The sequence below is a fragment of the Roseateles sp. genome (assembly GCF_049240545.1).
In the GTDB taxonomy this organism is placed as follows: domain Bacteria; phylum Pseudomonadota; class Gammaproteobacteria; order Burkholderiales; family Burkholderiaceae_C; genus Paucibacter_A.
Genome location: NZ_JBMLSK010000196.1, coordinates 1 through 57,671, shown reverse-complemented (window position 1 = coordinate 57,671; position 57,671 = coordinate 1). Strand labels below are relative to the sequence as shown.

General features: G+C 62.5%; 44 protein-coding genes (1 of these 44 running past the window's edge). 16 read left to right on the top strand and 28 right to left on the bottom strand.

Going from position 1 to position 57,671, the window contains the following annotated elements; all coding sequences use genetic code 11:
* Positions 1-1,246 carry the 5' end (the start) of an AAA family ATPase gene (locus ACOVRJ_RS12515; protein ID WP_422044177.1) on the bottom strand. The gene continues 2,255 nt to the left of window position 1, outside the view, so 1,246 of the gene's 3,501 nt are visible here — the first part of the coding sequence; its start codon is at positions 1,244-1,246; its stop codon lies beyond the left edge, outside the window.
* A gap of 156 nt (positions 1,247-1,402) precedes the next feature.
* Between ACOVRJ_RS12515 and ACOVRJ_RS12510 the strand changes: the two genes are divergently transcribed.
* Positions 1,403-2,005 (top strand): 2-hydroxychromene-2-carboxylate isomerase, encoded by a 603-nt coding sequence (locus ACOVRJ_RS12510; RefSeq protein WP_422044176.1) that lies wholly within the window; start codon positions 1,403-1,405, stop codon positions 2,003-2,005.
* 17 nt (positions 2,006-2,022) lie between these two features.
* Here ACOVRJ_RS12510 and ACOVRJ_RS12505 read toward each other — a convergent pair whose 3' ends face one another.
* The 8 genes from ACOVRJ_RS12505 to fba all read right to left on the bottom strand — a co-directional run bounded on the left by ACOVRJ_RS12505 (position 2,023) and on the right by fba (position 16,386).
* The gene (locus tag ACOVRJ_RS12505; protein WP_422044175.1) at positions 2,023-2,262 is read right to left on the bottom strand and encodes a hypothetical protein; all 240 of its coding nucleotides are present in this window, start codon (positions 2,260-2,262) and stop codon (positions 2,023-2,025) included.
* An 80-nt stretch (positions 2,263-2,342) separates the two neighbouring features.
* Positions 2,343-3,035, bottom strand: a complete 693-nt coding sequence (locus ACOVRJ_RS12500; protein ID WP_422044174.1) for a DUF3313 family protein — start codon at positions 3,033-3,035, stop codon at positions 2,343-2,345.
* A gap of 151 nt (positions 3,036-3,186) precedes the next feature.
* Positions 3,187-4,461 carry a metallophosphoesterase family protein gene (locus ACOVRJ_RS12495; RefSeq protein WP_422044173.1) on the bottom strand — a complete coding sequence of 425 codons (1,275 nt, stop codon included), beginning with the start codon at positions 4,459-4,461 and terminating at the stop codon, positions 3,187-3,189.
* A gap of 17 nt (positions 4,462-4,478) precedes the next feature.
* Positions 4,479-6,506 carry an exodeoxyribonuclease V subunit alpha gene (gene recD / locus ACOVRJ_RS12490; RefSeq protein WP_422044172.1) on the bottom strand — a complete coding sequence of 676 codons (2,028 nt, stop codon included), beginning with the start codon at positions 6,504-6,506 and terminating at the stop codon, positions 4,479-4,481.
* Positions 6,507-6,520: 14 nt separating this feature from the next.
* Positions 6,521-10,291: an exodeoxyribonuclease V subunit beta gene (recB, locus tag ACOVRJ_RS12485; protein WP_422044171.1), complete on the bottom strand. Its 3,771-nt coding sequence runs from the start codon at positions 10,289-10,291 to the stop codon at positions 6,521-6,523.
* On the bottom strand, positions 10,288-13,788 hold the full coding sequence (gene recC / locus ACOVRJ_RS12480; protein WP_422044170.1) for an exodeoxyribonuclease V subunit gamma: 3,501 nt from the start codon (positions 13,786-13,788) through the stop codon (positions 10,288-10,290). The genes recB and recC overlap by 4 nt, the downstream gene beginning before the upstream one ends.
* 144 nt (positions 13,789-13,932) lie before the next feature.
* The gene (locus tag ACOVRJ_RS12475; RefSeq protein ID WP_422044169.1) at positions 13,933-14,994 is read right to left on the bottom strand and encodes a hypothetical protein; all 1,062 of its coding nucleotides are present in this window, start codon (positions 14,992-14,994) and stop codon (positions 13,933-13,935) included.
* Between the two features lie 327 nt (positions 14,995-15,321).
* The gene (fba, locus tag ACOVRJ_RS12470; RefSeq protein WP_422044168.1) at positions 15,322-16,386 is read right to left on the bottom strand and encodes a class II fructose-bisphosphate aldolase; all 1,065 of its coding nucleotides are present in this window, start codon (positions 16,384-16,386) and stop codon (positions 15,322-15,324) included.
* A 247-nt stretch (positions 16,387-16,633) separates the two neighbouring features.
* On the opposite strand from fba, the gene ACOVRJ_RS12465 reads away from it, so the two are divergent.
* A complete protein-coding gene (locus ACOVRJ_RS12465; RefSeq protein ID WP_422044167.1) occupies positions 16,634-17,653 on the top strand; it encodes an ATP-binding protein in 1,020 nt (339 codons plus the stop codon).
* A 54-nt stretch (positions 17,654-17,707) separates the two neighbouring features.
* Here ACOVRJ_RS12465 and ACOVRJ_RS12460 read toward each other — a convergent pair whose 3' ends face one another.
* From ACOVRJ_RS12460 to def, 13 genes are all read right to left on the bottom strand, one after another.
* Positions 17,708-18,652 carry a TIGR02285 family protein gene (locus tag ACOVRJ_RS12460; protein WP_422044166.1) on the bottom strand — a complete coding sequence of 315 codons (945 nt, stop codon included), beginning with the start codon at positions 18,650-18,652 and terminating at the stop codon, positions 17,708-17,710.
* A gap of 124 nt (positions 18,653-18,776) precedes the next feature.
* Positions 18,777-19,562, bottom strand: coding sequence for a substrate-binding periplasmic protein (locus ACOVRJ_RS12455; RefSeq protein ID WP_422044165.1), 786 nt, complete (start codon positions 19,560-19,562; stop codon positions 18,777-18,779).
* 120 nt (positions 19,563-19,682) lie between these two features.
* Positions 19,683-21,116, bottom strand: coding sequence for a pyruvate kinase (gene pyk / locus ACOVRJ_RS12450; protein WP_422044164.1), 1,434 nt, complete (start codon positions 21,114-21,116; stop codon positions 19,683-19,685).
* A 91-nt stretch (positions 21,117-21,207) separates the two neighbouring features.
* Positions 21,208-23,526 carry an NADP-dependent malic enzyme gene (locus ACOVRJ_RS12445; RefSeq protein ID WP_422044163.1) on the bottom strand — a complete coding sequence of 773 codons (2,319 nt, stop codon included), beginning with the start codon at positions 23,524-23,526 and terminating at the stop codon, positions 21,208-21,210.
* Positions 23,527-23,645: 119 nt separating this feature from the next.
* Positions 23,646-26,435, bottom strand: a complete 2,790-nt coding sequence (locus tag ACOVRJ_RS12440) for an ATP-binding protein (RefSeq protein WP_422044162.1) — start codon at positions 26,433-26,435, stop codon at positions 23,646-23,648.
* A 226-nt stretch (positions 26,436-26,661) separates the two neighbouring features.
* A complete protein-coding gene (locus ACOVRJ_RS12435; RefSeq protein ID WP_422044161.1) occupies positions 26,662-27,963 on the bottom strand; it encodes a diguanylate cyclase domain-containing protein in 1,302 nt (433 codons plus the stop codon).
* A gap of 67 nt (positions 27,964-28,030) precedes the next feature.
* A complete protein-coding gene (locus tag ACOVRJ_RS12430; RefSeq protein WP_422044160.1) occupies positions 28,031-29,236 on the bottom strand; it encodes a phosphoglycerate kinase in 1,206 nt (401 codons plus the stop codon).
* Positions 29,237-29,343: 107 nt separating this feature from the next.
* Positions 29,344-29,673 (bottom strand): AzlD domain-containing protein, encoded by a 330-nt coding sequence (locus ACOVRJ_RS12425; protein WP_422044159.1) that lies wholly within the window; start codon positions 29,671-29,673, stop codon positions 29,344-29,346.
* Positions 29,670-30,398 carry an AzlC family ABC transporter permease gene (locus tag ACOVRJ_RS12420; protein WP_422044158.1) on the bottom strand — a complete coding sequence of 243 codons (729 nt, stop codon included), beginning with the start codon at positions 30,396-30,398 and terminating at the stop codon, positions 29,670-29,672. The genes ACOVRJ_RS12425 and ACOVRJ_RS12420 overlap by 4 nt, the downstream gene beginning before the upstream one ends.
* A 99-nt stretch (positions 30,399-30,497) precedes the next feature.
* Positions 30,498-31,247 carry a head GIN domain-containing protein gene (locus ACOVRJ_RS12415; protein WP_422044157.1) on the bottom strand — a complete coding sequence of 250 codons (750 nt, stop codon included), beginning with the start codon at positions 31,245-31,247 and terminating at the stop codon, positions 30,498-30,500.
* Between the two features lie 177 nt (positions 31,248-31,424).
* Positions 31,425-31,787, bottom strand: coding sequence for a hypothetical protein (locus ACOVRJ_RS12410; protein WP_422044156.1), 363 nt, complete (start codon positions 31,785-31,787; stop codon positions 31,425-31,427).
* Positions 31,788-31,860: 73 nt separating this feature from the next.
* Positions 31,861-32,811: a methionyl-tRNA formyltransferase gene (gene fmt, locus ACOVRJ_RS12405; protein WP_422044182.1), complete on the bottom strand. Its 951-nt coding sequence runs from the start codon at positions 32,809-32,811 to the stop codon at positions 31,861-31,863.
* A gap of 44 nt (positions 32,812-32,855) precedes the next feature.
* The gene (gene def / locus ACOVRJ_RS12400) at positions 32,856-33,374 is read right to left on the bottom strand and encodes a peptide deformylase (RefSeq protein WP_422044155.1); all 519 of its coding nucleotides are present in this window, start codon (positions 33,372-33,374) and stop codon (positions 32,856-32,858) included.
* 359 nt (positions 33,375-33,733) lie between these two features.
* Here def and ACOVRJ_RS12395 point away from each other — a divergent pair, with 359 nt between their 5' ends.
* The 3 genes from ACOVRJ_RS12395 to ACOVRJ_RS12385 all read left to right on the top strand — a co-directional run bounded on the left by ACOVRJ_RS12395 (position 33,734) and on the right by ACOVRJ_RS12385 (position 36,578).
* Entirely contained in the window at positions 33,734-34,852 is a 1,119-nt protein-coding gene (locus tag ACOVRJ_RS12395) for a LysM peptidoglycan-binding domain-containing protein (protein WP_422044154.1), read from the top strand.
* A gap of 73 nt (positions 34,853-34,925) precedes the next feature.
* Positions 34,926-36,041 (top strand): DNA-processing protein DprA, encoded by a 1,116-nt coding sequence (gene dprA / locus ACOVRJ_RS12390; protein WP_422044181.1) that lies wholly within the window; start codon positions 34,926-34,928, stop codon positions 36,039-36,041.
* An 84-nt stretch (positions 36,042-36,125) separates the two neighbouring features.
* On the top strand, positions 36,126-36,578 hold the full coding sequence (locus ACOVRJ_RS12385; protein WP_422044153.1) for a DUF494 family protein: 453 nt from the start codon (positions 36,126-36,128) through the stop codon (positions 36,576-36,578).
* A gap of 70 nt (positions 36,579-36,648) precedes the next feature.
* On the opposite strand, the gene ACOVRJ_RS12380 is transcribed toward ACOVRJ_RS12385, so the two are convergent.
* The 4 genes from ACOVRJ_RS12380 to yajC form a co-directional block, all read right to left on the bottom strand.
* On the bottom strand, positions 36,649-38,985 hold the full coding sequence (locus ACOVRJ_RS12380) for a DUF1631 family protein (RefSeq protein WP_422044152.1): 2,337 nt from the start codon (positions 38,983-38,985) through the stop codon (positions 36,649-36,651).
* A 44-nt stretch (positions 38,986-39,029) separates the two neighbouring features.
* Entirely contained in the window at positions 39,030-40,064 is a 1,035-nt protein-coding gene (secF, locus tag ACOVRJ_RS12375; protein WP_422044151.1) for a protein translocase subunit SecF, read from the bottom strand.
* Between the two features lie 21 nt (positions 40,065-40,085).
* Entirely contained in the window at positions 40,086-41,966 is a 1,881-nt protein-coding gene (secD, locus tag ACOVRJ_RS12370) for a protein translocase subunit SecD (RefSeq protein ID WP_422044150.1), read from the bottom strand.
* 130 nt (positions 41,967-42,096) lie between these two features.
* The gene (gene yajC / locus ACOVRJ_RS12365) at positions 42,097-42,426 is read right to left on the bottom strand and encodes a preprotein translocase subunit YajC (protein WP_422044149.1); all 330 of its coding nucleotides are present in this window, start codon (positions 42,424-42,426) and stop codon (positions 42,097-42,099) included.
* Positions 42,427-42,632: 206 nt separating this feature from the next.
* Here yajC and ACOVRJ_RS12360 point away from each other — a divergent pair, with 206 nt between their 5' ends.
* From ACOVRJ_RS12360 to ACOVRJ_RS12330, 7 genes are all read left to right on the top strand, one after another.
* The gene (locus tag ACOVRJ_RS12360; RefSeq protein WP_422044148.1) at positions 42,633-43,574 is read left to right on the top strand and encodes a dihydrodipicolinate synthase family protein; all 942 of its coding nucleotides are present in this window, start codon (positions 42,633-42,635) and stop codon (positions 43,572-43,574) included.
* Positions 43,575-43,647: 73 nt separating this feature from the next.
* Entirely contained in the window at positions 43,648-44,340 is a 693-nt protein-coding gene (locus ACOVRJ_RS12355; RefSeq protein ID WP_422044147.1) for a GntR family transcriptional regulator, read from the top strand.
* Positions 44,341-44,370: 30 nt separating this feature from the next.
* Positions 44,371-45,348, top strand: coding sequence for a 4-hydroxyproline epimerase (locus ACOVRJ_RS12350; RefSeq protein ID WP_422044146.1), 978 nt, complete (start codon positions 44,371-44,373; stop codon positions 45,346-45,348).
* Positions 45,345-46,493, top strand: a complete 1,149-nt coding sequence (locus ACOVRJ_RS12345; RefSeq protein ID WP_422044145.1) for an NAD(P)/FAD-dependent oxidoreductase — start codon at positions 45,345-45,347, stop codon at positions 46,491-46,493. Before ACOVRJ_RS12350 ends, ACOVRJ_RS12345 begins: the two co-directional genes overlap by 4 nt.
* Complete coding sequence (locus tag ACOVRJ_RS12340) at positions 46,490-46,753, top strand: (2Fe-2S)-binding protein (RefSeq protein ID WP_422044144.1); 264 nt, start codon at positions 46,490-46,492, stop codon at positions 46,751-46,753. The genes ACOVRJ_RS12345 and ACOVRJ_RS12340 overlap by 4 nt, the downstream gene beginning before the upstream one ends.
* Entirely contained in the window at positions 46,750-48,012 is a 1,263-nt protein-coding gene (locus tag ACOVRJ_RS12335) for an FAD-dependent oxidoreductase (RefSeq protein WP_422044143.1), read from the top strand. Before ACOVRJ_RS12340 ends, ACOVRJ_RS12335 begins: the two co-directional genes overlap by 4 nt.
* Before the next feature lie 150 nt (positions 48,013-48,162).
* A complete protein-coding gene (locus ACOVRJ_RS12330; protein WP_422044142.1) occupies positions 48,163-48,945 on the top strand; it encodes a DeoR/GlpR family DNA-binding transcription regulator in 783 nt (260 codons plus the stop codon).
* A gap of 64 nt (positions 48,946-49,009) precedes the next feature.
* On the opposite strand, the gene ACOVRJ_RS12325 is transcribed toward ACOVRJ_RS12330, so the two are convergent.
* Together ACOVRJ_RS12325 and ACOVRJ_RS12320 are read right to left on the bottom strand one after the other, a co-directional pair.
* Positions 49,010-50,257, bottom strand: coding sequence for a rhodanese-like domain-containing protein (locus ACOVRJ_RS12325; protein WP_422044141.1), 1,248 nt, complete (start codon positions 50,255-50,257; stop codon positions 49,010-49,012).
* A 131-nt stretch (positions 50,258-50,388) separates the two neighbouring features.
* Positions 50,389-50,607: a hypothetical protein gene (locus tag ACOVRJ_RS12320; RefSeq protein ID WP_422044140.1), complete on the bottom strand. Its 219-nt coding sequence runs from the start codon at positions 50,605-50,607 to the stop codon at positions 50,389-50,391.
* Between the two features lie 515 nt (positions 50,608-51,122).
* Between ACOVRJ_RS12320 and ACOVRJ_RS12315 the strand changes: the two genes are divergently transcribed.
* Genes ACOVRJ_RS12315 through gmtX form a run of 4 tightly spaced genes read left to right on the top strand, consistent with a single transcriptional unit; the run spans position 51,123 to position 57,495 of the window.
* Entirely contained in the window at positions 51,123-51,677 is a 555-nt protein-coding gene (locus tag ACOVRJ_RS12315; protein WP_422044139.1) for a thymidine kinase, read from the top strand.
* A gap of 9 nt (positions 51,678-51,686) precedes the next feature.
* Entirely contained in the window at positions 51,687-53,060 is a 1,374-nt protein-coding gene (gene gmtY, locus ACOVRJ_RS12310; protein WP_422044138.1) for a gamma-mobile-trio recombinase GmtY, read from the top strand.
* A gap of 20 nt (positions 53,061-53,080) precedes the next feature.
* A complete protein-coding gene (gene gmtZ / locus ACOVRJ_RS12305; RefSeq protein ID WP_422044137.1) occupies positions 53,081-56,857 on the top strand; it encodes a gamma-mobile-trio integrase GmtZ in 3,777 nt (1,258 codons plus the stop codon).
* Complete coding sequence (gmtX, locus tag ACOVRJ_RS12300) at positions 56,854-57,495, top strand: gamma-mobile-trio protein GmtX (protein ID WP_422044136.1); 642 nt, start codon at positions 56,854-56,856, stop codon at positions 57,493-57,495. Before gmtZ ends, gmtX begins: the two co-directional genes overlap by 4 nt.
* The last annotated feature ends 176 nt before the right edge of the window (positions 57,496-57,671 follow it).

Genomic DNA, 57,671 nt, shown 5'->3' with positions numbered 1-57,671 from the left:
GCGCCGCCAACTCCAAGCCCTTCTCGGCCAGGGCCGCCTCGCTGAGGCGGCAGGTCTGATCCAGCAGCTCATAACGCTTGGCCAAAGCGGCAAAGGCCGCTCGCTCTGGCAAACTGGGCAACTGCTCGCTCAGACTTTGCTCATCGCTAAAGTTCCAGCCCAGATAGCGCGCGTCGGCCTTCAGTTGCGAGCCGTACACCTTGATTTCGGCCTGGCAACGTTCGATATCGCGCCCATGGTGGCGCACCTGAAAAGCGACTTGCTGCAAGGCCTCGATCGCGGTCTGTTGCTGCAGCAGACGGTGATCGACCTGCAAGGCGTCCAAGCGCGATTGCGCCTGTTGTGCCTGCGCCGTCAGCAACTGGTGGCTGCTGGCGGCGGCGGCCAACTCCAACTCCAGCTCGGCCAACACACGGCCGGCATCCTCGGGCAGTTGGACCACTGAACTCAAGCCAGTGGCGACCTGCAAGTCCAGCAAAGCTTGTTCACTTTGACCCAGTTGCCGCAAGGCGGGCGCCACACGCCGAACGCGCTCCAAGGCGCTGCGCTGCAGGTCCAGGGCCTGCAGTTGTTGACGCAGGGCTTCACGACGCTGTTGCAGGCTTTCGCTGCGTTGGCGCGCGTCCATCCAATCCTTGGTGCGCACCGTCGCGGCCTTCAGCGCAGCCTCGGCGGCGGCCAACTCATCGCTGGCTTGGTAGTAGGCCCGGTCGCCCGAGCGACGTTTGGCCCAGAGCTTGTCGGCCTCGGCCTCCAGGCTTTCACGCACCGCGCCCAGGCTGCCGATGCCGGCCGCCGACTGAAACAGAATCTGCCCGATATCGTTCTGCGCGCTCAGAATCGCCTGGCCGCCCGCTTCCAGGCGGCAATGGTCCAGGCCAAACATCTGATCGTAAAAAGCTCGGTCGCTGCTGGCTAGAAACGCCGCCAGTGCGGACTCAGGCAAGACCTGACCCTGTGCATCCAGCAAGGACTTCGTCCTCGCCTTGGTGCGCACAAAGTCCAGGCTTTGCTCGCCGAGCTCTATGCTGCCGCCCAAGCGCATCTCAGCCTTGGCATGCAAAAAATCGTAGTTGGAGCGGTTCTCGATGCCGAAGAGAAAATCAAGAATCGCCTGCCGCGTGGTGGACTTGCCCGCCTCGTTGGCGCCCACAATCAGATGAAAGTCACGCTTGGCTTGCGGAAACACCAGGCGCTGATCGGTGAACTTGCCGTAGCGACTCAGATCGAGGTGTTGGAAGCGCATGAAAAGGACGGCTGAGCAGAGTTTCTAAGGGCGGATTCACGGCCTAAATCTCCGAAGATTCCCGCCGTGAAGACCGGCACTGTACTGCCTGCCGGCCCCTTTGATCTGTCACACAAGGCCCGCCTACAATCCGCGCCAATTCAAGGGAGTGAATCCATGTCAGCACCGATCGATTTCTTTTTCGACTTTGCCTCGCCCTATGGCTATATCGCCTCGCAGCAAATCGACAAGCTAGCCGCGCAATACGGACGTTCGGTGACTTGGCGCGCCATTGTGCTGGATGCCAATTTCCAATCGCTGGAGCGCATTCGCATCCCCAGCAACATCATGCGCAGCGACTACATCCGCCGCGATGCCGAGCGCCTGGCGGCCTATTACGCAACGCCCTACAAGACGCCCAGCAATCTGGGCGCCCATACCGAGCAGGCCGCGCGTATTTTTCACTGGGTGCATGACCGCCAGCCCGAGCAAGGCCGCGACTTTGCCCATCGGGTCTTGAAGGCCTATTTCGTCGATGACCAAAACATCGCCGCCGAAAAAGTGCTGCAAGCCATTGCCACCGACATCGGCCTGAGCGCCGAAGACTTTCAGGAAGCCAGCGCCAACCCCGCCAGCCGCGCCCGCCTGAAGGCGGAAGTGGACATGGCGGAAGCTCGCGGCGTGTTCGGCTCGCCCTTCTTCATCGTCGAGGGCGAGCGCTTCTGGGGCAATGACCGACTGCCGCAGCTGGAGCGCTGGCTGGCCAAAGGCCCCTACTGAAACCTCTACTGAAACAATTAGCTCGCCAAGCCCTGCGCCAGCTTGCGCAGCGCGGCGGCGTCCAGCGTCTTGCCGGGGCTTTGCTCACAGATGACGGCCACGCGGTTCAAGAGGCCGGCCGCGAAACGGTGCGCTGCGGCCAGCGTTTCCTCGTCGGTGTCGTAAGTGTCGTAGGCTTCCACGGCCACGCCGCTGTCATTGGCGATTGCCTTGACATTGATCTTGTGAGCTGGATTGGCTGCGCCTGATGTGGCCATAAAGTACTCCTGAAAAAGGTAGATCCGGCCAATGTACAGGCAGCCCCGGTCCCCCGCAGCTGCCCCTGCGCGAAGCGCGCTTACTTTTTGCCGATCTCGTGCGCCTTGTCGAGTGATTTGCGCAAGACCTTGGCCCAGGCCGAGGCCATGATTTCGGCCTCTTGGGCGTTCATGACGCGGTTGCTCCAAGTCAGCTGCCCGGGGAAGTTACGCGCTTCGCGGCGGTCCACCATCCGCGCCAAGACTTGGCCGGTTTCCGAGTCGCGCAGCTCAGCCACCAAGGTGGCTTCGCCGGCCGATGCCACATAGGTCCGGGTGCGGACAGCCGCCAAGGTGTCGGGTGCATTCACATACAGATCGATGATGCTGACCTTGACCCGCAAGACATCGGGCCCGGCCTCCTTCACCAGCGGATAACCGTCCTTGGCTTGCAAGGTTTTGGCGAACTCTTCTTGCACGATCGTCGCCATGCCACTGCGGATGTCTTCGCGCTCTTCATTGCTCAGTTTGAAGTTGCTGCCGGTGCGCTTGGGGTCCCAGTATTTGGAGAAGCTCACCTCCACCGGGTCCAAGATCACCTTGCTGTAACCGGCCAGGCTGGCGCCGGGGCGCGCATAGGCCAGGTCCACCTCTTTGAGCTTGATCTGCTGCAGGCCGTCATGGCTCATGCGCGCTTCCACCTCTTTGCCCACCTGGGTGGCAAAGGCGTTGCTCATCAACATCGACAGAGAAATCAGCACGGCCGCGCCGGTGCTGCGTGAGGAAATCTTCATGGCTTACCCTCCTGGCGTCTATGACAAGTACAGCGATGGCCCTGAAGGCCTTCAAGCTGCTGCGTCCAACTTTAGCGGCGCAGCAGGCCGCTGCCCAGGCTCTGTACGCAATCGATACAAAGAGCGCACCGAATCCCTACCTCAGGGGGATTTAAGAGGCCTCGTTCGCCTGTTCAGCCGTGGCCAACTGCGCCAACAAGGCAGGCGTTACGGCATCGATCAAGCCGAGCACCTCGCCGCGCCGAATCACCTGAAACTCGGGCAATGCCTCGATCAAGGCCAGCGGCGCCTTGGCGGTCAAGAGTTGTAGGTCCTCGCTGAGGCTGCGCAGGAAGTCGGCATCCTCAGGCACCTCGGCCAGCAAGGCCTGCAAGTCAGCAATCGCATCGGCACGCGCGGCCAATTGGCTGGCGTCCAGCGCCGGCGCGGTCTCCAGCTTGAGCTTTTCGATCCACAAGCGCCCGCCTTGCAATGCAGCCGCCTGAGCCAAGATCTCCTCGCGCAACTGCGCTTCCAGACCAAAGAGCAGCCCATGCGCAGAGGTGCGCCCTTGCAAGCAGACCCGCACCGCCAGCGGCCAATTGCCGCTTTGGCTCAGCAGCAAATGTTCTAGCGCCCGGCCGGCCAGCGCCACCACGGCAGGCAGGTCGGCGGCTTCGCTGACATCGATGTCGAGCCGCTCCCAGCGCAAGACGTCCACGATCAAACGCTCCACCGTTTGGATGCCGCTGTGATCGGCCGTCACCAAGACCGCGCCGCGCGGCCCGGCCTCGCGGATATGGCGGCCCTGCAGATTGCCGGGAAAGACCACCCAGGGCGACTCGCTCAGCACCGCATGCTCATGCACATGGCCCAGAGCCCAATAGTCATAGCCCTTGGCGCACAACTCGGCCAGGCTACAAGGGGCATAACGGGCATGAGCAGCGTAGCCTTCCAAGGCGGTGTGCAGCACGCCGATATTGAGCCAGCCGCTCAGCGGGTCGGGGTAGGCCAGGGCCAGGTTCTCGGTGGTGGCGGCATCCTTGAAGCTGCGGCCATGCAGGGCCACGCGCAAGTCTTCGATGCGATGGGTGCTAGGCTTGCGGCTGTCGAACAAATGCACATTCGGCGGCAGCGTCAGCCGGCGCGTCATCTCGCTCTCGGCATCATGGTTGCCATAGAGCAGATAGACCGGAATGCCGGCCTGATGCAGGCGCGCCATCTCGCCGACGAAGAAGTGCCCGGTGTTGTAGTCGCGCCAGTCGCCGTCGTAGAGGTCGCCGGCGATCACCATGAAGTCCACCGCCTCATCGATGGCGGCGTCGATCAAACGGCTGAAGGCCTCACGACTGGCCGATCGCAAGGTCTGCAGCGGCGCGTTGGGATAAGAGGCCAGCCCGCACAAGGGGCTGTCCAGATGGATGTCGGCGGCGTGGATGAATTTCATGGCTGAGCGAGATTGTCCTAGCTCTCGAGCGCAGGCGCTTCGGCCAGCAGCTCCAGCAAGCCACTGGCGCGCCGGGTGCGCTGGGCCAAGGCCATGGCAAAGGCCGGCGCACGCCCGCTGACCAGGGTGAAAGCCATGCGGGCGCGAGTGATGCCGGTATAGACCAACTCCCGCGTCAGCCCGCCGCCGCCCTCGGCCGGCAGCACCAAGACCGTGTGCTCGAACTCCGAGCCCTGCGATTTGTGCACCGTCAGCGCAAAAGCGGTTTCCACATCGGCCAGACGGCTCACCGCCACCGAGCGCAAGCTCTGCCCGTCGGAAAAATAGGCGCGCAGTCGATTGCTGCCGCCCGCCGCCTCGTCTTGCCCCTGCGGGCGCAGCACGATGCCGATGTCGCCGTTGAAGACACCCAAGCCCGCATCATTGCGGGAGACCATCACCGGCCTGCCCTCATACCATTCGCCGCGTTTGCTCAGGAGCCCTTCGGCAATCAAGGCCCGCTCCACCGCCTGGTTCAAGCCCTCGGTGCCCCAATCGCCCTCGCGCACCGCGCAAAGCAAGCGAAAGCGCTCAAAGGCGGCCAGCACCGACAAAACCCAGGGGCCGAAAGCCTCGGCCGTCTCCGGTCGCTGCGCCAATAACTCCAAATAGCTGCGGTAGCCGCCTTGGGCGCCAGGCCGGCCCTGCAGCGCCAAGCGCACCGCGGCCTCGGCCGAAGCCGCCTGCACATTCAGCAAGACCTGGTCTTGGCCCTCACTCAAGAGCTGCTGAGCCAGCCGCGCATCGCCCCGGTTCACCGCCAAGGCGAGCTGACCAATCGGGCCGCCAAAGCGCCGGCTTTCGCGCAGCATCACGGTTTGCTGCGCGAGCGCAGAAGCTTGTGTTCCTTCCGGCAAGAGGAACTCGCTCGGCAAGGTCTGACCTGTCACCGCCTCGGCATAGGTCGCCGTGCGGGGCAGATAACGGCCCAACTCGGCGTCTCGACACAGATCACCCAAGACCGCACCCGCCTCCACCGAGGCCAGCTGGTCTTTGTCGCCCAGCAGAATCAATCGCCCGCCCGGCGGCATCGCATCCAAAAGCGCCGCCATCATCTCCAGATGAATCATGGAGGCCTCATCGACGATCAAGACATCCAAGGCCAAAGGATGGGCCGCGTCGGCACGCAGCTTGCGGGTGTCGGGCCTCGCACCCAACAAGGCGTGCAGGGTGCGGGCCGCACCCATCTGGCTGGCCAGCTTCTGCAGATCCAGGGAGGCCCCCAGCTGGCCTTGCAACTGGCTGAGGGCCGATTCGATGGACTGTTTGAGGCGCGCGGCCGCCTTGCCCGTCGGCGCGGCTAGGCCCACGCGCAAGCGCTGAGCGTCCGGGTCAATGGCGAACAACAAGGCCAGCAAGCGAGCTGCGGTGTAGGTCTTGCCGGTGCCGGGGCCGCCGGTGATGACAGACAGGCGCCCGGCCACGGCAACGCCGCAGGCGAGCTTTTGCCAGTCAAGAGAGGCTGCCTCGCCTGCACTGGGGAACATGCGATCCAACCATTGACGCACCTGTGTGGTGTCGGCCCTCGGCCCCACCGTCGCCCGCGCCAGCAACTGCGCCGCCACCCGCTGCTCATAAGCCCAGTAGCGGCGCAGATACAGCTTGCTGCCGCGCAGAACCAGTGGCTCGCCCTGGCCCTCTTGCGCCTCACCGCCACCGGCCGGCGCATCAACAAAGACCAAGGGGCTGGCTTGCAGCGCGCACAGCCAATCGACTAAGTTCGTGGGCAGGCTGCCTTGCATCAGCTGACGCAGCGCCTGAGCTTGCGGCGGCTTCCAGCCCAGCAAGCCTTCGGCATCAGCCAATAATTCGTCCAAAGCCAGGCAGCTGTGGCCGCGCCCCTCCATATGGGCCAGCAGCGCGCTGGCCAGCAATAGCGCGGCGGGCGCATCGGCCTGCTGCTCGCGCACAAAGCCGGCAAAAGCAGCATCCAAACGCCGAATCGTGCCGGCATCTCGCCAGGCACCCAGCGCTTGCATCACCTGCACGGCGGCGTCCATTGGCATCAGCTCTTCCCCACTCATCGCACGCCCCCGCTGTCCTGCAGCGCAGCTTGGTTGTCCAGCAAAGCATCCAGCTCATTCAGCATGGACTCACTGGGCTTGACCCAATAGCAGCCCTGAGCCGGGCCTTGCATGCCGCGCATGAAGACATAGACCGCGCCGCCCAGATGCTGCTCGGGCTGATAAGCCTCTCCCAAGCGCGCACGCAAGAGCCGATGCAAGGCCAGCAAATACAGCGCAGCCTGCACGTCGTAGCGGTGCTGGGCCATGGCCGACTGCAAAGCGGGCTCGCTGTAATCGGCATCGCTGGCGCCCAGGTGGTTGGACTTGTAGTCCAACACAAAGTAGCGGCCCTGGTGCTCGAACACCAAGTCGGCAAAACCCATCAACAAGCCATGCAGCTGGCGCTGCGGCAGCGCGGGTCGAGGCTCCGCGGCCAGCAAATGACGCCGGCACAGCGCGTCCAAGGCGCTTGCATTCAAGTGATCGGCCGGGAACCAAAACTCCATTTCCGGCAGATGGCCGCTCAAATCTTGCAAGGCACAGCCCACCGGCGGCAAGGGTGCCGCGCAGACCTGCTGCAACCACAGCAGCACATCGGCCGCCCAATTGCCCCAACCCTGGCGCTCGCAGCGGCGCATCAGCTGCGCCTGCAGCTCGCTGGACTCGGCCAGACGGTGAAAGCCTTCTTCAGCCAACCACTCGAGCTGATCATGCAGGAAATTGCCGGCAAAAGCGCCGCGAGGGAAGCGATGCCAGGGCGGCAAGAGGCTTTGCTCCGGCGGCAGCAGCTGCTGCGTTTGCGGCAGCATCAATTCAGAAGCGGATTGGTCTTCGTCCAAACGCGCCACTTCTGTGGACACTGCCCGCACCGGCAGCGCCCGCACCAGGGCCGAGAAGCTACCAATGCCCCAGCGCCGCTCAAACTCTGCCTGATAGGCCTGGGGCTGCTTCAGCGGCGTGGGCGCGCCGCGCGGCATCACCAGACTTGGGCCCAAGGAAAAAGCGCTTGCCGCTGCTTGCACTGCGATTTCAGGGTTGGCAGCAGCCAAGACCTCGGCCAGTTCTTGCAACTGATCTTCCGAAAAGCGCGAGGCCCCGCCCAGCACATAGCCGATGGCGCTGCGCCAGCTTTCGCAGCTCTTGCCATTGCGCACCTTCAGCGCCGCCACGCCCAACCACAAAGCATGGCGAGCGCGGGTCAAAGCCACATAGAGCAGACGCAGGTCTTCGCGCAAGCGCTCGCGGTCGGCCTGGGCGATCTGCTCGGCCGTCGGTTCCAGATAAAGCTGCGATTCACCGCTTTGCGACTCTGCCAAGGCCTGCTTGACGAAGCGGGTGCGCGCCTTGTCCACCGCCCGGAAGCTGGCCGCAAAAGGCATGAAGACCAGGGGGTACTCCAAGCCCTTGGACTTGTGCACCGTCACCACCTTGACCAAATCGGCATCACTTTCCAGACGCAGCACCGCGCCCTCGCCTGCTGCGGCACCGGGCACTTCGGCTTCTTCAATCTGATCCGCCAACCATCGGATCAAGGCCTGCTCACCGCCCTGCTCCAGGCTGGCCGCTTGCAGCAGCTCAGCCAGGTGCAAGACATTGGTCAGTCGGCGTTCGCCGTCAGCATCTTTGGCGCCACGCTCGTCCTGGGCCAGCCATTGCGCCGGCAAATCAAAGGCATGCAGCAGCTCGCGCAGCATGGCCAGAACGCCCTGGCTGAGCCAAACACTCTGCAAGGCCTTCAGCTCATCACTGCGAGCATCAAAGGCCTCATCGTCCTGCGCCAGATGCGCCAGCTCCGCCAGACTCAGACCCAACAAACGGGTCGCCAGCGCGGCGCGCACCAAGCGCATATTCAAAGGCTCGGCCACCGCCTGCAAGACGCGCAAGAGATCACGCGCCTCGGCACTGGCAAACACCGAGTCTTTGTCTGACAAATAAACCGAGGCGATATTGCGCCGACGCAGCTCGCGCCGCAGCGTGGCGGCCTCACGGCCGGTGCGCACCAGCACCGCGATATCGGCCGGCCGCAGGCGCTCAAAGCTACCGCGCGCCGGATTAGAGAAGCCCGCGCCCTCATCGTTCAACAGCTGCGCGATCTGCTCGGCGCAGCGGGCGGCAAACAAGCGCTGGCTGCTGTTGGCATCGCGCAGCTGCACGTCCAGTTGCAGGCTCAGCGCCGGCACCGGCCCCTGACTGCTGACGAACACCTCGGCCCGGCCGCGCGCGGCCACCGGCGCAAATGGCAAGGGATTGCCCGAAGCGTCGGCCGGCGCCCGGAACATGAAAGCCCCCTCGCCCTCGCGCTGCTCGGCATGTGCAAAGACCTGATTCACCGCCGCTACCAGGGCTAAGCTGGAGCGATGGTTGGTGCCCAGCATGTAGTGGCGGCCGGCGGTCTTGTTTCGTGCGTCCAGATAACTGTAAATGTCCGCGCCACGGAAGCCGTAGATGCTTTGCTTGGGGTCACCAATCAAAAGCAGGGCCGTGTCGCGCGAGTTCTCGGCCAGGCAATAGAGCCGATCAAAAATGCGCGCCTGCAGCGGCGAGGTGTCTTGAAACTCGTCGATCAGCGCCACCGGATACTGGGCCAACATGCCTTGGCGCAGGCGCTCAGCGCTGGCACCTTGAGTGGCCGGATCCAGCGCGCGATCCAGTCGATTCAGCATATCGGCAAAGCCGAACAGGCCGGAGTTGGCCTTCAATTCGGCCAGTCGCGCACCAATGCAAGCCGCGGCATGCAAGCGCATCGGCGTGCCAACACTCTCCAATGCTTGCAAGGCCTCCAGCAGTTCGGCAAAGGCCTCAAACTCAGCGGGCACTTCGGGCGCAGCGGCATCCGGTTTCAATGCCTCGGCCAGACCGGCCGGGCTGAGACGGCGCAGGCCCGCGTCGGAGATTTCAGGCGCGAGCTGCGCCTCGTCCAGCGCCCAGTCGCGCAGGCTTTGCAGCCAAGGCTGGTAATAGCCGGGGCGCAGCTTGGTCTTGTTGAAGGGACAGGTCTTGCCCTCCATTTGGCCATCCAACCAGGCTTGCATGCGCTCGGCGGCCTCGGCCCAGCCCTGCTTCAAATCTGCAAGGGCCGCCGCATGCTGCAACTCGGCTCGCTCAATCACCAAGCCCAAGGGCTCGGCCACATCAGCCGCCAAGGACAGGTCCTGAGCCAGCAACTGGCGGGCGTCTTGGGCCAATGCATCCACGCGGATGAACACCGCCAATGCTTGATCCAGGCCCTGAGCGCCAAGCGGATAGACCTGGGCGCGCCAATAGTCTTGCGTGGCTTCCAGCAGCAGTTGCTGCTCGTCGCCAATCAGGTCTTCGTTGAAGAGACAGCCGCTGTCAAAAGCATGCTCGCGCAACATGCGCTGGCACCAAGCGTCGATGGTGTGAACCGCAGCATCGTCCATGCTTTCTGCGGCCATGCCTAGGCGCCAGGCTGCAGAGTTGCGAGCCGGTCCGTCTGGGTAATCGTTGAGCAGAGCGCGTAGCAAGGCGTCGCCAGCGGCAGGCTCGGCCTCGCCACGGAAGACCTTGGCCGCCTCCAGCAAGCGGGCGCGGATGCGGTCCGACAACTCGCGGGTGGCCGCGCGGGTGAAGGTCATCACCAGAATCTCAGAGGGCAGCAAGGGCCGCAAAAAACCGGTCTCGCCGGCCTCACCCCCATGCCCAAGCACCAGGCGCAAGTAAAGCGCGGCAATCGTCCAGGTCTTGCCGGTGCCGGCGCTGGCTTCGATCAGGCGGCTGCCCCACAAGGGGAAGTCATGCGGGTTCAGCGTGCTGCTCATGTTCATTCGGCGGCCTCCTCTTGCTCCGCCTGGGCCGAGGCATGCAGTTCCAAACTGACGCCCTGATGCAGCCACGCATGCAGCGGACCATAGAGACGCGGGGCCAAGGTCTCAAAGCGACCGTCTGCCGCGAGGGCCGCAAAGTCGGGGTAGAGCCGCGCCAGGCAGGGCTCGCTGACCTCGCCCCGGCTGTTGAAGCCGCCCTCGTACACCGAGGCCACATCCTTGTGCTCGGCCACTTGGGCCAATCCGGTCAGGGCCGCAATCGGCAGGGGCGACAGCATGCCCTCCTGCCAGACTTGCAAAAGCTCGGCCAGATCGGCCTGCGCCTGCTCGGGCGGCAGCGGCTGCAGCGTCAGCTGGGCATCGCGCCCGATCAGCACGCCCTGCAGCTGAAAGCCGTGAGCGCTGGCCACCAACTGGCGCACCCAGGCTTCGAGCAGTCGCTCGGGACGGGCCGACTTGGCTTTTTCATCGGCACACAAGCGGCTGGGGATCAACTCCAGCCAGACCCGCTGGCCGCCCAGCGCCTGGGCGCGCAGATCGGCCAACCAGTCCTCCAAGAGCGGCTGCTCGAAGGGGAAGCGCAGCATCTCCTTAGGTGCCTGCAGCGGGTACAGGGCCTGCAGATCGCGCCAGGCCTTCAGCATCGGCGAGACGGTTTCGACCAGGGCGCGCTCGGCGCGGCGGCCCTGCTCGGCCATGGGCAGACGGCCTGCTTCGCGCATGCGCGCCGCCAGACCGGCCACACGCAATGGCACATCGGTCTCGGCATGCAAGTCCTGCAGGGCTTCGTCCAAGAGCTCGCGCAGCATCTCGTATTCCAGCAAGCCATCCACGGCAAAAGCCTCGTCGTCCTCGGCCGCACTGGCGCTCTCGGCAAACTGCACATCCAGGCGCTGGCGGAAAAAGCTCTTGACCGGGTTTTTCAAGAAAGCGGCCAGGCCTTTGATGTCGAGCAGCGGCTGATCAGGGTCGAGTTCCAAGGGCGGCAGTGGAGCCGCTTCGCCCTCCGCTTCTGCCGGCGCTTGATGCGCTTGGCGCCACTCGCTGGCATGGGTGAAGAGCGCACTGCCCTGCTCGAAGTAGCGCCGGCTGAAGGGCTGCAATGGATGCTCGGTGCTCAAGGGCGCCAGCACCGCCTCGCCCCAGCCCGAGGCCAGATAGTCGCGCAGCTGCGAGACCAGCACCGAGGGCGGCTGCTCGCTGTTGTCGCGCACGCTACGGCCGCTCCAGCTGATGTAGAGCTTGCGCCGCGCCGAGAGCAGGGCCTCAAGAATCAACTGCCGGTCATCGTCACGCCGGGCGCGGTCACCGGGGCGTGACTGGCCGGGCAGGCCCATCAGGTCAAAGTCGCTGCGGCTGCCGCGACGCGGGTAGTCGCTATCGTTCATGCCCAGCAGACACACCACCTCGAAAGGCACGGCACGCATCGGCATCAAGGTGCAGAAGGTCACGCCACCGGCCTTGAAGCGGCGGTTCAGCATGGGCACATCCAGCCCGTCCAGCCAGGCCTCGCGCACCACGGCCAGGTCCACGGCTTCGGCAAACTCGGCCGACTCGCAGGCCTCCAGCCAGCTGCCCATCGCGCTTTGCAAGGCCGCCAAGGTCTGGCGCTCGCTGTCGTCCACCGGCTGGAAAAAGTCTTCCATCAAACGCCGGCCGCGCTCGGCCCACAGCACCGGGCTGGTCGGCTCGGCCACCTGCTGCCACCAGCCTTCCAGCGCCGTCAACAGGTCGGCCAGCGAACCGGCCAGCGCGGCGTCCAAGCCGCCCACCTCGGTATAGGGCTGAATGCCTTGGAAGGCCGGCCCCGCTCCTGCGCTATAGCCCAGCAACATGCGGCGCAGACCAAAAGACCAGGCGTTTTGCTCGCCACACGCGGCCAGGCCCAGTTCGGCCCGTTGCTCGGCGTTCAAGCCCCAACGGATGCCGGCGCCTTCCATCCATTGACTCAGGCGCGGCAGATCGTCGGCGCTCAAGCCAAAGCGCGCCGCCAGCCCCGGCACCTCCAGCAAGGCCTGGATCTCGCTCAAACGGCAGCGCTGCTGCGGCAGGCGCAGCAGCCACTCCAGCGCCAGCAGCAGCGGGTTGTGGCCGCGCTCTTTCAGATCGGCAATGTCGTAAGGGATGAAGCGCGGGTCTTGGCTGCGTCCGTACTGACCAAAGACTGAACGGATGGCCGGGGCGAAGCTGTCGATATTGGGCACCATGACCACGATGTCGCGTGGCGTTAGCGGTGCTTGGCCCGACGCGGGAGTCTCGGCCAGCAGGGCCAACAACTGGTCGTGCAGGATCTCGACCTCGCGCTGCGCGCCGTGGGCGATGTGGAAGACGATGGAGCGATCCTGCGGCGCCAGCGCCGTGCGCGGATGCTCGGCCAGCGGCGTCAGATCGCGGATATGCGCTTGCACCTGGGCCAGCAAACTCTCGCCGGGGCCCTCGTCAAAGAGATCGATCTTGGCGATGCCGAAGCGCTCTTGCGCCTGGGTGGCGTCGTCAAAGGCGTCGAGCTGGCGCACAAAGTCGCGCCCCTGGCGGCCCCAGCTGGCCAGCAGCGGGTGGGCATGGGCGTGCATCTGCTCCAGCGATAGCTCGGCCAGGTCGAGCCCGCCGCGCAGTGGCTGGCGCCGCTTGTTCTTCTCGTTACGCAGCAACTCGCGGCCGTCGATGATGTCGGCCCAGTGGTAACGGCAAGGATTCGGGATCGCCAGAATCACCTGGCAATGCTCGGACAGCGCCGCCAAGGCCTGCAGGGTTTGCATCGGCACATGGGTCATGCCAAACAGCACCAAGCGGCGCGCCATGGCGCTATGTGGCTTGCGGCCCTCTTGCAGGGCCTGCACAAAGCGCTGATGCAGCTGCGGCCTCGAGGCTTCTCGCTGCTGTGCCGACAAAGGCGCCAGCAAAGCGCGCCACAGGGCTGCCTGCCAGCGCTGGTCGGCCGGCAGCGGCGTGGCGGTGGGTAGCGGCTCGCCTGCGCTGCGCGGCAACACGTCATGTCCTTGCGCCCAAGCATCGAGCCAGTCGCTGCGGTAGACCTGGTATTGGTCAAACAAATCGGCCAAGGCCTGGGCCAGTTGCAGGCGCCGATCCATTTCCCCCAGACGCAAAAAGCCGGCCAGCGGCTCAAAGCCCGGCTGCTGCGCTAACTCCGGCAGCAAGCGCATCAAGGCCCAGGTCAGCGGCAATTTGTCCAGGCGGGATTGCGAGGGCACCGAATCGCGACCCAACATCTGGCGATATGCACGCCACAGAAAACGCCCCGGCAACTCCACCCGCGTGGCGGCGCAAATGCCGCTTTGCTCGGCCAGCGTCATCTTCAGCCACTCGGCCACGCCATTGCTTTGCACCAGGAAGATCTCTTCTTCCAAAGCGCCCAGCGGCTGGCGGCGCAACCATTCAAACACCGCATCCCCCAACAGCTCAGCGCGATTGCCGTGCAGCACCAAAAGGCCCGGGGTGATGGGCGTGTTTGAAGTCAGAGTGCTGCTGCCGCTCATAAAGTCTTGGAGGTCCTGCTTCTGCGGGGGTGGCGTGTGAATGGGAAAAAGCTTTTGCGAAAAAGAAGCTCGCAACTCTTGCTTGAAACCCATCGCTCAGCAAGGGGCCGAGCGCAGGAGAAGAGTCACTGCAAGGCCCGCACTTTAGCTGGCGCGCGAGCCGCCCCCGCCCTTGCGGGCCAGCGCACTGATGGCGCTCAAAGACGCCAAGTCCAAGGGCGACTGTGCCTCTAGCGGCTGCCGCTGGGCTTGCAAGGCATCTCGCAGCGCATCGCTCGCCAGCCAATCTGCACCCGGCCCTGTGGAACTTGGGGCTTCATGCGGCTGAAGCGGCTGAATCGACGCCGCCGCTTGGTGCCTGACCTGGCTGACCTGCGTCAGCAAGGCGCGGAAGTCCTGCAAATCCGGCGCCGGTTTGGCCTGCGGTTGAGTCCGGGCCGCCAAGCCGGACAAATCCAGTTCTGGCGCGGCGGCAGGCGATGTTTGGCGAGCCAGACGCGACAGCCCCAGGCTGCTCAAGTCCAAGTCAGGCGCATCCGTTTTCTGGGCTAACTTGGGTCTGAACTTTGGCATGTCGATGCACAAAAGCGGCGCCGCGATCTCGGCCAGCGCACGAGCTGCTCGCTTGGCCTGCAGCGGAGGCTGCTGCTTCAAGGCCTGCTTTGATTGCTGCTCAAACTTTTTCGCAACCGCGCGTTTGCTTGGGTCCGAAGCAAGCCGCTTGGCAGCACAGGCTTTGTCATGCGCAGCTTTTCTTCTTTCCGCCAGTTTGTCCGCCTTCGATGCATGGGGGCGAGCCTGCGCGGCCTTGGCTTTCTGGGCAGCAAGTTCAGGAACTCGTTGCGCCAAAGACTCAAGGACTGGCTGAGGCTGAGGTTCGGGCGCCGCCGACAAGGCCAAGCGGCGTTCGGCGACGTCCTCCACGTCACTGATATCGCTCATATCCCAGCGTCCGGAGGAAGTGCCATGGCGAGGTGAGACAGAGCTTGCCGATCCACCACCGCGCTCACCGGGCCGACGTGTTGAAGTCGGAAGTGGCCGCTTGACCCGGCTATTGGCGCTGAGTGTGGCTTGCGAGATGGAAAGATCGACCGGTTTGTCGCGCTCGCGCAAGCGTTCGGCAAAAGTTCGCAGAATGGCGTTGGGATCGAAGGCGCCGCCCGAGTCGTCAGGCAGATCCGAACTCGAACCGGTTTTCTCTTTCATTCAGCCATTGTGCCGGGGCTTGGTGACAGAAATGGCGGCCAAGCCCGCAAGCCCTCCCCCAAAGGACCGGAGGGAAGTTGACCCTTTGGCATTCGCATCAAATGCGCGCGGCTGACTGTCGAGCCATAGCCGTCGCTGTTTGCCACCAAGACAGGCGTCTGTTTCGTACACAGACCGGAAACTCGAGTTTTGCTTGCCCATGCAAAGTTGACTCGGCAGTAGGGGATGGGGCTCGCCTTTCGCGATGCAAGCGCTAGGTGAGCCGCCGCCCATGAAAAAGCCCACCCGGCTCGCGCAGGGTGGGCTTGGTGGCCAGGGCCGATTGGCTTACTTGACCAGCTGATTCAGCTCGCCACGAGCATAGGCCGCGGCAATGTCCACCAAGGTGCGCGGCTGGATCTTGCCGGCTTGGCCTTCGCAGCCGAATTCCATATAGCGCTGCTTGCACACGGCCTTGGCGGCTTCACGGGCGGGCTTGAGCCATTCGCGAGCATCGAACTTGTCAGGGTTCTCAAACAAGAACTTGCGCACCGCGCCGGTCATGGCCAGGCGGATGTCGGTGTCGATATTGATCTTGCGAACGCCGTGCTTGATGGCTTCTTGGATCTCTTCGATCGGCACGCCGAAGGTTTCCTTCATCTGGCCGCCGTACTGGTTGATAATGGCCAGCAACTCTTGCGGCACGCTCGAGGAGCCGTGCATCACCAAGTGGGTGTTGGGAATGCGGGCGTGGATTTCCTTGACGCGGCTGATGGCCAGGATGTCGCCAGTGGGCTTGCGGCTGAACTTGTAAGCGCCGTGGCTGGTGCCGATGGCAATCGCCAGCGCATCCAGCTGGGTGGTTTTGACGAAGGTGGCGGCTTCTTCGGGGTCGGTCAGCATCTGGCTGTGGTCCAGCTTGCCGACGGCGCCAATGCCGTCTTCTTCGCCGGCGTCGCCGGTTTCCAGATTGCCCAGGCAGCCCAGTTCGCCCTCGACGGTGACGCCAACCTTATGCGCCAACTCGACGACGCGGCGAGTCACGTCCATGTTGTATTCAAAGGACGACGGGGTCTTGCCGTCTTCCATCAGCGAGCCGTCCATCATCACCGAGCCGAAGCCCAGGTCGATGGCGCCCTGGCAAATCTTGGGGCTGGTGCCGTGGTCCTGGTGCATCACCAAGGGGATGTGCGGGTACATCTCGGCCGCGGCCTGGATCAGATGCTTGATGAAGGGTTCGCCGGCGTACTTGCGGGCGCCGGCCGAGGCCTGCAGGATCACCGGAGCGCCGACTTCATCGGCGGCAGCCATCACGGCCTGCACTTGCTCCAGGTTGTTGACGTTGAAAGCTGGGATGCCGTAGCCGTGTTCGGCGGCATGGTCCAGCAGTTGGCGCATGGAAACGAGAGCCATGAGAGAGTCCCTTGGGAAGTTAAAAACCTTGAAAACCCTGCGAACGCAGCCTACCGCCAAACCAGCCCGGCGGATCATGTAACCGCGTTGTAACTGGCGGCGATTCTAGCGGTGCCCTGTGGCACCCAACCCCGGGCAGCCTCGCTTGCATGAGGGGGGTGTGAGCAATTAGGCTGAGAGCCGGGCTTTTTCGAGGTTTAGGGCTTGCAGCTTTGCGCCCACACTCGACAGCCCAGGAGCCCACCGCATGACTCGTCTCGCCCTTGACCACCTGACCCTCTGGATCACCGCCGCCGCGCGCGAACACTCGCACGACCTGGCCAGCCATCTGGAGGAGCGCACCGGCTGCAGCCGTCGCTCGGCGCTGGCCGCGCTGCGCCGCTTGGTCGACGCGCATTGGCTGACCCGCAGCGGCAGCGACCGCCGCCCGGTCTATGGCCCCGGCCTGCTGCGCCAGGTGGCGCGCACCTACAGCCTGCACGGCCTGCAAGAAGACATCCCCTGGCAGCGCGACTTCGCGCCTCATTTCGATTTGCCCAAGCATGTGGCACGGATGGTTCAGCATGGTTTCACCGAGCTGGTGAACAACGCGGCCGACCACAGCGGCGGCAGCAGCGTCACCGTCTCGCTGCGCCAAACGCCCAGCCATGTGCAACTGCTGGTGTCTGACGATGGCTGCGGCGTGTTCGACAAAATCTGTTCGGCTTTTGACATTGCCAATGCCCAACACGCCATGCTGGAACTCAGCAAGGGGCGTCTGACCAGCCAGCCCGAGATGCACACCGGGCGCGGCCTCTTCTTCAGCTCGCAGCTGGCCGATGTGTTCGACATTCATGCCAATGGCACGGCCTTCCAGCGCCGCGCCTGGGAGAGCGGCGGCTGGCAGCCGGGCCGGCCGATGCCGCGCCAGGGCAGCTCCATCTATATGTCGATTTCTCTGGACACCAAGCGCACGCTGGATCAAGTGCTGGAGGCCTGGAGCCTGGACGGCAGCGGCATCGAGTTTGACCACACCACGATCACGCTGCGCCTCTTGGCCGGGCCCGGCCAGCCCCTGGATTCACGCGCCCAGGCGCGTCGTGTGGCGGCCAGGCTGCCGATGTTTCGTCGCGCCGAGATCAATTTCGATGGTGTGGAAGACGTGGGCCACGGCTTCACCGACGAGTTGTTCCGCGTCTTCGCGCGCGCCCATCAAGAGGTGGAGCTGATGCCCACCCATATGACGCCGCGCATCGCGGCCCTGGTGAAGAGCGCGCAGAACGCCTGAACGCGACAGCTGACTAGGGCAGGACTTAGCAAGCAAGCGAGCGAGGTTGGCCGCTCAAGGGCTACGCGGGGCACTGCTCGCAGCCAGCAGCACCGCCATACGCGCCCGGTAGACCAGCCGTTCCTCAGCGGGCAACATGGCCTCGTATTGCTCACGCAAACGGGCCCGTTCCGGCTCCATGCCAGTCAGGCGATCAATGGTTTGGATGACCTGCTTGCCCCAGGGCGTCAGGCTGCAGGCCGGATAGGTCGGGATCAGCGGCGGCGCCTCCGCCAAAGCCATGTACTGGAACTCATCCGCCGTGGCCTGCGTCTTTCGCAATTGCTCGATTTCAATCGCATAGCCCAAAGTCACATCAAATCGATTGCGACTCAGGGTGTGCAGCAGCCCCGCCAGAAGACCATATTCGCCAAATTCCAGCACCTGATCCGGACGGGCCGCGCGCGCTTGCTTCAAGGCCTCATCCAGCGCGGATCCGAAACGGCGCTTGGGCAAGGTGCCGACTCGCACCTCACCCGAACGCAGCAACTCGGGCAGAGACACCTCGCCCCCGGCCCGTTTTTTCCAGCCCCCAGGAGGCACATAGCCCCGGCGCGAGATCAGCACCGGCGGCAATTGGTAAAAGTAAGGTTCGGAACCATAGCGGGTATAGGACTCGCGCTCCGGCACCTTCAAGACCGACAAGGTACACACCGGGTGGCCGGCCTGCATGTACTGCGCAAGTCGTTCGGTGCTGCTGATCTCCAACTGGTGCTGATACTCGGGCATGCGCTTGATCAAGGCACTGAGATAGTGATCGCGCAGACCGGTGCCTTTTTGCGGGCCATCGACCACGTGATAAGGCACAAAGTCGAGCAGCAACCACCGGATCACGGCCGGCTGAATGAGCGCCGAGGGCGTTGCAGTTGGCGGAGTCGGCGCCTGGGTTTGGCCGAAGGAAGGCGTGATCGCGCCACATGCCCAAAGCGCCAAAAGCACCGACCTGATGCATAAACCCATTTGCACACTCCATTGCCCACAAGGCACGGCCACACCGACCAGACGCGACCCACTATAACGAGCGCCAACAGGCCTGTGCAGCACTCCATTCCCGATTGACAAAGCGGCGCGAGAGGCTCGCGGTTCAGAGTTCGCTATGGATCAAAGCCTGAATTGCCTTGGATTGCTGCCGCATGGCGGAATTCAAGCGAGGCAACAGTCGCAACCAGGGATGGCCGCGCGCCACGGCGAAGTGAATCGGGTCCGACTGCAAAGGCGCAGGCAAAACCGACAAAGCGGCCGAATGACCCGTCTGCTCCCGCAGCAGGCGCGAGAACAACCAGGGCTGCGCGCTGCGATGGGATGACAGCATCACATCACAACGGCCTGCCATCAGCATGCGAACCCGGGTGTTCAAGTCTCCATCGGCAAGCTCAACCTTGAACAAATGGCCCCGCGCGGCTTCAAAGCTGGCGCCGTAGCTGATGCCGCGGCTGACACACAGCGTTCGCCCTTTCAAATCAGCGAGCGAGCGGTACTCCAGCGCCTGATCTCGCCGCACCACCATCCAGACATGGTTAACAAAGATCGGATCACTGAACTCGAAGACCTGCTCTCGGGCCGGCGTGCGAGAAACGCCGAAAGCCATCAACTCGCCACGCTCGGCCGAGAGCATGGCGCGAGCCCAGGGCAGCGGCTGAATCTGCCAATCGATCTGCGCTGCCTCGCCAATCAGGGTCAGCATCTGCTTCACGAACGGACGCCGACTGGCTTCATTGATCGCGATTGGCACGCGGAATCTCACCTGCCCCCGCGCTCGGCCCGAGGACAAACTCAAGGCCGCAAAAACGGCCGCCCCATGCAGCAGCCGCTGCAGCAGCAGGCGCCGCAGCCGTGTCTCATCGTTGTTCGGGAAACTGGGGGCTGGCATCAAGGGCTACCGATAAGCGGTGAACCCAGAATAGCAGCCGACACCCAAGACCGGCCCAAAGACCGCCCCAGGGCGTGCCCTTGAGTACAAGTACGAGGCGCCGCCCTGTCCTGCCTAGGCTCAGTCGCCGACGCGGCAGACCTTCAACATATTGGTGCCGCCGGGGTAGCCCATGGGCTCGCCGCAGGTGATGGCATAGGTGTCGCCGGGCATCAGCACGCCCTTGTCCACCAAGATCTTCTCGGCCGCCTTCAGCGCCGTGTCGCGGTCATCAAACTTGGGCATCAAGAGCGGGCGCACATTGCGGTACAGCGTCATCTTGCGCTGGCTGACCTCTTGGGTGGTCAGCGCGTAGATCGGCACTTGGATGCGATGGCGACTCATCCACAAGGCTGTCGAGCCCGACTCGGTCAAAGCCAGAATCGCCTTACAACCCAGGTGATGGGCAGTGAACAGCGCGCCCATGGCGATGGACTGGTCGATGCGGCCAAACTGGCGGCCGGCGAAGTCGGTATCCAGGGTGACAAACTCGGCGCGCTCGGCTTCCAAGGCGATGGCGGCCATCTGCTCGATGGTTTCCACCGGGAACTTGCCGGCGGCGGTTTCGGCGCTGAGCATGACGGCGTCGGTGCCATCAAGTACCGCGTTAGCCACATCGCTCACCTCGGCGCGGGTCGGCACCGGGTTGACGATCATGGACTCCATCATCTGCGTCGCGGTGATGGCCACCTTGTCCAGCGCCAGCGCCATCTTGATCATGCGCTTTTGCAGGGCCGGCACGGCCGCATTGCCCACTTCCACGGCCAAGTCGCCGCGCGCCACCATGATGCCGTCGCTGGCCTTCAGAATCGCTTCCAGGTGCGGGATAGCTTCCGAGCGCTCGATCTTGGCGATCATGCTGGGCTTGTGGCCGTAGGGCTCGCCGGCCATATTGGCCAGTTGGCGCGCCATTTCCATATCGGTGGCGTTCTTGGGGAAGCTGATCGCCAAGTACTCGCAACGGAAGCTCATCGCGGTCTTGATGTCTTCCATGTCCTTGGAGGTCAAGGCCGGCGCGGTCAGGCCGCCGCCTTGCTTGTTGATGCCCTTGTTATTGGACAACTCACCGCCCAGCTTGACGATGGTGTGCACCGCCGCGCCGCGCACCGCTTCCACCGTCAGCACCAAGAGGCCGTCGTTCAGCAGCAAGGTGTCGCCGGGCTTCACATCGCGCGGCAGTTCCTTGTAATCGAGGCCCACGGCTTCTTCATTGCCAAGCTCGGTGCGGTCGGCGTCCAAAATGAAACGGGTGCCGTTGACCAACTCGATCTTGCCGTTCTCGAACTTGCCGACGCGGATCTTGGGGCCCTGCATATCGGCCATGATGGCCACTTCTTTGCCGGCCGCCTTGGCGGCTTCACGCACTAAGCGGGCGCGGTCGATATGGTCTTGCGCCTTGCCGTGCGAGAAGTTCAGCCGCACCACATCGACACCGGACCGGATCATCTGCTCCAAGATCTCCGGTGAAGAAGAAGCTGGGCCGAGGGTGGCAACGATCTTGGTGGCACGGGTCATGGCGGGCACTCGCTGAAATAAAGTTACAAGCAATGATTATGGCCCCCACCGAGGGCCATAAGTTTCAGAGAGTTACTGAACAGGAGAAAGCTCAGCCCTTGGCGGCCAACACATCGGCCACCGCCAGCGCCGTCATATTGACGATGCGGCGCACCGTGGCCGAGGGCGTCAAGATGTGCACCGGCGCGGCGGTGCCGAGCAGGATGGGGCCCACGGTCACGCCCTTGCCGGCCGTCACCTTCAACACATTGAACAAGATGTTGGCGGCGTCCAGCGAAGGCAGCACCAAGAGATTGGCCGCGCCCTTCAGCGTGCTGTCGGGCAAGAAGGTGTTGCGCACCGATTCCGACAGGGCCGCGTCGCCATGCATTTCGCCGTCGCACTCGACATCGGGCGCATGTTGGGTGAAGAGTTCACGCGCGCGGCGCATCTTCACGGCCGAGGGCCGCTTGCTGGAGCCGAACATCGAGTGCGAGACGAAAGCCAGCTTGGGAGGCAGGCCGAAGCGACGCACCTCGTCGGCCGCCATGGCGGCGATTTCGGCCAGCTGCTCGGCATCGGGCTGGTCGTTGACGAAGGTGTCGGTCAAGAACAGCGTGTGCTCATCCAGCATCAGCGCATTCATGGTGGCGAAATTGCGCGCGCCGGGTTTCAGGCCGATCAGGTCTGACACATGCTCCAGGTGGTTGTCAAAGCGCCCCACCATGCCGCAGATCATCGCGTCGGCATCGCCAAGCTTGATGGCCAGGGCGCCAATGGTGGTGGCCGAGCGGCGCACCGCCGCCTTGGCCATCTCGGGCGTCACGCCCTGACGGCCCATGACCTGGTGGTAGGCCTCCCAGTACTGGCGGAAGCGCGCGTCGTTGCTCGGGTCAATGATGGCCACATCCTCGCCCAGCTTCAAACGCAGGCCGGCGCGCTCGATGCGGCTGGCGATGACCTCCGGGCGGCCGATCAAGGTCGGCTTGACGATGCCCTCATCCAGCGCCACCTGCACCGCGCGTAACACGCGCTCGTCCTCGCCCTCGGCGTAGATCACGCGCGCAGGGTTGGCCTTGGCGGCGGTGAAGACCGGGCGCATGAACATGCCAGTTTGGTAGACGTAACGCTCCAGCGACTGGCGGTAGGCGGCCATATCGGCAATCGGGCGCTCGGCCACGCCGGAGTCGGCGGCCGCCTGGGCCACGGCGGGGGCGATGCGCAGAATCAGGCGGGCATCAAAGGGCTTGGGAATCAAATACTCGGGGCCGAAATGCAGCTCTTCACCGGCATAAGCCGCGGCGACTTCATCGCTGGTCTCGGCCTTGGCCAGGGCGGCAATCTCGCGCACGCAGGCCAGCTTCATTTCCTCCGTGATCTTGCTGGCGCCACAGTCCAGCGCGCCGCGGAAGATGTAGGGGAAGCACAGGACGTTGTTGACCTGGTTCGGGTAGTCGGAGCGGCCAGTCGCGATGATGCAATCGGGCCGCACGGCCTTGGCCAGCTCGGGGCGAATCTCCGGCTCCGGGTTGGCCAGCGCCAGGATGATGGGGCTGGCGGCCATGGTCTTGACCATCTCGGCCGTCAACACACCCGCAGCTGAACAGCCCAGGAAAACATCGGCACCATTGACCACATCGGCCAAGCTGCGCGAAGCCGTGGTCTGGCAGTAGCGCTGCTTCGATTCATCCAGCTTGCCGGCCTTCGCGTCTTCACGCTGGTCCTGGATCACGCCCTTGGAGTCGCAGACAAAGATGTTCTCGCGCTTTAGCCCCAAGCCCACCATCACATCCAGGCAGGCAATCGCCGCCGCGCCCGCACCGGACACGGCCAGCTTGACCCCGCCAATGTCCTTGCCCACCAGTTCCAGGCCATTCAGCAGCGCAGCGCTGGAGATGATGGCTGTGCCATGCTGGTCATCATGGAAGACCGGAATGTTCATGCGCTCCTTGAGCTTCTTCTCGATGTAGAAGCACTCGGGCGCCTTGATGTCTTCCAGGTTCACGCCACCCAGCGTCGGCTCCATCGCGGCAATGATGTCGACCAGCTTGTCAGGGTCGCGCTCGGCCAACTCGATGTCAAACACATCGATGCCGGCGAACTTCTTGAACAAGCAGCCCTTGCCTTCCATCACCGGTTTGGCGGCCAAGGGGCCGATATCGCCCAAGCCCAGCACGGCCGTGCCATTGGTGATCACGCCGACCAAGTTGGCGCGCGAGGTGTAGTCGGCCGCAAGGGACGGGTCTTTCTCGATGTCCAAACAGGGATAGGCCACACCGGGCGAATAGGCCAGCGAGAGATCGCGCTGATTCGACAAGGCCTTGGTCGGCGTGACGGCGATCTTGCCGCGCGTCGGGCTGCGGTGGTAGTCCAGCGCTGCGTCCCGCAGGGCGGCCTCAGCCGGCGACAGCAAAGCCTTGTCATTGCTCATTCAGTGCTCCAGGAAAATTGAGTTCCGGGAGGTTACATCGGCAATTGGCGCTTCCCGATGCCGGGAGCTTTAACTGTTATGCAAAGATGGCAAAAAGAGGCTTCAGCAGCTTTGCCCCGTCATGCCACGCCTGCATCCGGCCCCTTGATGGGTAGACGCAGCGTGAAGCAAGCCCCTTGGCCGGGTGCCGAATCCACATCGATCCGGCCCTTGTGTTTTTTGATGATGGAGAAGGACAAGGACAGGCCCAAACCCGTCCCCTTGCCCACTTCCTTGGTGGTGAAGAAGGGCTCGAAGATGCGGCGTTGCACATCGACGGGCATGCCGCAGCCGTTGTCGCGCACCGAGATGCAGGCCCATTCATCTTCCACCCAAGACCGGATCAAGATCTGCCCGTCCCGCTCGATGGCATGGCTGGCATTCACCAGCAGATTCATCAGCACCTGATTGATCTGCGCGGCGAGGCAATAGACCACCGGCAAGGGCTGCAACTCTTTCCGGACCTGCGCCTTGTAGCGAATCTCATGCATCAGCATGTTCAGGGTGGACTCGATGCCTTCGTTGAGGTCGGCATGCAGCCAGTCGGAGGCATCCACCCGAGAGAAACTGCGCAGGTCCTGCACGATGCGTTTGACCCGCTGCAGGCCGTCGATGCTCTCGTGGATCATTTGCGGCAAGTCTTCCGCCAGGAACGCCAGATCCAAGGCCCGCTCCAGCGTCTGGGCGTGTTGGCGCTGCTCGGCACTGGCACCCTCGCGGCCCGCTTCGCGATAAGCCAGCACCAACTCCAGCAAGCTCGCCACGTCACGCGCCAGCGAGCCCAGATTGCTATTGACGAAACCGATCGGGTTGTTGATCTCGTGAGCCACACCGGCCGCCAGCTGGCCGATCGACGCCATCTTCTCCTGAGCGGCCACTTGGCGCTGCAGCTCGCCCAGCTTTTCGTACGCATTGGCGTTGTCCATGGCCACGGCAGCGTAAGCGCACAGGTTTCGGAAGATCAGTTGCTCGCGCTCGCCAAAGCTCTGCACCTGAGGCCCGATCACACGCATCACCCCGATGACGCGGTCGGCTACCTGCAAGGGCCCCACCATGCGCTGGCCATCGATCAAGAGTTCGGTTCGGCTGCGCAGCGCCTGGACACACTCGTGCCCTTCATCGGCCACCGCCACGACGGCCCCTGCCGCCGACGGATCCACACAGCCCAGCGCGCATTGGAGCAAGTCGCCGCGCTCATCAAGCAAGAAGACCGACAGCTGGCTGCTGCACAGCAGCTCCTGCACATGACGCTGCAGCACGGCCAGCACGCGGTCCACATTGAGCTGAGCGGTGATCTCCTTGCCGCTTTCGCCTAAGTGCAGCAAGACCATGTGCAGGCTTTGCAGCGCCTGCGATCGCTCGGATTCAGACTGGGCCAGCTGCCGCAGATGCTCCTGCTCGGAACGCGCGCTTTCCACCTGGTGCTGCACATGCAGCACCGCCGCCTGCTTGCCTGATTCTTCGGTGAAGACTTGCTGCCGCACCTCGCTCGCACGCTGGCTCAGCTGGTAAGCGGCGCTGAAATCGTTGCGGGCCGCGTGTGCCGCAGCAGCGCTTTCGAGCAAGGCAGGTGGCGGACAGTAACCCGGCAAACGCTCGGCTTGTTCCAAGGCCTGCTGCAGCCAAGGCAGCACCGCCTCCGGCGCCTGCCCTTCGGCCTGGCCGATTTCCGCCAGCGTCCACAAGATGTCCACCAGCGTGCTGCGCTCACGCTGCTGCTGCGCCACATCGCGGGCATGCAGCGCGGCCGCTCGGGCTTCATGCAAACGACCCAAGCGCAACAAGGCGCGCGCCTGGCCCAGCGCTGCGTCGGTCTGCATGTCCTTGGAGTCCGCCGACTGCGCGCGCTCGGCCAGCAGCACGAAGTTCTGCAGCGCACTCTCGTTCTCCTGCAGATCCAGCTCGATTTCCGAAAGGTATTTGAGCGCCAACATGGCGCTGCGGTTCTCGGGGTGCGCGACCAGCAAAGCCTGGCACTCCAGCAAGAGCTCACGTGCCGCCGGCAATTGGCCGATGCGTCGCATCGCATCGCCGGTCTGCGCCAGGGCCAGGGACAAAGAGCCGGGCCAGCCCGCCTTGCGCGCCAGACTCAGGCCACGCTGCAGCCACTCCACCGCCTGCGCGTAGTCGGACATGCTGGTGTAGGTGTAGCCCAGATTGGAGGCCACGGACAGCGCGCGGCGCAGTTGCCCTGATTCGATAGACCAGCGGTAGGCCTCGATCAGCCAACGTGCCGCCGGGGCGAAATCGGCCGACAAGCCACTTTGCAAGCCGCGGTAGTCGGCCAGCGCAGCGGCGCAAGCCGGGCTCAAGCCTTCAGTGCTGCGGGGCAGCCGTTGGTCCCACGCTTGATTGGCCAGGGTCTGGTCGCGGAACAATTCGGAGCGTGCCAGCGTCAGCTGCAGCATCAGCAATCGCTGCGGGTCGCCCAAACGCTCGGCCAGTTCGATCGCAGTCTCCAAGCTTTGCCGCAGATGCTCGGCTAAACCGCGATCTGCTGCTTCGTAATGTCGCAAGCAATGAACGTCGCACAAGCCCCGCAAATCCTGCTGGTCAGAGAACTGCTGCTCGGCCAGATCCAACAGGGCATGAGCCTCATCCAGATGCATGCCCAGCAATGCGACCTCGGCCTGCACCAAACGCATGCGCGCCTGCAGATTGCAGCGACTCAGGGCATCGAGTGGGCTCAAGGGCAGCCGCAAGAGCACCGCTTCCGCCAACGCCAGAGCCCGGGCGCTGTCCTGTTGACGCAAGCACCAAGCCTTTGAGGCCGCCTGCGCCAAATCAGCCTCTGCAGCGGCACTCGCGATCAAGACCGGCTCAGGCAGTGCCAGGATCGGGAACATCTCAAGATCGCCAGACCAAGTCATGCGAGCACCCTGCGTCAACGGTGGCTCGAGCCTACGCGAGCCGTCGCGGCCTGACCAGCCTAGGCCCAAAACGGCAGCGCCCGCCGTGAACGAAGTCACAGCGCATCGGGCCCAAAAAGCAGGTGGCGGCGATAGCAACGCCAGGCAAAGACTGGGCGCTTTGCTGCACCTTTAGGCGTACGCGCTGGTCTCGCTTCGAGTGCTAACGCTCCGCGCCGCCTTCAGCCTAGGCCAGCACCACGCGGTTGCGCCCATCACGCTTGGCTTTGTACATGGCCTGATCGGCCGCCCGCATGGCAGCCTCGACCCCGGCTTCGCCATCGCTGTGGCGGCGAGCCTGCGCCACCCCAAAGCTGGCACTCACCTTCAAGCCGCTTGGCCAACTTTGCTCGGCCAGCAATTTGCGCAAGCGTTCGGCCACCTCAAAGGCTTCTTCGGCCGTGGTCAGGGGCATCAGCAGCACGAACTCTTCGCCACCCCAGCGGGCCAACAAATCCTCGCGCTGGATATGGGTCTTCAGACACTGCGCAAACTGCCTGAGTACCTCGTCACCCGCATCGTGACCCAGGCTGTCGTTGATGAACTTGAAGTGATCGATGTCAGTGAAGACCACCGCCAAAGGAAACATCAACTCCTCTTGCGCCCGCATCAGCAGGCGCAGGTCATGCTGAAGACCCAAACGGTTGGACACCCCCGTCAAGGCGTCATGGTGCGCTTTGGCTTCATATTCTCCCGAGATCGCTTGCAGCCTGGCATTGGCCTGCTTCAACTCACGCTTGCCGCGCAAAGCTTGGTTGAGCTTGCGACGCGAGCGTCGCCAGTCCCAAAACAGGAAGGCCCCCATGCTGAACACCCAGACCGCAATGATGGCCAGGCGAAACTGCGCCGGCGCGATCCACACGCCGACGAACTCGGCCGCCTCCAGCTCAATCTTGTGCAAACCCGGCTGCACCGTACCGGGGGTGGTCAGGGTCAGGTAAACCGTGCGATCCAACTGGGGCCCGAGCAAATGAACCGGCAGCGGGTGGTTTTGCACCCACCACGAAGCCACCATGAATTGTTCAAGCCGGAACTCGACCGGCAGATCCTGCGCCGCCGGGTCATAAACCACCTCATGCGGCTTGAGATCCGCCTCCTTGCCCGAACCCGCATAAGCGGGATCGTAGTGGCGCAGGAACACCCGGACATATTGCTTGGGCTCCGGGCCGCTGGCGCGAATCCACAAGCGCACGCTGTCGAACTGGGTCAGATCCAAGCCCTGCTCCAGTTCCGCCAACTGAATCTGCATCGCGCAGAACGGCCATTCGTAGCCGGGCTGGATATCGCAGTGCAAGATCCAGCCCGAGCCGCTGCGCTCCACCCTCCCCACACTATTGCCGCCCTCCGCGCGATCATTGACGGCTGCCACCCAGTCCTCCCGGTGCGTCAAGCTGTCAATGCGCAGCGTGCGCTGCATCCAGTTCGCGTTGGCATACAGCGCCAGCAAGGTGGACAAAAGCAAGAGCAACAAGAGTCGACGAAGGATCATGAGGCTCTTGGCGAGAAGGTCCGTGAAGACTTAGGAGGAGGGGCTGCCTTCCAATCTTGGGCTGAACTCAGTCGCCCTGAGCGTCCTGCGCGCGGCGGCTCAGGATCTCAAAAGCCGGCAAGGTCTTGCCCTCAAGGATCTCCAGGAAGGCGCCGCCGCCGGTGGAGATATAGCCCACATCTTTCTCGATGCCGTACTTGGCAATCGCCGCCAGGGTGTCGCCGCCGCCGGCGATGCTGAAGGCGCTGGACGCCGCGATGGCGCGAGCAATCGTCTCGGTGCCATGCGCAAAAGCGTCGAACTCGAACACACCGACCGGGCCGTTCCAGACGATGGTGCCGGCGGCCTTGAGCTGCTCAGCCAGCAGGGCTGCGGTCTTGGGGCCGATGTCCAGGATCAGGTCGTCTTCGGCCACATCGGCGGCATCCTTGACCGTGGCTTCGGCATCAGCCGCAAAGCGCTGGGCCACCACCACGTCCACAGGAATCGGCACGGCCGCGCCGCGCGCCTTCATGGCGTCGATGACGGCTTGCGCCTCGGCCACCAGATCGGGTTCGGCCAGCGACTTGCCGATCTTCAAACCGGCGGCCAGCATGAAGGTATTGGCAATGCCGCCACCGACGATCAGGCCGTCGACCTTCTCGGACAAGGCCTTCAGAATGGTCAGCTTGGTCGAGACCTTGGAGCCGGCGACGATGGCCACCAGCGGGCGCTTCGGTGCGCTCAGGGCCTTGCTGATGGCATCGATCTCAGCGGCCAGCAGCGGGCCGGCGCTGGCGATCTTGGCGAACTGGGCAATGCCATAAGTCGTGCCTTCGGCGCGGTGGGCGGTGCCGAAGGCGTCGTTGACGAAGATGTCGCACAGCGCCGCCATCTTCTTGGCCAGCTCTTCGTTGTTCTTCTTTTCGCCCTTGTTGACGCGGCAGTTCTCCAGCAGCACCAACTCGCCCGGCTTCACCTCAACGCCGTCGACCCAGTTGGCGACCAGCTTGACCTCGCGGCCCATCAGCTCGCCCATGCGCTTGGCCACCGGGGCCAGCGAGTCTTCGGGCTTGAATTCACCTTCGGTGGGGCGGCCCAGATGCGAGGTCACCATCACGGCAGCGCCTGCTTTCAAGGCTTGCTCAATGCAGGGGATGGAGGCGCGGATGCGGGTGTCTTCGGTGATCTGGCCGGCATCGTCTTGCGGCACGTTGAGATCAGCGCGGATGAAAACGCGTTGGCCGGCAACTTTGCCCTGGGCGATCAAGTCGGTGAAACGAATAACGTTCATGGGGATCAGCAATCAAGAGTTGGAAATTGGGGGCAGCCCAGTCCAAAGCTCGGCTGCAATGACCGCTAGCTTACCAAGGCCCGCAGGCCATCATGGCAACAAGCCGGTTACCAGCCCAGGCCGATGCGCAGGCTGAGCATGACCACGGTGCCGCAGATGATGGTGCCCAGAATGCCGCGCTTCCAGAAGAAGTAGGCGGTGCCCACCGCCACAGCATAGAGCCGGGCGTCCTTCCAGGTGTCGATCAAATGGCCTTGGCTCATCACGATCTCCGGGGCGATCACCGCGGCCAGGGCGGCCAGCGGCGCATAGCGCAAGCCTTGTTTGGCCCAGCCGGGCATCGGCAGTTCTTGCTTGGGGATCATGAAAAAGCCGCGGGTGATCACGGTGATCAAGCCCATGCCGACAATGCCCAGTGCGATTTCCCAATCACTCATGGCTTGGCCTCCTCGCGTTCGGGCAGCCAATGCTCCATCAACAAGCCCGCCGCCACCGCCGCTGCAATCGCGACCAAGATATTCAGGCGCAAGGGCAAGCCGTAGGCCGCCACCGCCGCGCAGCAAGCCACGCCGCCGGACACCCAAGCGTTGCGGTCTTTCAGCAAGGACAGGGCCAAGCCCAGCAGCGCCAGCACACCGGCAAAACCCAGGCCCCATTCGGTCGGCACCCGGTCGGCCGCAAAGATGCCGATGATGGCCGGCACCTGCCAAGAAATCCAGGTCCAGCTGGCACCGCCCCAGAAGTAAGGCAGTTGATCGGAGGCCTGCTGTTTGGGTTCTGGAAAACGCCGCATGAAGGCGACGTAGTTCAGATCCGCCGCAAAATAGCCGACGCTCAGGCGCTGCAGCAGTGGCAGGTGGCCGAAGTACATGCGCCATTGCACGCTGAAAATCACAAAGCGCAGATTGACGCAAAAAGCCGTGGCCCACAGCACCCACATCGGCGCGCCACTGGCCAGCAAGGGCAAGGCGGCCAACTGCGAGCTACCGGCAAAAACAACCAAACTCATCAGCAAGGCCAGCGGCACCGACAGGCCGCTCTTGACCATGGCCACGCCGGTCACCAGGCCCCAGGCCGAGATGCCCAGGCCAATACCCATCATTTCCCGGGCGGAATTCTTGAATTCGGGGTGGCGCCAAGTCGCGGCGATAGAACTGCTCATCCGGCGATTGTCGCCGCGTGGCGCGACAAGACTCGTGGCGCTCACGCCTCAATGTCGAGCCCAAGGGCGTACTGCGCCCTTGGGCTCGCAACAAGCGTCTCAGTTCAACTTGGTGATATGGCCGTGGCCGGCGATTGAGCTGCTGACCTGGGGCGAGCCCAAGTAGGCGATATCGCCGGAGCCCGCGATCGAGATCTTCAAGGTCTTGACCGCATGAACCGTGGCGTTGCCACTGCCGGCAATGCTGGCCCGGACCTCATCGGCCTGCAACTCGCGGGCATGCACATCGCCAGAGCCCGCCACCGACAGGCTCAGGCTGCCGGTCCGGCCACGCGCCTTGACATCGCCGCTGCCGCTGACTTGCAGGCCCAGGCGGTCGCTGGTCATGTCCACCAAATCCACATCACCCGAACCGGCAATGCTGATGTCCACCGAGGGCGTCTTCATCGCCTCAACCCGGATATCGCCGGAGCCTGCGACCGCAATCTTGCGCAGTTGCGCCACCTCCAGCGTGATCTGTGGCGGGGTCCTGCTGGACAGGTTGTAGCCCTTCTTCGGCGCGATCTCCAAGGTGCGTCCCTTGCTGCTCTCGACAACACGGGTTTCGATCAAAGGCAAGAGGTTTTTATCGGCCTTCACCTCCAATGAGGTGCCAGCGCCCTGACGCACCACGACCTTGAAGGAGCCCGCCAAGCTGATCCCATCGAAAGCGCCCAGATCCCGAACTTCGGTGCCGATTTCGCCCGAACCCTTGACCCGCTCAGACAGCCCCCAGTTCCAGGCTTGCGCCGAGACGGCAAGAGAGAGGCCGCCAATCAAAGCCAGGGCAGCGATGCGTCGATTCAACATGATGGGTTTCTCCGGTCGGTCACTTGTTTGCGAGTGCCGCCATCATCTCGGCAAACCCTGCACTCAGCTCATGCCGAGCGACGGTCTGCAACACGGGAGGGCTAGAAAGCAAAAAAGCCACGGCGAATCGTCACCGTGGCTTGGATTTTCAAGAAAGTCGCGAAGTGCTGATGCCGATCAGCGGGAGGCGGCCTTGGGCTTGGAGGCTTCTTCCTCTTCCTCGTCGGTCTTCGGCTTGGCAACCGGCGTACGAGGCACCACCGGCGCCACGCCTTCGATCTTGTTCTCCCGCATGTACTCGTCCATCTCCTTCCAGCCATTGAAGACGGCGGACTTCTGGGCCTTGGGGTTCAGCACATAGCAGTCCTCGATGGCACGCAGAGCATGTCGGCACGCGCTGCCAACGGCCTTGCCCTCGGCCTCTTTCGCGGCCGCAACCTTGGCAGGGTCCTCAATGCCCAGCTGCTCGCAGCCGCTCAGCAGCGCCAAAAGCGCCAGCAGCAGCGGCAAGGCCAAGACACGATCAGAAGTCTTCTTCATGCGGGTGATATCGGCTTGAGTCCCGAGGTCTTGAGCGCATGCCGCAAGGCTCAGCTCGCTGGACAAAGACAAGTCAAGAACCAAAGCGCGCGCCTTGAGCGATGGGCCGCGCCTGCACAAAGGCCGCAGCCGGCAGGCGCTTACCACCAGCGCGCTGCAACTCGGTCAAGAGCAAGGCCCGCTCGCCGCAGGCCACCAGCACGCCGGACTCATCGGCCCGCAAAACCTGGCCTGGCTCCCCCGCGCCCTCTGCGAGCACACCATGCCAGCACTTGATGACTTCGCCCTCAAGGCTGCTCACGCCGCCGGGAAAAGGATCAAAAGCCAGCAGCCGTCGGGCAATCTGCGCGGCATCTTGCCGCCAATCAATCTGCGCCTCGGCCTTCTCAATCTTGTGCGCGTAACAAATGCCTTCAGCGGGCTGCGGCGTCGCGACCAAGTCGCCGCTGGAAGCGAGCTCCAGCGCCTTCACAATCAGCCGCCCACCCATGGCAGCCAACTGGTCATGCAGGCGTGCCGTCGTGTCCTGCGGCGCGATCGCCATGCGTTCCAGCAGCAACATATCGCCGGTGTCCAGGCCGGCATCCATTTGCATGATGGTGATGCCGGTTTCCGCATCGCCCGCCTCGATCGCACGATGGATGGGCGCAGCACCGCGCCACCTTGGCAGCAATGAGGCATGAATGTTCAGGCAGCCCAGGCGCGGCAGATCCAACACCCATTGAGGCAGGATCAGCCCGTAGGCGGCGACCACCATGACGTCGGCACGCGCATCGAGCAAGGCCTGTCGGGCCGCTGCAGCATCGTCCGGGTACTTGCCGTCCAGCCGCAGGCTTTGCGGCTGAGCCACCGCAATGCCATGCTGCAAGGCCAATTGCTTGACCGGCGAGGCTTGCAGCTTCATGCCGCGTCCGGCCGGACGGTCCGGCTGGCTCAGCACCAGCGGCACCGTGTACCCGGCTTGCAGCAAAGCGGCCAATGCGGAGGCCGCGAACTCGGGAGTGCCGGCAAAAACGACGCGCAAGGATTCAGTCATGGATTCCCTCAAGCAAGACCTGCCCCCGCGCCTCAGCGCTTGCGGCCCTCTTCTTCGCGGTTCTTCTTGACCATCTTGGTCTTGATGCGATCGCGCTTGAGCGGGCTCAGGTACTCGACAAACACCTTGCCCATCAAATGATCCATCTCATGCTGAACGCAAACGGACAACAAGCCCTCCGCATCGAACTCGTAAGTCTTGCCTTCACGATCCAGCGCCCGCACGGTCACGCGGCTGTGACGCGGCACCTTGTCATAAATCTGCGGCACCGAAAGGCAGCCCTCTTCCCCTTCGGTGAACTCGGCGCTGGTCTTGATCAGTTCCGGGTTGATCAGGACGCGCGGCGTATCCCGATCTTCCGAAGTGTCGATCACGACCACGCGCTCATGCACGTCGACTTGGCTGGCCGCCAAACCCACGCCTTCTGCGGCGTACATGGTTTCGAGCATGTCATCGACCAGTTGGCGGATGCGGTCATCCACCTGCACCACAGGCTTGGCCACGGTGTGAAGACGGGGGTCGGGGTATCGAAGAATATTCAGTTTCGCCATGGCTCTCGCGTTGTGGACTCGGCACAACGCCCGTTTGTAAGTGCTTGCAAGAGGGGTGAAAGCCCCGGTTATGTTCGTTGCGACACCCTGTTTTTGGGGGCAGAATCGTCGCGACCTCGCGGGATTTTCGCCGAAGTGGTGAAACCCGGTCGGACGCAGCCCAAAGCGGGCGCTTTTTTATCAATGCCCCCGCCCGGTTGTCGTTGACCGAGCGATCCAATTTGACCCAGCAGGCCGCGTCACGCGGCACTAGAGAGTGCTCGATGCCTTTTCGTGATTGCCCAAAGAATCAGTCCCTGCGTCCTGTCTTGGCTCGGCGCCTTCCCGCCATACTTTCGACACTGCCGCTTGCCCTGACGATGCTGAGCTTGCCGAGTCAGGCGCAGCCGGGCCAATTCCCCATCACCGAGCAACAGCGCGCCACGGCCAGCCAAGTCGCCCAAGCCGGCGTGCCTTTGAGTGAGTTGGCACCCAATGCCCCCGAGTCCTACACCGTCAAGCGTGGCGATACCTTGTGGGACATCTCCAAGCTGTTTCTTAAGAGCCCCTGGCGCTGGCCCGAGCTGTGGGGCATGAATCGGGAGCAGATTGCCAATCCACACCTGATTTATCCCGGCCAGATGTTGGTGCTGGTCAAGGTCGATGGACGCGCGCAATTGCAGTTGGCAAGACCTGTGGGCGGCGCGGAGTCGGTCGCAGGCGAGGACGGCAAGTTGTCCCCGCGCATCCGGGTCTCGCCCACCGACGAGGGCGGCATTTCGGCCATTCCGCTGAACCTGATCGAGCCCTTTTTGAACGACGCGGTGGTCTTTGATACCGATGAACTGGCGCGCGCGCCTCGCATCGTCGCCACGCCAGAAGGCCATGTCTTGCTGACGCGAGGCGATCTGGCCTATGCCCGCGGCGACTTTGCTCGCACGGTGGACTACCGGGTATTCCGCAACACCCGGCCCTTGATCGACCCCAGCACCCGCGAGATCCTGGGCTATGAGGCGCCCTATTTGGGGACGGCCGAACTGATTCGCGCCGGAGACAACCCCGTCAGACCCGATGGCAAGACCGAGATCGTGCCCGCCACCATTCGCATCAAGACGGTGCGGCAAGAAATCGGTGTGGGTGACCGTCTCTCGCCAACACCGCCTCGCAGCTTCTCCCGCTACGTGCCGCACGCCCCTGCGGCGCCGATCTCGGGTCAAATCATCTCGATCTATGGCGAAGGCCTGAATGCCGGCCAGAACCAGATCGTGGCCTTGAACCGCGGCAAGCAAGACGGCATGGAACGCGGTCATGTGCTGGCACTCTGGCAGCAAGGCCGCCGCGTGGTCGACCGCACCAGCGAACAACGTGAAGAGTTGAAACTGCCCGACGAGCGGCACGGCGTGCTGTTTGTCTTCCAAGTCTATGCCCGCGTGTCCTACGCCCTGATCATCTCGGTCAAGGAGCCCGTCAGGGCTGGAGATCGCTTCTCCCAGCCCTGAACAGCGGGACGGGGGCCGATCAGACGCGGCGCACAGATCCGTCCATAGTCCCTGCACAAGGCGGTGACGCATGCTGACTCCCGATGAACTGGCCGCCTGGCTGCGCTTGTTGGAGACCCCGGGGATTGGGCTGGAGAGTGCTCGGCGCCTGCTGAGCCACTTCGGCTCCCCTCAAGCGGTATGGGAGTCAGGGGCCGGATCTTGGCAAGAGCTGCTGAGTCCCAAGCAATGCGCGGCGCTGCGCCAAGCTCCGCCAGGGTTCGACGCGCAGTTGGAGGCAACTCAGGCCTGGCTGGCGGCAGACACCAGGCATCAAGTGCTCGTTCTGGGCGATGCCGACTACCCCCAGGCCTTGCTCGAAACAGCCGACCCGCCCTTGCTGCTCTATCTTGATGGGCGGCGCGAGTTGCTGGGCCAAGCCCATTTGGCGGTTGTTGGCAGCCGCAGTCCGTCCGCGCAAGGCCGCGACAACGCCCGAAACTTCAGTCAGGCGCTCAGCGAGGCCGGGCTTTGCGTGGTTTCGGGCTTGGCTCTGGGCGTCGATGGCGCCGCACACATGGGGGCGCTGCAGGGCAGCAGCAGCACCATCGCGGTGGTCGGCACCGGTTTAGACCAAATCTACCCCAGCCGGCATCTGAAGCTGGGGCAACAGATCGCTGAAGAAGGCTTGCTCATCAGCGAGTATGCATTGGGGACCCCGCCGCTGGCGCCCAACTTCCCGCGCCGCAATCGCATCATTGCCGGACTGTCGATGGGCTGCTTGGTCGTGGAGGCAGCACTGCAATCCGGTTCCCTGATCACCGCGCGCCTGGCCAGCGAAGCCGGCCGGGAAGTTTTTGCCATTCCCGGATCTATTCACTCCCCGCTCAGCCATGGCTGCCACGCCCTGATTCGCCAAGGCGCCAAGCTGGTCGAGAACATTCAGGATGTGTTGGACGAGTTGCCCCAGCTGTGCGCAAACGGTCGAGCGCAGCCCACTGCTTCAGCGCAGACCTCCGGTTCAAGTCGCCCCGCTGAGCAGACGCATTTGCTCACGTTGATGGGCTTTGATCCTATCTCGCTGGACAGCTTGCAACAACGCGGCGGCTGGCCGGTGGCCGAGCTGAATGCCCTGTTGCTGGAACTCGAATTGGATGGTGCGGTGGCCCGCCTGGCGGGGCAACTTTTCCAACGCCGGGGCGCGGCCTGAATCACGCCCAGAGCGAGCCTTCAAGCCCCTGGCCAGGGGCTTGTTTGGGGCTTCAGCGCGAAGGGCCTGGGTTATCATGAGCCCATGTTTGACGTGCTGGTCTATCTTTACGAAACCTATTGGCGTCCGGACGCCTGCCCGGATCACGCCCAGCTGACCCGCAAGTTGTCGGCCGTAGGATTCGAGCGCGACGAGATTCAAGAGGCCCTCTCGTGGCTGGATGGACTCGCCGCTGGCGCCGGGGCCTTCCATGGGGCTCAAGGCAGCCTGAGCGTGCGCGTTTATTCAAACAGCGAGCTTGAGCATCTGGGCGAGCCTTCGGTGGGCTTCATCAGTTTCCTGGAGTCAGCGGGGGTGCTACCGCCTCCGATGCGCGAAATGGTGATCGACCGCGCCATGGCCATCCCGGGTGCGCCGATGGACTTGGAAGACCTGAAGATCATCGTGCTGATGGTGTTCTGGAGCCTGGGCGAAGAGCCCGACGCGCTGATTCTTGACGAACTCTTCGTGGCACCGGAAGACCGGCTGATTCACTGAGCCTACAAACCGGGGCTGCACCGCACTGGCGCGGACACCGAGCCCTGGTCAAAGCCCGGCCAGAGCCGATTCAGCTCAAGAGCCGCCCTGGATCCACATCCAACTTGGCCAGCGCATTGCGCGTGGCCTTCACCGTCAAGGACTCGTCTTGCGCGGGCAGCAGTAGGCCCGCTTGCAAGAACGCCGCCATGCGTTTGAGCGGGAACAAGACCCCGCGACCCGAGGCGGTCACGAACAAAGCCATCTGCCGACGGGTGCCGCGCCAAGCCAGTTGCATGGCCTCATTGCGATTGCGGTAGTCCAACATATACCAGCCGCCCACTTGCAACTCGCGCGCCCAAGCCAGCATGGCGGGCGTGGGATCCGCACCACCTTCGCCCACCACCTCCAGACCATCGACCTCATGGCCCGAGAGGTCGCGCACCAAGGTTTCGTCGATCTCGACCTCGCCATCTGGCAGCATGGTTTCCAGAGTCTCGAGTTGATCCATCAACTCATCCAGGCGCTCACGCGGGATCTCGGCGCTCTTGGCGGTAAAGGCCGCAGCCAAGGCATTGTTCAGAATGCGGATCTGCTCATCTTGCTTTTCGGCCGCCAAACCCGCGTGTCCCATGCCGTCGCGCAAGGTTTTCAGCAGCGGAGGCAAGCGCCGGATCACTTCGGCACGCTCTTCGCGCGTGACCTTGGCGCTGGCCGACCAAATCAGGTCTGCCGCGGCACGCTTCATCTGGCGGGTCGCCTCAGACTGGGCGCCATCGCGCACCGCAGCCACGGCCAGCACATCGGCCCAGACGTGAAACAGAAACTCGCGCACGCCATCTTGGACCGGCACGGCATTGAGCATCTTGCGCAATTCGATCGTGTACTGAATTGCCAGCGTCTCGCGCTGCTCGACCTGCTGGGCCAGAGAAACGCCCAGGCGGCTGGCCTGATTCTCATGCTCGAAGTAGTTGTCGAGAAACTTGGCAAACTCGGTCAAGACGGTCTGAAAGACGCGCCGACCGGTGTCCGGATAGGCCTCAACCACCTGCACCACCCGCTTGATTTCGCGCTCCAGCGGGTCACCGCTTCCTGCGCTCGCACCGGCATTGCTGCCGGCGCTGAAACCCATCACGCAAGAACCCATGCGGTCGATCAACTGCCGGGCGGGGTGGTCGGTGGCGGCGAAGAAGTCCGGCTCGCTCACCGCAACTCGCAAGACCGGCATCTGCAGGCGCGCAAACCACACCCGCACCGAAGCCGGAATGCGCTCTTCCATCAAGATGCTCTGGAACATCATCGCCACCAACTCGATGGAGGCGCGCTCGGCGGGCGTATCGGCGGCTTGTTTGAGCGCCTGTTTGAAGGCTTGATTACGCGCCCGCAGATCTTCCAGAACCTGGGGCGCGGCCATCTCGCCCGCCACGGCAGTTTGCGTGGGCGCACGCTGCATCGTCTCTTGAGCCTGCTTGATCGCCGTGGTCAGGCGCAGGCCGGTCGGCCGGGCATTTGCGGCCCCCATCAAACCGGTTGCCGCCTTGGTGGCGTCCATCCGCGTCGCCGCGAAGGAGGGCACCTGGGCGCCGACGATTTTTTGCAGCAAATGCAAGACCTCTTCAGCCTGGCTGCTGACCGGGCTGCGGGCGGCGTTGGGCGAGCCACTGGGCAAACCCGACAAACCGGAGGAGGCTCGAATCTGCCCAGGGGCTCGGCCGGGGACTTCGCTGCCATCGCTGGCGGCGACCGCCCCTCCCCCCCCATGGCCCGAGCGGCGGATGAAGGGGCGAAGATCCACCTCAGGCATCACGGCCTGGGCCACCAGCCAGCGGTTCACCTCGTGATAGGCCTCACCCAGAATCTGCGCGAACTCATCGTGCAATTCATTGCGCAGCATCTGCCATTCGGACGGCCCCAGCCCGCTGCGGGTCCAGGCATCCAGCACCAGCTTGGCCACCACATTGGCGCGCAGCAAATCGTGCGGGGGGAGATCATCCTGCTGCTCCAACTGCTGCAGCCGGGTGCGCAGATCGGTGAACTCCCAGGTGGCTTTGTCCATCATGGCCAAGGCCAGACGCGAGGCCGTGATTTCACGCTCGATGATGTCGTCATCCACCAAGGCCATCATCTTGCTATCGGCCGACTCGAGCGATGCCGCCGCCCCGGAGCCATGGCTGTCGACGATGCCGTAAACGGCCGCATGCCGCAGGCCGCTGATGACACCGGCCTGCCAAGCCGGCCCATGCCGATGCCAGGACTGCACGCCGTCGCGACGTGCCACCATCACCGCATATTCACTCGGCTGCAAAAGCAGCTTGTCCGCCGCCTCGTTGATCGCTTGCCCGAGGCCGACCATGCCCTGCACCAACGCTTCGACATAGATGCGTCGAGCTTGTGAGGCCAAGGCCTGCTTGCGAGCGTCTGCGGTCATGGGATCAACAGGTCCTGCGCGATGGTGATTCGGTCTTGGAGACTCTACACCAGGGCTCCGGCGTTCGGATCGTCCGGATCACCCTTGTTGACCGGGGCAGCCACCAGATCTTCACGCTTGACCCCCAACCACATGGCAATGGCCGCCGCCACGAAGACCGAGGAGTAAATGCCGAAGCAGATGCCGATGGTCAGTGCCACGGCGAAGTAATGCAGTGTCGGTCCGCCAAAAATCAACATGGACAAGACCATCAACTGCGTGCTGCCGTGGGTGATGAAGGTCCGGCTCATTGTGGACGTGATGGCGTGGTCGATCACCTCATGGGTGTTGAGTTTGCGGTACTTGCGGAAGGCTTCGCGCACCCGGTCAAAAATCACCACCGACTCGTTCACCGAATAGCCCAGCACCGCCAAGATCGCTGCCAACACCGCCAGCGAGAACTCCCACTGGAAGAAGGCGAAGAAGCCCAGGATGATGACCACGTCGTGCAAGTTGGCGATGATGCCGGCGACGGCAAACTTCCACTCGAAGCGGAAGGCCAGATAAATCATGATGCCGATCACCGTGGCCAGCAAGGCCTTGGCGGCGTCTAGGGCCAACTCGGCGCCCACGGCAGGGCCCACTACTTCGCTGCGCGAAAGCTTGATCGGCTCAAGGCCTGCGGTCGTCATGCACACCTGCTTGCTGATCGCCTCGCCCTTGTCACTGACGATTTGACGCTGGCTGATGCTGCCACTTTCGGCCTTGCACAAAGCGTCGAACACCAGGTCGACCTGCTCGGTCTGCTTGATATCGGGGAGCAGCGGCAGGCGGATCATCACATCCCGGGTGCTGCCAAAGTTCTGAACCTGAACTTCACCGAAACCGAGTTTCTCCACCAGTTGGCGGGTCTTCTCGACTTCGGCCGCCTGAGCGTACTCGGCCTCAATGACCGTTCCACCCTTGAACTCGATAGAGAAATGCAGGCCACGGGTGACCAAAAAGAACACGGCAGCGGCGAAAGTGACAAAGGAGATGACGTTGAAGATCAACGCATGCTTCATCAGCGGGAGGTCCCGCTTGATACGGAAGAGTTCCATGTTTTCTCGACTCCCTAGGGCTTACTTGGCCGCAGGCTGTTCGGCCTCGGACTCAGGTTTCCAGATCTGCCCGATCGACAGCGATTTGAGTTTCTTCTGACGGCCATACCAGAGGTTGACCAAGGCACGCGAGAACATGACCGAAGAGAACATCGAGGTCAGGATACCCAGGCAGTGCACGATGGCGAAACCCTTCACCGGGCCAGAGCCAAAGGCCAACAGGGCCAGGCCAGCGATCAAGGTGGTGACGTTGGAGTCCAAGATCGTGGCGAAGGCGCGTTCGTAACCGATATTGATGGCCGCCTGCGGCGCCATGCCGGCTCGTAGCTCCTCGCGGATGCGCTCATTGATCAGCACGTTAGAGTCAATCGCCATGCCCAGCACCAGCGCAATCGCCGCAATGCCCGGCAGCGACAGCGTCGCCTGCAGCATCGACAAGACTGCGACCAGCAGCAAGAGGTTGAAGCCCAGCGCCAGCGACGAGAAGAGGCCGAAGAGCATGTAGTACACGCTCATGAAGACGGCGACGGCCACAAAGCCCCAGGTCACCGACAAGATGCCTTTCTCGATGTTTTCCTTGCCCAGGCTAGGGCCGACGGTCTTTTCTTCAACGATTTCCATCGGCGCGGCCAGGGAGCCGGCACGCAGCAGCAGCGCGGTGTCATTGGCTTCCTGTGTGGTCATGGCTCCGGAGATCTTGACGCGGCCGCCGCTCAGTTCGCTGCGGATCACCGGCGCGGTCACGACCTCGCCCTTGCCCTTCTCGAACAAGATGATGGCCATGCGCTTGCCGATGTTCTCGCGCGACATGTCCTTCATGATGCGCGCACCCTTGGCGTCCAGCGTCAGGTCCACCGAGGGCTGCTGGTTTTCATCAAAGCCCGGTTGTGCATCGGTCAGGTTTTCACCGGTCAGCACCACTTGGCGCTTGACGATGATGGGGCCGAAGCCACGGTCGATGAAACGCTCGGTTCCAAAAGGCACAGGGCCGGAACCACTCAGCGCGGCTTGCGCTTCGGCGCCATCGTCCACCATGCGCAACTCCAGCGTGGCGGTGCGGCCGATGATGTCCTTGGCCTTGGCGGTGTCTTGCACGCCCGGCAGTTGCACGACCACGCGGTCGCGCCCTTGCTTTTGAATCACCGGCTCGGACACGCCGAGTTCGTTAACTCGGTTGTGCAAGGTGGTGATGTTCTGATTGAGTGCGGCTTCTTGAACCGCAATCTCCGCCTTGGGCTTCAGGGCCCCGGTCAGACGCAGGTCAAGCCCATCGTTGCTGGGCGTCCATTGCACATCGGGAAGCTGCTCGCTCAACAGGTCTTCGGCCTGCTTGCGCACCGCTTCCTCACGGAAGGCAATCACCACCGAATTGCCATCACGGCTGATGCCGGCGTGGCGGATGTTCTTGTCGCGCAGCATGGTGCGCGCGTCACCGGTCAGCGATTCGGCCTTCTTGGTCAGCGCGGACTTCATGTCGACCTGCATCAAGAAGTGCACGCCACCGCGCAAGTCCAGACCCAAATACATGGGGAAGGCATGCAGCTTGGACAGCCACTGCGGCGAACGCGACAGCAGGTTCAAGGCGACGATATAGGAAGGCTCTGCCGGGTCGGCATTGATGGCCTTGTTGATGGCTTCTTTGGCCTTGATCTGGGTATCCAGATCGCCAAACCGGGCCTTGATCGAGTTGCCTTCCAATTGCACGAAATCAGGCTTGATCTGGGCATCGGCCAGTGCCTTTTCAATACGGGCACTCAGCGCCTGGTCCACCTTCATGGTGACCTTGGCACTTGAAACCTGCACGGCCGGCGCTTCGCCGAACACATTGGGCAAGGTGTAGATCGTGCCGATCAGCAAAGCGAGCAACAGGATCGCGTACTTCCACAGCGGATAGCGGTTCATAGGAACATCCTCTCAGGCCCGGCATGTGCAAACCGGCGCTTTTGAGGGCGCCGGCTGTGTTTGACCGGGTTGCCGCCCATCCGACTGGCGGCTTGGGGCGGCTTGGCAACAATGCCGAACAGGGCTTGGCTTAAGACTTGATGGTGCCCTTGGGCAAGACTTGAACCACCGCACCGCGCTGCAATTGCAACTCCACGCCATCCGCCACTTCCAGCGTCAGATAGCTCTCGCCGACCTTGCTGATCTTGCCCAGCAGACCGCCCGAGGTGACGACTTCGTCGCCCTTGGCGATGGCGTCGATCATGGCTTTGTGTTCCTTTTGACGCTTCATCTGCGGACGAATCATCACGAAATACAAGACCACAAACATCAAAACCAGCGGCAGCATGCTCAACAGGCTGGACTCAGTACTACCAGCAGCGGCCGGGGCGGCCTGGGCAAAAGCATTGGAAATAAACACAGCAAATCCCTTTGGAATGAAAACTTCGTCCTGCACTCGGATCGAGAACACGGGTGCGGCGGTCGAACAAGCGGCGGATTGTAAGCGCCGAGGCATGTGAAACCGAATCGGCCTCAGCCCCAACTTACCCGCATCCATTTGGGCTTGACAGACAAGTTCCGCAAGGTTATCGTTAAATATATTAACGGCATACCAACGGAGATTCCATGAGCGCCAAACCCCTGCCCCAAGCCCGCCCTGAACTGCCTCGCTGGAAGGGCATCTTCCCGGCAGTGACCTCCAAGTTCAAGCCCAACGAAGACCTCGATGTGGCCGAGATGGAGCGCCACTTTGAGTTCCTGATCGCCAACGGCGTGGACGGCCTGGTCACCGGCGGCTCGCTGGGCGAGGCCAGCACGCTCTCCCTGGAAGAAAAGCTCGAAGTCGCCGCCACCGCGGTGCGCGTCTCCGCTGGCCGCGTGCCGGTGCTGGCCAATGTGTCGGAAACCAGCACCCGCAATGCGCTGCGCTATGTGGAAGGCGCCAACCGCATTGGCGTGCAGGGCCTGATGCTGATGCCGGCCGTGCTCTACCCGGCCGACACCCGCGAAGCCATCACCAATGTGCGCACCATCGCCGATGCGGCCCAGTTGCCCATCATGATTTACAACAACCCGGTGTCCTACCGCGTGGACCTGAAGCCCGAAGACATGGTGGAGTTGGCCGACTGCGAATGGCTGGTGGCCATCAAGGAGTCCACCGACAACATCCGCCGCGTCACCGATCTGCGCAACACCGTGGGCGATCGCTATCAGCTCTTCATCGGCGTTGATGACCTGAGCTTCGAAGCGCTGGCCCTGGGCTGCGACGGCTTGCTGGCCGGCCTGTGCACCGCCTTCCCGGCCGAGACCGTGGCCATCTACAAACTGATGCAAGCCAAGCGCTATGACGAAGCGCTGAAGATTTACCAATGGTTCATGCCGCTACTGCACCTGGATGTGAGCGCCAAGCTGGTGCAAAACATCAAGCTGGCCGAGACCATGGCCGGCGTCGGCAACGAAAACGTACGCCGTCCGCGCCTGCCGCTGGCCGGCGCCGAGCGCGAGCGCGTCATGGCCATCATCCAGCACGGCCTGGACACCCGCCCGGACCTGAGCCGTTTGTTCTGATCAAGGCCAACAAGCGCCCAAGCCGGTGAAACCCCGGGCCGCCAGTGCGGCCTGGGCCTGCGATGATGTGCCCATGAAGAAAACTGCTGCACTCAAGGCACCCGCCGAAGCGCCCATCGCCGCAGGCGAACCCGATAAACGTCGTTTTGCCGATCAGGCCTACGACACCTTGGAGTCCATGATCTCGACCCTGGCCCTGCGGCCCGGCGCGCCGATTGTGGAAGCCGACTTGATCGAACACACCGGCCTGGGCCGCACGCCGACCCGCGAAGCGCTGATGCGCCTGGTGGCCAGCGGCCTGATCGTGCAACAGCCACGCCGCGGCCTGCTGGTCAGCGACATCCGCCTGGCCGAGCACCTCGACCTGCTGGAAGCGCGACGTGTGCTGGAGCGTTTGATCGCCTCCACCTCCGCGCGCCGCGCCACCCCGCAGCAGCGCCAGGATCTGCTGGCCTGTGCTCAGCAAATGATCAAGGCCAGCGAAGGCTCGGACTTGGGCGCCTATATGGCCGCCGACCAAGCGCTGGACCATGTCAATCACGCCGCCTGCCGCAACCCATTTGCGGTGGCGGCCGTGATCCCCATGGCCATCCAGTGCCGACGCTTTTGGTATGCCTATCAACACCAAGGCGATATGAGCGAAGGCGCGCGCTGCCATTTGGCGCTGGCCCAAGCGATTGCTGAGGGCGAGCCCAACGCAGCAGCCGCCGCCTCGGATGCCTTGCTGGACTATTTACGCTCTTATGCCCAGGCGGTGATCGCCTGACACATACCCCCCTCACACTGCGCCACAGCCATGCGATTCATTGACTCTCACACCGGCGGCGAGCCGACCCGCATCCTCATTTCCGGTGGACCGGATTTGGGCTCGGGCAGCATGGCCGAACGGCTGGCGCGCATGCGCGATCAGCACGATGGCTGGCGCAGCGCCTTGGTCAATGAGCCGCGCGGCTCCGATGTCTTGGTCAGCGCGCTGCTGTGCGAACCGGTCGACCCCGCCAGTGCCTGCGGCGTGATCTTCTTCAACAATGTGGGCTATCTGGGCATGTGCGGCCACGGCACCATCGGCCTGGTCGCCACGCTGGCTTACCTGGGCCGCATCGGCCCCGGCGAGCACCGCATCGAAACCCCGGTCGGCGCGGTCACCGCCCGCTTGGCCGCCGACGGCGGCGTGACGGTGGCCAATGTGCCCGCCTATCGTCACGCCAAGGCCGTGGCGGTGCAGGTGCCGGGTCATGGCCTGGTGCATGGCGATGTGGCCTGGGGCGGCAACTGGTTCTTCCTCTGCGAGGACCATGGCCTGAAGCTGACGCTGGCGCATGCCGAGGCGCTGACCGACTTGTCCTGGCGCATTCGCGAGGCCTTGACCGCGCAAGGCATCACAGGCGCCAACGGTCAGTTGATCGATCACATCGAATTGATCGGTCCCGCCCAAGACCCCGCCAACCAAGGCCGCAACTTTGTGCTGTGCCCCGGCAAAGCCTATGACCGTTCGCCCTGCGGCACCGGCACCAGCGCAAAGATCGCCTGCCTGGCGGCCTCGGGCAAGCTAGCGCCGGGCGAGATCTGGCGCCAAGAAAGCGTGATCGGCAGCGTGTTCGAAGCCAGCTACCGCGTCGATCAATCTGGTTCCAGCGCCACGGCGGAGGGTCAGGTTTTGCCCTCCATCTCAGGTCGGGCGTATGTGAATATGGACGCCACCCTGGTCTTCCAGCCCGGCGACCCGTTCGCCTGGGGCATCAAACAAGATTCGCACCCGGGCTCTGCAGCTTGAGCACCGCGCCGCTGAAGCAGCGCCGCAATGCCGATGTTTTGATCGTCGGCGCCGGCATCATTGGCGCCGCCTGTGCACGTGAGTTTGCGCGCCAAGGCCTTTCGGTTGCAGTCATCGAACCTGGCGCCTTAGGCGGCGGCGCCACCGCCGCCTCGATGGGCCACCTCTTGATCGTGGACGATGAGGCCGGCGGTGCTGACGCCGAATTCAAGCTGACCCAGCGCAGCCAGCAGCTCTGGGCCGAATGGCTGGCTCAAGCGCCGCAGCACGCCGAACAAGCCGAACACCAGCGCTGCGGCACTCTTTGGATCGCGGCCGATGACGAAGAACTTGCCCTGGCCGAACGCAAGCAGGCTTGGTATCAGCAACAAGGCCTGCCTGCAGAGATGCTCGACGCCGCCGAACTGGCGCGCGCCGAACCGCTGCTGCGTCCCGGCCTGAGCGGCGCCTTGCGGGTAGCCGATGATGCCCGCGTCTACCCGCCCAAGGTGGTGGCCCGCTGGCTGGAAGAGGCCCGAGCCGAGATCATCGACGGCGAGGTCGAGAGCTTCGATGGCAGCAGCGTGCGCCTGCGCGATGGCCGGCAGCTCTGGGGCGCCATGACCGTGCTCTGCGCCGGCCTGGCCAGTCAGCGCTGGCTGCCTGAGGGCTGGCTGCTGCCGAAGAAAGGCCATCTGGCCATCACCCAGCGCGGCCCGCAAACCGTCAAGCACCAATTGGTGGAGTTGGGCTATATCAAAAAAGCCCATGTGCTGGATGCAGACACCGTGTCCTTCAATGTGCAGGCCCGCCCCGGCGGCCAGCTCTTGATTGGCTCCTCGCGCCAGCTGGGTGCGGCGGCCTGTGCCGATCGCGCATTGGACCCGCTGATGCTCAAACAAATGCTGGGCCTGGCTTGCGACTATCTGCCTGCCCTGGCGGAGATGAGTTTGCTGCGCTGCTGGACTGGGGTGCGCCCGGCCAGCTGCGATGGCCAGCCCTTGATCGGCGCCCACCCCCATTTGCCGCGGGTCTGGCTGGCCTGCGGGCATGAGGGCCTGGGCATCACCACCTCGTTGGCCACCGCTGAATTGCTGGCCGAGCTGGCCCTGGGCCGTCCCACCACGCTGGATGCCAGCGCTTTTACTCCGACACGATTCGCATGAGCGCGCCCCTCCTCACCCGCCAACTCACCGTCCACATCAACGGCCGGCCCTGCCTGGTGCCGGCCGGCTGCAGCGTTGCTGCGGCCTTGGCGCACGCCGGCTTGAGCGGCACGCGTCGCTCGCTCAGCGGTGAAGCGCGCGCCGCGTTTTGCGGCATGGGCCAATGCCAAGAATGCAGAGTGCGAATTGACGGCAGTCCGAATCGCCTGGCCTGCATGACGCCCAGCCTCGACGGCATGCACATCGAGACCGACGCATGAGCACACAGCATCACGCCGATGTCATCGTGGTGGGCGCCGGCCCAGCCGGCATGGCGGCCATCCAAGAACTGCTGCAAGCGAAGAAGCGCGTCATCTGGATCGACCAAGGCCTGCGCCCCGGTGGGCAAATCTGGCGAGCCGGCCCGCCCCAGCCTTGGGCGCAAACGCTGCAGGCCCTGATGGCCAATCCTTTGCTGCAGCTGCTGAGCGGCCATGCGGTGATCGCCGTTGAAAGCCAGGGCGAGTTCCGACTGCGGCTGCAAAACCTGCAGCAGCCGCAAGCGCCCGGCGTCTCTGTGCAAGCCCCGCAGATGCTGCTGGCTCTGGGGGCTCGGGAACGCTTCTTGCCCTTTCCAGGCTGGACCTTGCCAGGCGTCAGCGGTGCGGGTGGGCTACAGGCCTTGATCAAGAACGGCTGGCCGATTGCAGGCCGCCGCGTGCTGCTGGCGGGCTCAGGACCATTGCTCTTGGCCTCGGCCGATACCGCAAAAGCGGCTGGCGCGGAGCTGCTGTGCGTGGCCGAACAAGCGCCGCGCCAGGCCTTGGCCGGCTTCGCGGCCCGCTTGCCACTGGCCAAGATGGCCCAAGCACTGGGGCTGGGCTGGCGCTTGCGCGGCATCCCCTACCGCCCTGGCGTCTGGGTGACCCGTGCGCTGGGAGAGGGCAAGTTGGAGGCGGTGCAACTCAGCAATGGCCGCGAGCAATGGGAGCTGCCCTGCGATGCGCTCGGCGTCGGCTACGGCCTGTTGCCAAATATCGAACTGGCCGAGCTGCTGGGCTGCCGCATCGCGGCGGGAGCGATCTCGGTCGATGCGGATCAACAAAGCTCCTTGAAAGACGTTTTTGCCGCCGGCGAGTGCACCGGCATTGGCGGCGTCGACAAAGCCTTGCTGGAAGGGCAGATCGCCGCGCTGCGCCTGCTGGGCCAATCGACCGAGCACCTCAAGCGGCAACACCGGCAAGTGCTTCGCTTTGCGGAACTGCTGCACACCCGCTTTGCCCTGCGCCCCGAGTTGCTGCTACTGGCCGAGGCCAAGACCCTGATCTGCCGCTGCGAGGACGTCTGCCTGGGCGAGTTGAACGGCCAGCGCAGCTGGCGCGATGCCAAGCTGCAAACCCGCTGTGGCATGGGCGCCTGCCAGGGGCGTATTTGTGGTCCTATTACCGAAACCCTGCTCGGCTGGCCCGGTGGCGCCAGCGGGCGCGGGCTGCGCGCACCCTTGCAGCCGGCTCCGCTGCATTGCCTGCTGGAGAAATGACGTCGGGGAGCGATCCCAATGGCCTGATCCATTTGGGCACTTTCGTCATCGCTGCGTCATGCAAAAAGTCCTTAATGAGCATCCCGCTCACGACCCGCATAGGCCGACCCGGCTTGGCTGCTTGTGAGCTGCGCATTGACGATACAAGCCATGTGGACCCCAGAACGTCACGACAAAATCATTTCACTGCTGCATGAGCGACAGCGCCTGACCACCGACGCTTTTGCGCTCGAACTGGGGGTCTCCAAAGAGACGGTCCGGCGCGACTTGATCGAGCTGGAGGCGCATGGCAAGCTCAGCCGCGTGCATGGCGGCGCCGTCCCCTGCTCTCAGCACAATGAAACGCAGGCCGAAGCCAGCTACCAAGAGCGTGTGCGCCTGCATCAGCCCGAGAAGCAGTCGATCGCCCGCGCGGCCGCCAGCCTGATCCCTTCCGGCAGCTCTTGCTTCATCGATGCAGGCTCCACCACACATGCACTGGCGCAAGCCCTTTTGCAAAACGTGCGCGAGCTTCATGTCATCACCAATTCGGTCGAAATCGCGCGCACCTTGGCCGCAAGCGGCGATATCGAGACTCATTTGCTCGGTGGCCAATTTCAAACCGATGTGCCCGCCACCTCGGGCGACTTCACGCTGGGTGAGATCGCGCGTTTTCACGCCGACTTTGCCTTGCTCTCGCCCACGGCTTTGAACCCGGAGCATGGCGCGCTGGACTATGCCTGGCACGAGGCCCATGTCGCTCGTGCGATGCTGGCTCGGGCGCGCACTTGCATCATGTTGGCGGATGCCAACAAGCTCGGCACAGGCAGTCGTGTTCAGATATGCCCCCCGACCGCGATCGACGTGCTGGTCACCGACGCACGCGCCGAAACCGGCATGCTCGAACGCCTGCGTCACGCGGGAGTCAAACAGACGATTTACGCCCCCCATTGAGCCGGCGCTCGCTCGAGCCCCAGCGCGACTCGCCAAGAAAGGGGTAAACCAGCGCCGCCGTCAGCTACTGTGCTTCGACCGGAAGATTCGCGCCGCGCCATTCCGGCAGGCCGCCGCGGAACCAATGCACCTTGGCGTAGCCCGCCTTGACCGCTGCATGGCTGGCCTTGTAACTCTTCCAGCATTCGGGGCCATTGCAGGCAAACACCAAGGCCGTGCGCTTGTCGGCCGGCAATTTGCTCAGGTCAAACTTGTCTTCGTCGGCCTTGTAGTCGGCGTCTTTGGCGCTCTTCTCTACATAAGGCAGCAACTTGGATCCGGGCACTCGTCCCGCCTTGAATTCAAGCTCGGTGCGCGTATCGATGTACTCGGCACCTGCCTTCATCAACTGGGCTACCGCCGCAGCATCCACCACGGTGGCGCCGGGCAGCAAACGCGGGGTGAAGTAACCCAAGGTGGACACATATTCAAAACCACTTGCCGTGATCGGCTGCAGCTTTAAGCCAGAAGCAGCGGGCAGATTGCTGGCCAGCGCGGCTCGCAAAACCTCGGGCTGCAGGGCCGAGCCTGGCTTGATGGCTACCGCCATGCCGGGTACGACCTTGCTCTGCATCACCATCTTCAGTGGCTCGCCGGCTGCAAGCCAGCGATCAAATACGGCTCGTTCCACCGCCACCACATCGCAGCGGCGGATCTGCAAACAGACCAGCAAGGCATCTTGATAACGGCTTTCCATGACGGAGCCAAAATGGCGCTTGATGGTGCTATTGCTCGCATTGACTTCGCCGCGCAGCAAGTAAGTGACAACACTGTCCTGCAGCGGCAAACCCAGGCGCTTACCCGCTGCCGTTGACAGGCTGCTAATGGGACTGCTGGCGGGTGCGACCAGCACGGCTTGCACGGGCTTATCCACACTTCCAACCGGTACATAGCCGTAACGGACAGCGCTGCCAATCACATGGGCCGGCGCGACAAACACCTCATGCAGTCGCGAACGAGTCGCACCGAGGTCGGCCGCCACATCGGTGGATTGAGAGATCTGCATGCCGGCCGCGCGTTCACGACGCAGCGATTGCTCGAGAGCGGACTTCCAGACATTGAATACCGCAAACCGGGACTGCTCGCCCTCATCGCCAGGATTGACCAGCACACTCAAACTCTGGGCCTGAACCGAGGTAGGACTGAATACAGCCCATGCGGACAGACTCAAGACCAAGCGCCCAGCCCAGACAGACCAGCCAGCCTGCGCCGGCCTGCGGATCTGAGAAGCCCTGTGCGTTGAGGGATGCGAAAAAGCGAGGGTGTCGTCCATGAGCCCAGAGTCTAGGCCAAGCCTGCCGCCTTGGAATGCATGAGAAGGCACGATGTGCGCTTTCTCACGCCAAAGAACAGCCCAGCACCTAAGCCTTGCAGGCCCGAGGCTCAAAACAGACGATCTGCGGCTCAGACGCTCTCTTTTGGCTTGGCACACGCCGGCTTGCAAACCACCTCGGTGCGGCCTAGCACGCGCTTGGATTGAAGATTGCTCGGCGTGCGATGTTTGCCGCACTTGAAACAGGAGCGGGTGTGACCGCTGCCCAGAAAAGGAGACCCGCCCAATTTGGACTCATAACGCAGGCCGTTGTCGCTGACGCTGGTGTAGGTGTCTTTGCTCATTGCCATCTATGGTTAGCCTTACCGATCCGTCACGCGAGGGGCGCAACAGATCCGGATGCCCTTTGTGCTGCAAGTTCTTGCAGTCTCCTGACCCTCTGCTTCGATAGTAGGCGGCGAAAGCCGGGTTTGACTACCTCGCTTGCCCCAGGTTTTGTCATATTTCGCCTTCGGCGCACCACCGATCTAGGGGATGCCCTAGGTCATCAGGTCGCTCGGCGCATCATTTCGAATGATTGCGACAATGGCGTGACAAGCAAAACAAGAACTCCTCCTCACGGAACACCATGGCAAAGCTATTTTTTCGTTACGCAGCGATTATTACGGGCTAAATATTCACATAGTTTCTGCATCAAAGCATCACAAACCCAGACAAAGACAAATTGAAGCCCCTCAAATTCAGTCGAACGCCTGGACTCGCAGATCCGTTGAGCACCCAAAATCTCAACTGCGAGGTGCTAAAGTGCATACTTTTGCATTGATGCTCGCGTCAATTTGACGCTTACACCCACCAGGAGAGACGTTTGGCCAGCCTTTGGTTCCGTTACGCCGCGATGAATGCAGGGAAGACAACCTCCCTTTTGCAAGTGGCTCACAACTACGAAGAAAACGGCGAGCAGGTTTTGTTGCTCACCTCAGCTCTGGACGACCGTGATGGGCGCGGTGTCATCTCCTCTCGCATCGGCTTAACAAGGGTCGCCCACACCTACACGCCACACACCGATTTCCTTGAGCGCTTGGCTGGCGATCAGGTTGCATGCGTACTCATTGACGAAGCGCAATTTCTGACCGTCGATCAGGTTTGCCAACTGCATAAGTGGACTCACAGCAATGCCACCCCAGTGATGTGCTTCGGACTTCGCTCTGACTTCCAAGGTAACGCCTTCCCTGGTGCTGCTGCGCTTCTAACTCTGGCCGACAACCTTGAGGAAATCCGAACGGCTTGCCGCTGCGGAAAAAAGGCAACGATGAACATCCGCATCGACCAGAACGGAGAGCGGCTCCAAGAGGGCGCCCAGGTGCTGATCGGCGGAAACAGCCGGTACCGGCAAGTTTGCGCACGCTGTTTCTACAAGTGAAGCCAAGCTATGTTTGTACGAGTGAACGTCGAGGTAAGCGCTGACGCCACAGGCAACACGGTAGCTATACCCGGTGTGTTGACCCCGGCAGGCTTGCTGACTCCGTTGGTCGATTACCTCCAAGAGAAAGCTCTATCTCGCAGCCCTTCGTGGATGGATAAGGTAGTCCGGTCAGTCAGATTGTTTTGCTACTACCTGAATGCCAATCCCGCAAATCGGGATACGAGAGCGGTGTTCGACAACTTCGCGACCGCCCTGCAGTCCGGTACGATTGACTTACGCACAGGGGAGGATCCGAGTGGTCTCTACTGGAGGCCGAAAAGCGGAGCGGATCGTAGCGGCATAGTCACAGACCTAACGCTCTTCTTCGATTGGATGGGGAAGAAAAATCCAACAGCGGCCAACATCAACCCAAAGGTTGCTGCAAATGTGTACGAACAACGGTGGAACTCGGCAGCGCGCCTCTACCGCCGAGAGAACTCCCTACTTGGTCACCTTTGGTCCAACACCGAAGGTGACAAGAAAAGCCGCAGACTAAGCACCCAAAGGGAGCCCGTGGCAACAGCGCTTGAGTCACCTGCCTTCCCGGAAGATAAGTTCCAAGACTTCATCACGGACGGCTGGGGAGTCGGAAGTCGAGTTGATCACCGAGGCATCTGTATCACCCTCCTACTGCATGGGGCTGGCTTTCGCGCCTCTGAACCATTCCATCTGTACGTGCAAGACGTAGTGCCTGATCCAACGAACCCTAGGTCGGCGCTAGTGACAATCCACCATCCCTCTGCAGGCTATGCACCGGAAAACTGGCGCGACCCCACAGTTGGTGGTCGAGGACGGCGGGATGCCTATCTAGCTGCCAACTATGGTCTGAAGCCAAGGCACCTTTTGCAAAGCAAACTTAAGGCTGGATGGAAGGGTGGCCTCTACGACGCGGACAATTACAAACAGGCGCACTGGTTTGAACCCTGGCATGGTGAGCTCTTCCTATACCACTGGAACCGCTACATAGAGCAACTCGTTCGCGTTAAGCGCAACCATCCCTTCCTGTTTGTCAATCTGCGTCGGGGCACCCCTGGAGCCATGTACCAGCTTGGTACGTTCAACGATGCACACGCAGCCGCCTGCCGCCGAATCGGGCTTTTGCCGCTGAAAAGCCTTGGCACTACCCCGCATGGCCACCGGCACGCATACGGCCAAAAAGCGCGAAAGGCCAAGCTCGATGTGAAGATCATCCAACTGATGCTCCACCACGCCTCCGAGAACAGCCAAAAGATCTACACAGGCCCAAGCACAGCAGAAGTCACGTCAATTTTGGCTGAGGCCCACAAAAAGATGGGTGAAGACATGCCGCTACGGTTGGCCCACAGGTTTAGCTACACCTGATATTTGGCTACGTACTTCTTATGACTAATCCCGTTCATCCCGACGCAACCTTAGATCGACTGATATCGAATCCCATCCTGAGCGAAAAACGCAAGCTTACGCTAACCTCCATTCATGAATTCTGCCGTGCCCAGTTCGACCTTGGGGTGCGCAGCTTTCAGCCGGCCGAAGTAGGAAAAGGACTGGCTACTGCCGGTACGATGGCTCCGAGCAGCTACATGTCATCGGCGTTCCCCGACTATCAAGCGGTTGGTCAGGCTTGGCAAGAATACTCCGACGCAGTGGATCTAGCCCTCGACCCGACTGCGCCCCCTGAGCACCCAGACTCCGTGCTGCGGCAATTGCTGCAGGACCCCAAACGGCGCGGCAGCGGTTTATCTACTCTCAGGACGATTTATCGATTGTGCCGAGATCGATTCAATCGGGGCGAACGCAATTTTTCGCCCGCTGCGGTAGAAAAGGATAGCGTCGAGTCGAGCACCGCTACAACAAAACAGGTCTTGAGGAAAATTGCCCCGAACCAACGCGCGCTGCTCAGCGCCTGGCAAAAACTCGCCGACGCAAAAGCCAGTAGCGAAACAAACGATCTTGCAATTGGAGAGGACGAGAACTTCGACGCGGGACACCACGTTCGGGCCCCTCGCTTCCGGGCATCGGGTCTTGCTCGCCCTGAGGATGATCCTGCCTTTGTCTTCGACAAACTTGTCAAAGCACGGAATGTCAAATCATCCACTGTCAAGCTGCTGACTCAAATGCAAGAGGTCTGCTCAAATCGATTTGAGGCTGGCGAGTTTGACTTCGGCAGAAGTGCCTCCGCGCGAGCTTTCAGCCAAGCGAAAGTCTTTGCAAGTGACAAGTCATTGACCAGCCGACTTGCCTACACGAAGCGCTACGCTGACCTTATCGATGCATGGCAGGCAAAAGCAGACTCCGGTTGGATTGACTTCAGCCCAGAACTTCCACCGACGAATCCGCACGCAGTGTTTCGGCGTCTGCGCGGGAAGACCGACCGCGCAGACATGCTGGAGAGCCTTCTCGGTGTGCATCGCATCTGCTACCTAGAGCATCGCGCTGGCAGACTCGATTTTTCAGTCTTAACTTTGGGGAAGCTGCTGGCAGACCGAGGCATCCTAGCTGAGAGGTCGATGTATAACAGCATCTACGATGATCTGCGCACCCTTGCAGACGCATGGCACAAGCATGCTCGTCCTTGGATAGAGGTCGATGGCGTGTCACCCCCTCCTGTACGGCTTACCCCTCGCAAGTCTCACGATGCCGACCTCGAACATGTTCGGCAGAATTATCCGCAGTTTGCCCAGTGGCGTGAACTGGCTGTTGAATGGCTTCAGACGGTCAGGGGCGGCATGGGGCCGCGGCTTTCTGCCATCAATGCTTTCATTGAGATCTATCTGACCCAGGCCGGAGTTCCAAACACTCCCGCTGAATTTCTTCGTAGGGGGGCGGTGCTTCCCGACTTCGCGGTTTTGGGCTGTGGCCCCGGGAGCATGACTGGCCGTACCACCCGGAACAACTACCTCTACGAGTTCTTCGAGTGGGTGCTACTGCGAAACTGCAGCGAAGAGGCTGATGACGGCGAGCTGATCGTTTCACCGGCATTTCGCAATCCCCTATCCCGAGCACAAAAGCAAAGTGGGAGTCTGCGGCACTCCCAGTCCGTTCGCTCAGCGCTACCTTACGGATATATCCATGTTCTGAGGCGCATGCTGGCTCAAGGGCCCAACTTTCGCGATTGGACCTTTGCCCAAGGAGCACAAGGCGCCGGTGAAGGGGAAATAGGCCGCCCGTCACCGGATTGGTATGAGGTCGACCTAGCCTTGATCGACAAAGACGACCCTGATTGCGTCTGGCGCAAGCGCCAGTTTTTCGGTGGTCGAGTCGTCTACCAGATGTGGAGTCCGGTTCGATGGGTCGCCTTGCTCATGAAGATGCTCCTGCCACTGCGGACTCACCAAGTACGGTTGCTTGATTCAGGCGAGTCCGACACTTGGAAGTTCGATGCAGGTAAGTGGATCCTGAACGACCATCCGTTGGCAGATCGAGACGAGCGCAAGCCGTGGCAGCAGGGTGTTCTTCGTCTTGAGCCTGATCCGTCCAATCGCAATGCCCCATTCACAATCCTCTACATCAACACCAATAAGACGGCTGATATGGACAAGGAGGGGCCATACAAGGGGTACACGATGCCGTGGTACGCGGCGTCGGACCAGTTGGATAACGTCTATTTCTGGTTCGAGAAGCTCCGAAATTGGCAGAGTAAGTACAACCCCATCAAACGGCGGACAGCTTGGCTGGAACTTGGCGGGCGGCACATCACTGCCAAAACCGACGCGCAATATCGGTCATATTCGGACGCCTGCTTCCTTTTTCGCCAACCGGAGGAAGCAGTCGAACTTCGTGGACTCCCTGTCACCGATGGCATTCTTTCGAATGCATGGTTCAATTTGCTAGAGGCCTTACAAGATAAGCTGGCCGAAAAGAAAGAAACTCACCCCGACGGGCAGCCCATTGTATTTGTCGGCCGCGACGAGAAGGGCAGGAATAGTTTCAACGACTTCCCCTTGCACAGCCTGCGAATCTCGCTCATCACAGCATTGGCGCTCGACGGAAAGGTTCCGTTCCCAATTTTGCAGAAGCTGGTTGGCCATACCCGCCTGCTCATGACCCTCTATTACACGAAACCCGGCCTCGCCAGGATCACCGAAACCCTTACTGAGGCTGCAGCTCAGTTAGATGCAAATAAAGAAGTCAGTATCCATGGTTTTCTTCGCAACACTCCTCACGAAAAGCTGATTCGCGATGCCATCTGCAACAGCTCAGGCTCGCTTTCAGCGACGATTCCCATTCATCCCGGTGATCGCAATCCCGCAGGCTGGATGCTGATGCACCATGGTCTTTGCTTGGTAGGGGGCAACGTCAGCCAGGTGCAAGACAACGCGACGCTCGGTGGGTGCTACAACGGTGGGCCGTTCAATGGCACTCAAACCAGAATCTCGCACGACCCCGTTCCTGGAGGCGCTCGAAACTGCGTTCGATGCCGATGGTTCGTCACAGAGCCACATTACCTTCAGGCCTTGACTGCTCACTTTAACAATGCGGCCTATCATTTCGACGAATCGCGCAATCGCGCGGTCGCCACGGAGCGCAAATGGCAAGAACTCCTGCGGCGCAAGGCCGAAATGGAGTTCGCCGACGAACTGTTCACCGAGCACCTTGCTTTGGACTCGGCAGAACGACTTTATGAGACCACAGTGGTCGAGTTCAGCGAACAGGCTGAGACCCTCGTAGCTACCTGGCGCTTGATCGAGCGCTGCATCGACGTACTCAACGGCGGCGAGGCTGATGGCACTCAGTTAGTAATTCAAGGCTCTAGCTCTGAGGTTAAGGCGGTCTTTGAGGAGATCGACTCTGAGTTGCTTCAACTCTGCGGCGTTTGCGAGAACATCCATCTTTACCCTGATTTGGGGGCGGACAAGGCGGTGCTGCGGCGCAGCCAGTTGCTCGACTCAGCGCTCTACAACGAGGGCCTGCCACCAATGTTCATGAAACTGAGTGAAGAGGACCAACTCAGCGTCGGGAACGCGTTCATGCAACGCCTTTCACGTCTCGCTTCGCCGACTAACCCATTCATTGGTCAACGCGAGGTGATTAGAGTCATCGACGCTGGCAAAAAATTGGGCGAAAGCCTCGGAATTGAACTTAGCGACGCTGTGAACGAAATTCAGCTGGGGAAAAGCCTCCCCTATCCAACGAAGAGCCTAAAGAAAATCAAATCATGACCGGCAAGATGACCCCAGATGAAGTCTTGGACTCAATTATGGCCACATCACCTCGGCCGCAAAAGGTGCGCAACCTCAAGGAGTTGCATAGCGTATGCAAGGCTCTGTATGAGATAGGCCCACGCGACTTCTCCTACAGCCATGTGGGCAAAGTCTGCGAGTCGAAGAGCATCATGAAAGCCCGTGGGCTGTACAACTCCGCTGCTGAAGACTACCGCAAGCTCATTGACGCGTGGGCCCACCTCGCGGGCCCGTTGCCTCCGAAGCTGATAGACAAAAACAACCCATCGCAAGAATATGTAAGCGAAATTCAGGATCCCGTGCTTCGAATGCTGGTCAAGAGGGATCTTGCGAAACTCGGTCGCGTTACAGCTGAGTTGAACCTATTAAAGTCACAAAAGACGTTCGTTGTTGACAAGCGGCCTATCGCCGATAGCACGTTGCCGATGCCTACAAATGCAATCAATCAATTGGAAGACTCGGAGTTGAAGGCGCTCAGGAAGGCTCTCTCTCCAGAGTCGCTCAAGCGAAAAGGCTGGGAAGTAACTAAAGTCGGCGAAGTGGTTTCCGACCGTGGGCGCACCATTTTCGAGCCAGGCTTCGCTACTGGACTAAGAAAGCTGCTTGGAGAGCAATGAAACAAGCCAAGACAACAAGGGTCAATCGTTAACCGAAGGCTAACCAATCCCGTCCTCCAATCCATTGTCGCCCAGTTCGTGAGAACCAGACGAGCCATCGGACTCGTGAGTAAGCCGAAGAAATACTTGTTTGGCGCGCGTCAATTCGCATGCCTTTCCACCGCATCCTGCATCCC

What these genes read in the sequence shown, in the direction of transcription:
- ACOVRJ_RS12510 (WP_422044176.1), top strand. Translation starts at nt 1,403, where the DNA reads ATGTCAGCACCGATCGATTTCTTTTTCGACTTTGCCTCGCCCTATGGC.
- ACOVRJ_RS12505 (WP_422044175.1), bottom strand. Translation starts at nt 2,262, where the DNA reads ATGGCCACATCAGGCGCAGCCAATCCAGCTCACAAGATCAATGTCAAG.
- ACOVRJ_RS12500 (WP_422044174.1), bottom strand. Translation starts at nt 3,035, where the DNA reads ATGAAGATTTCCTCACGCAGCACCGGCGCGGCCGTGCTGATTTCTCTG.
- ACOVRJ_RS12495 (WP_422044173.1), bottom strand. Translation starts at nt 4,461, where the DNA reads ATGAAATTCATCCACGCCGCCGACATCCATCTGGACAGCCCCTTGTGC.
- recD (WP_422044172.1), bottom strand. Translation starts at nt 6,506, where the DNA reads ATGCCAATGGACGCCGCCGTGCAGGTGATGCAAGCGCTGGGTGCCTGG.
- recB (WP_422044171.1), bottom strand. Translation starts at nt 10,291, where the DNA reads ATGAACATGAGCAGCACGCTGAACCCGCATGACTTCCCCTTGTGGGGC.
- recC (WP_422044170.1), bottom strand. Translation starts at nt 13,788, where the DNA reads ATGAGCGGCAGCAGCACTCTGACTTCAAACACGCCCATCACCCCGGGC.
- ACOVRJ_RS12475 (WP_422044169.1), bottom strand. Translation starts at nt 14,994, where the DNA reads ATGAAAGAGAAAACCGGTTCGAGTTCGGATCTGCCTGACGACTCGGGC.
- fba (WP_422044168.1), bottom strand. Translation starts at nt 16,386, where the DNA reads ATGGCTCTCGTTTCCATGCGCCAACTGCTGGACCATGCCGCCGAACAC.
- ACOVRJ_RS12465 (WP_422044167.1), top strand. Translation starts at nt 16,634, where the DNA reads ATGACTCGTCTCGCCCTTGACCACCTGACCCTCTGGATCACCGCCGCC.
- ACOVRJ_RS12460 (WP_422044166.1), bottom strand. Translation starts at nt 18,652, where the DNA reads ATGGGTTTATGCATCAGGTCGGTGCTTTTGGCGCTTTGGGCATGTGGC.
- ACOVRJ_RS12455 (WP_422044165.1), bottom strand. Translation starts at nt 19,562, where the DNA reads ATGCCAGCCCCCAGTTTCCCGAACAACGATGAGACACGGCTGCGGCGC.
- pyk (WP_422044164.1), bottom strand. Translation starts at nt 21,116, where the DNA reads ATGACCCGTGCCACCAAGATCGTTGCCACCCTCGGCCCAGCTTCTTCT.
- ACOVRJ_RS12445 (WP_422044163.1), bottom strand. Translation starts at nt 23,526, where the DNA reads ATGAGCAATGACAAGGCTTTGCTGTCGCCGGCTGAGGCCGCCCTGCGG.
- ACOVRJ_RS12440 (WP_422044162.1), bottom strand. Translation starts at nt 26,435, where the DNA reads ATGACTTGGTCTGGCGATCTTGAGATGTTCCCGATCCTGGCACTGCCT.
- ACOVRJ_RS12435 (WP_422044161.1), bottom strand. Translation starts at nt 27,963, where the DNA reads ATGATCCTTCGTCGACTCTTGTTGCTCTTGCTTTTGTCCACCTTGCTG.
- ACOVRJ_RS12430 (WP_422044160.1), bottom strand. Translation starts at nt 29,236, where the DNA reads ATGAACGTTATTCGTTTCACCGACTTGATCGCCCAGGGCAAAGTTGCC.
- ACOVRJ_RS12425 (WP_422044159.1), bottom strand. Translation starts at nt 29,673, where the DNA reads ATGAGTGATTGGGAAATCGCACTGGGCATTGTCGGCATGGGCTTGATC.
- ACOVRJ_RS12420 (WP_422044158.1), bottom strand. Translation starts at nt 30,398, where the DNA reads ATGAGCAGTTCTATCGCCGCGACTTGGCGCCACCCCGAATTCAAGAAT.
- ACOVRJ_RS12415 (WP_422044157.1), bottom strand. Translation starts at nt 31,247, where the DNA reads ATGTTGAATCGACGCATCGCTGCCCTGGCTTTGATTGGCGGCCTCTCT.
- ACOVRJ_RS12410 (WP_422044156.1), bottom strand. Translation starts at nt 31,787, where the DNA reads ATGAAGAAGACTTCTGATCGTGTCTTGGCCTTGCCGCTGCTGCTGGCG.
- def (WP_422044155.1), bottom strand. Translation starts at nt 33,374, where the DNA reads ATGGCGAAACTGAATATTCTTCGATACCCCGACCCCCGTCTTCACACC.
- ACOVRJ_RS12395 (WP_422044154.1), top strand. Translation starts at nt 33,734, where the DNA reads ATGCTGAGCTTGCCGAGTCAGGCGCAGCCGGGCCAATTCCCCATCACC.
- ACOVRJ_RS12385 (WP_422044153.1), top strand. Translation starts at nt 36,126, where the DNA reads ATGTTTGACGTGCTGGTCTATCTTTACGAAACCTATTGGCGTCCGGAC.
- ACOVRJ_RS12380 (WP_422044152.1), bottom strand. Translation starts at nt 38,985, where the DNA reads ATGACCGCAGACGCTCGCAAGCAGGCCTTGGCCTCACAAGCTCGACGC.
- secF (WP_422044151.1), bottom strand. Translation starts at nt 40,064, where the DNA reads ATGGAACTCTTCCGTATCAAGCGGGACCTCCCGCTGATGAAGCATGCG.
- secD (WP_422044150.1), bottom strand. Translation starts at nt 41,966, where the DNA reads ATGAACCGCTATCCGCTGTGGAAGTACGCGATCCTGTTGCTCGCTTTG.
- ACOVRJ_RS12360 (WP_422044148.1), top strand. Translation starts at nt 42,633, where the DNA reads ATGAGCGCCAAACCCCTGCCCCAAGCCCGCCCTGAACTGCCTCGCTGG.
- ACOVRJ_RS12355 (WP_422044147.1), top strand. Translation starts at nt 43,648, where the DNA reads ATGAAGAAAACTGCTGCACTCAAGGCACCCGCCGAAGCGCCCATCGCC.
- ACOVRJ_RS12350 (WP_422044146.1), top strand. Translation starts at nt 44,371, where the DNA reads ATGCGATTCATTGACTCTCACACCGGCGGCGAGCCGACCCGCATCCTC.
- ACOVRJ_RS12340 (WP_422044144.1), top strand. Translation starts at nt 46,490, where the DNA reads ATGAGCGCGCCCCTCCTCACCCGCCAACTCACCGTCCACATCAACGGC.
- ACOVRJ_RS12335 (WP_422044143.1), top strand. Translation starts at nt 46,750, where the DNA reads ATGAGCACACAGCATCACGCCGATGTCATCGTGGTGGGCGCCGGCCCA.
- ACOVRJ_RS12330 (WP_422044142.1), top strand. Translation starts at nt 48,163, where the DNA reads ATGTGGACCCCAGAACGTCACGACAAAATCATTTCACTGCTGCATGAG.
- ACOVRJ_RS12325 (WP_422044141.1), bottom strand. Translation starts at nt 50,257, where the DNA reads ATGGACGACACCCTCGCTTTTTCGCATCCCTCAACGCACAGGGCTTCT.
- ACOVRJ_RS12320 (WP_422044140.1), bottom strand. Translation starts at nt 50,607, where the DNA reads ATGGCAATGAGCAAAGACACCTACACCAGCGTCAGCGACAACGGCCTG.
- gmtY (WP_422044138.1), top strand. Translation starts at nt 51,687, where the DNA reads ATGTTTGTACGAGTGAACGTCGAGGTAAGCGCTGACGCCACAGGCAAC.
- gmtZ (WP_422044137.1), top strand. Translation starts at nt 53,081, where the DNA reads ATGACTAATCCCGTTCATCCCGACGCAACCTTAGATCGACTGATATCG.
- gmtX (WP_422044136.1), top strand. Translation starts at nt 56,854, where the DNA reads ATGACCGGCAAGATGACCCCAGATGAAGTCTTGGACTCAATTATGGCC.